At 74.8% G+C, this 56,777-nt stretch carries 48 protein-coding genes and 1 pseudogene (1 of these 49 running past the window's edge); 26 read left to right on the top strand and 23 right to left on the bottom strand.

Features of this window, described 5'->3' with window-relative positions:
- From ABT015_RS28860 to ABT015_RS28875, 4 genes and pseudogenes are all read left to right on the top strand, one after another.
- Nucleotides 1-97: pseudogene (locus tag ABT015_RS28860) on the top strand (electron transfer flavoprotein subunit beta); the annotation flags it as partial.
- A 44-nt stretch (nt 98-141) separates the two neighbouring features.
- Nucleotides 142-1,104, top strand: coding sequence for an electron transfer flavoprotein subunit alpha/FixB family protein (locus ABT015_RS28865; RefSeq protein WP_350884161.1), 963 nt, complete (start codon nt 142-144; stop codon nt 1,102-1,104).
- A 170-nt stretch (nt 1,105-1,274) separates the two neighbouring features.
- A complete protein-coding gene (locus ABT015_RS28870; RefSeq protein WP_350884163.1) occupies nt 1,275-2,693 on the top strand; it encodes an acyl-CoA synthetase in 1,419 nt (472 codons plus the stop codon).
- A 311-nt stretch (nt 2,694-3,004) separates the two neighbouring features.
- A complete protein-coding gene (locus tag ABT015_RS28875) occupies nt 3,005-3,937 on the top strand; it encodes a C40 family peptidase (RefSeq protein WP_350884165.1) in 933 nt (310 codons plus the stop codon).
- A gap of 86 nt (nt 3,938-4,023) precedes the next feature.
- On the opposite strand, the gene ABT015_RS28880 is transcribed toward ABT015_RS28875, so the two are convergent.
- Entirely contained in the window at nt 4,024-4,926 is a 903-nt protein-coding gene (locus ABT015_RS28880; protein ID WP_350884167.1) for a PfkB family carbohydrate kinase, read from the bottom strand.
- A gap of 465 nt (nt 4,927-5,391) precedes the next feature.
- On the opposite strand from ABT015_RS28880, the gene ABT015_RS28885 reads away from it, so the two are divergent.
- Both ABT015_RS28885 and ABT015_RS28890 read left to right on the top strand, forming a co-directional pair.
- Nucleotides 5,392-6,459, top strand: coding sequence for an NUDIX hydrolase (locus ABT015_RS28885; RefSeq protein WP_350884169.1), 1,068 nt, complete (start codon nt 5,392-5,394; stop codon nt 6,457-6,459).
- 171 nt (nt 6,460-6,630) lie between these two features.
- The gene (locus tag ABT015_RS28890) at nt 6,631-7,470 is read left to right on the top strand and encodes a DUF4184 family protein (protein ID WP_350884171.1); all 840 of its coding nucleotides are present in this window, start codon (nt 6,631-6,633) and stop codon (nt 7,468-7,470) included.
- Here ABT015_RS28890 and ABT015_RS28895 read toward each other — a convergent pair.
- Entirely contained in the window at nt 7,446-8,810 is a 1,365-nt protein-coding gene (locus ABT015_RS28895) for a dipeptidase (RefSeq protein ID WP_350884173.1), read from the bottom strand. The two genes, ABT015_RS28890 and ABT015_RS28895, sit on opposite strands and share 25 nt — an antisense overlap.
- A gap of 410 nt (nt 8,811-9,220) precedes the next feature.
- Between ABT015_RS28895 and ABT015_RS28900 the strand changes: the two genes are divergently transcribed.
- Nucleotides 9,221-10,492 (top strand): geranylgeranyl reductase family protein, encoded by a 1,272-nt coding sequence (locus ABT015_RS28900; RefSeq protein ID WP_350884175.1) that lies wholly within the window; start codon nt 9,221-9,223, stop codon nt 10,490-10,492.
- A gap of 181 nt (nt 10,493-10,673) precedes the next feature.
- Here ABT015_RS28900 and ABT015_RS28905 read toward each other — a convergent pair whose 3' ends face one another.
- Complete coding sequence (locus ABT015_RS28905; RefSeq protein ID WP_350884177.1) at nt 10,674-12,977, bottom strand: glycosyl hydrolase family 18 protein; 2,304 nt, start codon at nt 12,975-12,977, stop codon at nt 10,674-10,676.
- A 210-nt stretch (nt 12,978-13,187) separates the two neighbouring features.
- On the bottom strand, nt 13,188-14,174 hold the full coding sequence (locus ABT015_RS28910) for an ArsR/SmtB family transcription factor (RefSeq protein ID WP_350884179.1): 987 nt from the start codon (nt 14,172-14,174) through the stop codon (nt 13,188-13,190).
- Between the two features lie 286 nt (nt 14,175-14,460).
- Between ABT015_RS28910 and ABT015_RS28915 the strand changes: the two genes are divergently transcribed.
- Together ABT015_RS28915 and ABT015_RS28920 are read left to right on the top strand one after the other, a co-directional pair.
- Entirely contained in the window at nt 14,461-15,708 is a 1,248-nt protein-coding gene (locus ABT015_RS28915) for an MFS transporter (RefSeq protein WP_350884181.1), read from the top strand.
- Nucleotides 15,709-15,878: 170 nt separating this feature from the next.
- Nucleotides 15,879-16,652, top strand: a complete 774-nt coding sequence (locus ABT015_RS28920; RefSeq protein WP_350884183.1) for an enoyl-CoA hydratase family protein — start codon at nt 15,879-15,881, stop codon at nt 16,650-16,652.
- Nucleotides 16,653-16,720: 68 nt separating this feature from the next.
- Here ABT015_RS28920 and ABT015_RS28925 read toward each other — a convergent pair whose 3' ends face one another.
- A complete protein-coding gene (locus ABT015_RS28925; protein ID WP_350884185.1) occupies nt 16,721-17,482 on the bottom strand; it encodes a maleylpyruvate isomerase family mycothiol-dependent enzyme in 762 nt (253 codons plus the stop codon).
- 167 nt (nt 17,483-17,649) lie between these two features.
- Between ABT015_RS28925 and ABT015_RS28930 the strand changes: the two genes are divergently transcribed.
- Nucleotides 17,650-18,405, top strand: a complete 756-nt coding sequence (locus ABT015_RS28930; RefSeq protein ID WP_350884187.1) for an acyltransferase — start codon at nt 17,650-17,652, stop codon at nt 18,403-18,405.
- Between the two features lie 46 nt (nt 18,406-18,451).
- Here ABT015_RS28930 and ABT015_RS28935 read toward each other — a convergent pair whose 3' ends face one another.
- Complete coding sequence (locus ABT015_RS28935; RefSeq protein ID WP_350884189.1) at nt 18,452-19,930, bottom strand: PucR family transcriptional regulator; 1,479 nt, start codon at nt 19,928-19,930, stop codon at nt 18,452-18,454.
- 150 nt (nt 19,931-20,080) lie between these two features.
- Between ABT015_RS28935 and ABT015_RS28940 the strand changes: the two genes are divergently transcribed.
- The gene (locus ABT015_RS28940) at nt 20,081-21,025 is read left to right on the top strand and encodes an esterase/lipase family protein (protein WP_502897420.1); all 945 of its coding nucleotides are present in this window, start codon (nt 20,081-20,083) and stop codon (nt 21,023-21,025) included.
- Between the two features lie 86 nt (nt 21,026-21,111).
- Here the strand turns inward: ABT015_RS28940 and ABT015_RS28945 are convergent, their stop codons facing one another.
- Together ABT015_RS28945 and ABT015_RS28950 are read right to left on the bottom strand one after the other, a co-directional pair.
- Complete coding sequence (locus ABT015_RS28945) at nt 21,112-21,693, bottom strand: HutD/Ves family protein (RefSeq protein WP_350884191.1); 582 nt, start codon at nt 21,691-21,693, stop codon at nt 21,112-21,114.
- A 159-nt stretch (nt 21,694-21,852) separates the two neighbouring features.
- Nucleotides 21,853-23,124, bottom strand: a complete 1,272-nt coding sequence (locus ABT015_RS28950) for an MFS transporter (protein ID WP_350884193.1) — start codon at nt 23,122-23,124, stop codon at nt 21,853-21,855.
- 17 nt (nt 23,125-23,141) lie between these two features.
- On the opposite strand from ABT015_RS28950, the gene ABT015_RS28955 reads away from it, so the two are divergent.
- Together ABT015_RS28955 and ABT015_RS28960 are read left to right on the top strand one after the other, a co-directional pair.
- Nucleotides 23,142-24,419, top strand: a complete 1,278-nt coding sequence (locus tag ABT015_RS28955; protein ID WP_371521142.1) for an ROK family protein — start codon at nt 23,142-23,144, stop codon at nt 24,417-24,419.
- Between the two features lie 161 nt (nt 24,420-24,580).
- Complete coding sequence (locus ABT015_RS28960) at nt 24,581-25,762, top strand: PLP-dependent cysteine synthase family protein (RefSeq protein WP_350884195.1); 1,182 nt, start codon at nt 24,581-24,583, stop codon at nt 25,760-25,762.
- A gap of 80 nt (nt 25,763-25,842) precedes the next feature.
- Here ABT015_RS28960 and ABT015_RS28965 read toward each other — a convergent pair whose 3' ends face one another.
- From ABT015_RS28965 to ABT015_RS28985, 5 genes are all read right to left on the bottom strand, one after another.
- Complete coding sequence (locus ABT015_RS28965; RefSeq protein WP_350884197.1) at nt 25,843-28,296, bottom strand: right-handed parallel beta-helix repeat-containing protein; 2,454 nt, start codon at nt 28,294-28,296, stop codon at nt 25,843-25,845.
- 243 nt (nt 28,297-28,539) lie between these two features.
- Nucleotides 28,540-29,418: an MOSC domain-containing protein gene (locus ABT015_RS28970; protein WP_350884199.1), complete on the bottom strand. Its 879-nt coding sequence runs from the start codon at nt 29,416-29,418 to the stop codon at nt 28,540-28,542.
- A 199-nt stretch (nt 29,419-29,617) separates the two neighbouring features.
- Nucleotides 29,618-30,427, bottom strand: a complete 810-nt coding sequence (locus ABT015_RS38030; RefSeq protein WP_502897421.1) for a DUF6643 family protein — start codon at nt 30,425-30,427, stop codon at nt 29,618-29,620.
- Between the two features lie 345 nt (nt 30,428-30,772).
- On the bottom strand, nt 30,773-31,222 hold the full coding sequence (gene mscL, locus ABT015_RS28980) for a large conductance mechanosensitive channel protein MscL (protein WP_063350160.1): 450 nt from the start codon (nt 31,220-31,222) through the stop codon (nt 30,773-30,775).
- Between the two features lie 206 nt (nt 31,223-31,428).
- Nucleotides 31,429-32,559, bottom strand: a complete 1,131-nt coding sequence (locus tag ABT015_RS28985; protein ID WP_350884201.1) for a glycosyltransferase family 4 protein — start codon at nt 32,557-32,559, stop codon at nt 31,429-31,431.
- A gap of 313 nt (nt 32,560-32,872) precedes the next feature.
- Between ABT015_RS28985 and ABT015_RS28990 the strand changes: the two genes are divergently transcribed.
- Nucleotides 32,873-34,123 (top strand): glycosyltransferase family 4 protein, encoded by a 1,251-nt coding sequence (locus ABT015_RS28990; protein WP_350884203.1) that lies wholly within the window; start codon nt 32,873-32,875, stop codon nt 34,121-34,123.
- A 135-nt stretch (nt 34,124-34,258) separates the two neighbouring features.
- The gene (locus tag ABT015_RS28995; RefSeq protein WP_350884205.1) at nt 34,259-34,933 is read left to right on the top strand and encodes a thiol:disulfide interchange protein DsbA/DsbL; all 675 of its coding nucleotides are present in this window, start codon (nt 34,259-34,261) and stop codon (nt 34,931-34,933) included.
- 55 nt (nt 34,934-34,988) lie between these two features.
- Here the strand turns inward: ABT015_RS28995 and ABT015_RS29000 are convergent, their stop codons facing one another.
- Nucleotides 34,989-35,735 (bottom strand): SAM-dependent methyltransferase, encoded by a 747-nt coding sequence (locus tag ABT015_RS29000; RefSeq protein WP_350884207.1) that lies wholly within the window; start codon nt 35,733-35,735, stop codon nt 34,989-34,991.
- A 57-nt stretch (nt 35,736-35,792) separates the two neighbouring features.
- A complete protein-coding gene (locus ABT015_RS29005; protein ID WP_350884209.1) occupies nt 35,793-36,941 on the bottom strand; it encodes a glycosyltransferase in 1,149 nt (382 codons plus the stop codon).
- 57 nt (nt 36,942-36,998) lie between these two features.
- On the opposite strand from ABT015_RS29005, the gene ABT015_RS29010 reads away from it, so the two are divergent.
- On the top strand, nt 36,999-37,784 hold the full coding sequence (locus ABT015_RS29010; protein WP_350884211.1) for a glutamate racemase: 786 nt from the start codon (nt 36,999-37,001) through the stop codon (nt 37,782-37,784).
- 455 nt (nt 37,785-38,239) lie between these two features.
- Here ABT015_RS29010 and ABT015_RS29015 read toward each other — a convergent pair whose 3' ends face one another.
- Entirely contained in the window at nt 38,240-39,265 is a 1,026-nt protein-coding gene (locus ABT015_RS29015; RefSeq protein ID WP_350884213.1) for a polysaccharide deacetylase family protein, read from the bottom strand.
- A gap of 373 nt (nt 39,266-39,638) precedes the next feature.
- On the opposite strand from ABT015_RS29015, the gene ABT015_RS29020 reads away from it, so the two are divergent.
- The 3 genes from ABT015_RS29020 (at nt 39,639) to ABT015_RS29030 (ending at nt 41,335) form a co-directional block, all read left to right on the top strand.
- Nucleotides 39,639-39,911: a hypothetical protein gene (locus ABT015_RS29020; protein WP_350884215.1), complete on the top strand. Its 273-nt coding sequence runs from the start codon at nt 39,639-39,641 to the stop codon at nt 39,909-39,911.
- A gap of 352 nt (nt 39,912-40,263) precedes the next feature.
- On the top strand, nt 40,264-40,773 hold the full coding sequence (locus ABT015_RS29025; RefSeq protein WP_350884217.1) for a sugar transferase: 510 nt from the start codon (nt 40,264-40,266) through the stop codon (nt 40,771-40,773).
- 73 nt (nt 40,774-40,846) lie between these two features.
- Entirely contained in the window at nt 40,847-41,335 is a 489-nt protein-coding gene (locus tag ABT015_RS29030; protein WP_350884219.1) for an NUDIX hydrolase, read from the top strand.
- A gap of 119 nt (nt 41,336-41,454) precedes the next feature.
- Here ABT015_RS29030 and ABT015_RS29035 read toward each other — a convergent pair whose 3' ends face one another.
- Complete coding sequence (locus tag ABT015_RS29035) at nt 41,455-41,862, bottom strand: PTS-dependent dihydroxyacetone kinase phosphotransferase subunit DhaM (RefSeq protein ID WP_350884289.1); 408 nt, start codon at nt 41,860-41,862, stop codon at nt 41,455-41,457.
- A gap of 467 nt (nt 41,863-42,329) precedes the next feature.
- Between ABT015_RS29035 and ABT015_RS29040 the strand changes: the two genes are divergently transcribed.
- The 3 genes from ABT015_RS29040 to ABT015_RS29050 all read left to right on the top strand — a co-directional run bounded on the left by ABT015_RS29040 (nt 42,330) and on the right by ABT015_RS29050 (nt 45,372).
- Nucleotides 42,330-42,569, top strand: coding sequence for a DUF397 domain-containing protein (locus ABT015_RS29040; protein WP_350884291.1), 240 nt, complete (start codon nt 42,330-42,332; stop codon nt 42,567-42,569).
- A gap of 718 nt (nt 42,570-43,287) precedes the next feature.
- Nucleotides 43,288-43,782, top strand: coding sequence for a hypothetical protein (locus tag ABT015_RS29045; RefSeq protein WP_350884221.1), 495 nt, complete (start codon nt 43,288-43,290; stop codon nt 43,780-43,782).
- 318 nt (nt 43,783-44,100) lie between these two features.
- Nucleotides 44,101-45,372 (top strand): acyl-CoA dehydrogenase family protein, encoded by a 1,272-nt coding sequence (locus ABT015_RS29050; protein WP_350884223.1) that lies wholly within the window; start codon nt 44,101-44,103, stop codon nt 45,370-45,372.
- Between the two features lie 36 nt (nt 45,373-45,408).
- Here the strand turns inward: ABT015_RS29050 and ABT015_RS29055 are convergent, their stop codons facing one another.
- A complete protein-coding gene (locus ABT015_RS29055) occupies nt 45,409-46,623 on the bottom strand; it encodes an aminoglycoside phosphotransferase family protein (protein WP_350884225.1) in 1,215 nt (404 codons plus the stop codon).
- A gap of 473 nt (nt 46,624-47,096) precedes the next feature.
- Between ABT015_RS29055 and ABT015_RS29060 the strand changes: the two genes are divergently transcribed.
- Entirely contained in the window at nt 47,097-48,578 is a 1,482-nt protein-coding gene (locus ABT015_RS29060) for a DNA-binding protein NsdB (RefSeq protein WP_350884227.1), read from the top strand.
- Nucleotides 48,579-48,659: 81 nt separating this feature from the next.
- Here ABT015_RS29060 and ABT015_RS29065 read toward each other — a convergent pair whose 3' ends face one another.
- The gene (locus ABT015_RS29065; RefSeq protein WP_350884229.1) at nt 48,660-49,190 is read right to left on the bottom strand and encodes a hypothetical protein; all 531 of its coding nucleotides are present in this window, start codon (nt 49,188-49,190) and stop codon (nt 48,660-48,662) included.
- 286 nt (nt 49,191-49,476) lie between these two features.
- Here ABT015_RS29065 and ABT015_RS29070 point away from each other — a divergent pair, with 286 nt between their 5' ends.
- A complete protein-coding gene (locus ABT015_RS29070; protein WP_350884231.1) occupies nt 49,477-50,982 on the top strand; it encodes a HEAT repeat domain-containing protein in 1,506 nt (501 codons plus the stop codon).
- 140 nt (nt 50,983-51,122) lie between these two features.
- On the opposite strand, the gene ABT015_RS29075 is transcribed toward ABT015_RS29070, so the two are convergent.
- Together ABT015_RS29075 and ABT015_RS29080 are read right to left on the bottom strand one after the other, a co-directional pair.
- The gene (locus ABT015_RS29075; protein WP_402455835.1) at nt 51,123-51,965 is read right to left on the bottom strand and encodes an undecaprenyl-diphosphate phosphatase; all 843 of its coding nucleotides are present in this window, start codon (nt 51,963-51,965) and stop codon (nt 51,123-51,125) included.
- Between the two features lie 250 nt (nt 51,966-52,215).
- On the bottom strand, nt 52,216-52,929 hold the full coding sequence (locus ABT015_RS29080) for a class I SAM-dependent methyltransferase (protein ID WP_350884235.1): 714 nt from the start codon (nt 52,927-52,929) through the stop codon (nt 52,216-52,218).
- A 260-nt stretch (nt 52,930-53,189) separates the two neighbouring features.
- Here ABT015_RS29080 and ABT015_RS29085 point away from each other — a divergent pair, with 260 nt between their 5' ends.
- Both ABT015_RS29085 and rox read left to right on the top strand, forming a co-directional pair.
- A complete protein-coding gene (locus tag ABT015_RS29085; RefSeq protein ID WP_350884237.1) occupies nt 53,190-54,131 on the top strand; it encodes an aminoglycoside phosphotransferase family protein in 942 nt (313 codons plus the stop codon).
- Between the two features lie 173 nt (nt 54,132-54,304).
- The gene (gene rox / locus ABT015_RS29090; RefSeq protein ID WP_350884239.1) at nt 54,305-55,732 is read left to right on the top strand and encodes a rifampin monooxygenase; all 1,428 of its coding nucleotides are present in this window, start codon (nt 54,305-54,307) and stop codon (nt 55,730-55,732) included.
- A gap of 81 nt (nt 55,733-55,813) precedes the next feature.
- Here rox and ABT015_RS29095 read toward each other — a convergent pair whose 3' ends face one another.
- Together ABT015_RS29095 and pxpB are read right to left on the bottom strand one after the other, a co-directional pair.
- Complete coding sequence (locus ABT015_RS29095; RefSeq protein WP_350884241.1) at nt 55,814-56,677, bottom strand: 5-oxoprolinase subunit C family protein; 864 nt, start codon at nt 56,675-56,677, stop codon at nt 55,814-55,816.
- 94 nt (nt 56,678-56,771) lie between these two features.
- Nucleotides 56,772-56,777, bottom strand: partial view of a 5-oxoprolinase subunit PxpB gene (gene pxpB / locus ABT015_RS29100; protein WP_350884243.1) — the final stretch only. The gene runs 621 nt beyond the window's last position; the window shows 6 of its 627 coding nt (coding positions 622-627); its start codon lies beyond the right edge, outside the window; it ends in the stop codon at nt 56,772-56,774.

Consider the following 56,777-nt stretch of genomic DNA (forward strand, 5'->3'; position numbering starts at 1 on the left):
GGCGCGTCCGGCGCGGACCGCGGGCACGGTCGTCAAGGACGAGGGCGAGGGCGGCAGGCAGCTCGCCGGCTTCCTCGCCGACCAGAAGTTCATCTAGTCCCCCCGTTCGCGCATCCAACGATCGATCAGGAGCAACGAATCATGGCTGAGATCCTGGTTCTGGTGGACCACGCCGACGGTGCGGTCCGCAAGCCGGCCCTCGAACTTCTGACCCTGGCCCGCCGGATCGGCGAGCCGTCCGCGGTCGTGCTGGGCGCCGGCGCCGCCGCCGCCGACCTCGCGGCCAAGGCCGCCGAGTACGGCGCGGCCAAGGTGTACGTCGCCGAGGGCGCCGAGTTCACCGACCAGCTGGTCGTCCCGAAGGTGGACGCCCTCACCCAGATCGCCAAGGCCAACGACGCCGCCGCCGTCCTGGTCACCTCCTCCGGCGAGGGCAAGGAGATCGCTGCCCGCGTCGCACTGCGCCTGGGCTCCGGCATCATCACCGACGCCATCGACCTGGAGGCCGGTGACGGCGGTCCGGTCGCCACCCAGTCGGTGTTCGCCGCGTCCTTCCAGGTGAAGTCGAAGGTGACGAAGGGCGTGCCGGTGATCACCGTCAAGCCGAACGCGGTGGCCCCCGAGGCCGTCGCGGGCGCGGGTGCGGTGGAGAACGTGGCGGTGGAGTTCACCGGGAACGCGGCCAAGGTCACCTCGCGCACCCCGCGGGTCTCGACCGGCCGTCCGGAGCTGACCGAGGCCGCGATCGTGGTCTCGGGCGGCCGTGGTGTCGGCGAGGCGGCCGGCTTCGGCGTCGTCGAGGAGCTCGCGGACGCGCTGGGCGCGGCCGTCGGTGCCTCGCGTGCCGCCGTCGACGCGGGCTGGTACCCGCACAGCAACCAGGTCGGCCAGACCGGCAAGCAGGTCTCGCCGCAGCTGTACATCGCGGCCGGCATCTCCGGCGCCATCCAGCACCGGGCGGGCATGCAGACCTCGAAGACCATCGTGGCCGTCAACAAGGACCCCGAGGCCCCGATCTTCGAGCTGGTCGACTACGGCGTGGTCGGCGACCTGTTCGCCGTGCTGCCGCAGCTGACCGCCGAGGTGAAGGCCCGCAAGGGCTGATCCCCGCACACGGCAGTGGAGGGCGTGGCACCGGGTACCCCGGTGCCACGCCCTCCGGCGTAGCTGGTGCAGGCCAGGTGGGCGGCGGCCGGTGACCGCTGCCCACGGACGGTCCGGGGGCGGCCCGTAGAGTCGGCGCGACAGCGTGAGACGAGGGCGAGGACGGAAGCATGGCACTGCTGACCGCACTTCAGGGCGACTACGGGGACGCGGCGGACGCGCTGCGGATCGACGGGCGGGCGCTGTCCCGCGAGGAACTGCTGGGTGCGGCGACCGCCGTCGCCGACCGGGTGGCCGGTGCGCCCGCGCTCGCCGTGCTCGCCCGGCCCACCGTCGAGACGGTCGTCGCCGTGGTCGGCGGCCTGCTGGCGGGCGTGCCGGTGGTGCCGCTGCCGCCCGACTCCGGGCCCAAGGAGCGCGAGCACATCCTGCGCGACTCGGGTGCGGTGCTGCTCGCGCACGCCGTGGGCGACGCCGTGCCGGGTGAGGTGGAGGGGCTGCCGATCGACCCGGCGGAACGCGCGGCCACCACGTTCGCCGAGCCCGCACCGGACGCCACCGGCTTCGTCCTCTACACCTCCGGCACCACCGGGGCGCCCAAGGGAGCCGTGATCCGACGCCAGGCGATCGCCGCCGACCTGGACGCGCTCGCCGCGGCCTGGCAGTGGACCGCCGAGGACACCCTCGTCCACGGCCTGCCGCTGTTCCACGTCCACGGACTGATCCTCGGCGTCCTCGGCGCCCTGCGGACCGGCAGCCGGCTCGTGCACACCGGGCGGCCCACCGCGGAGGGGTACGCGGCCGCGGGCGGCAGCCTGTACTTCGGGGTGCCGACCGTCTGGTCCCGGGTGGCGGCCGACCCCGGGGCGGCGGGTCGGCTGGCCTCGGCCCGGCTGCTGGTCTCCGGCAGCGCGCCGTTGCCGGTACCGGTGTTCGAGAAGCTGGCTGCGCTCACGGGGCACGCCCCGATCGAGCGCTACGGGATGACCGAGTCGCTGATCACCGTCAGCACCCGGGCGGACGGCGAGCGCCGGCCCGGTAGCGTCGGCCTGCCGCTGGACGGGGTGCGCACCCGGCTGGTCGGCGAGGACGGTGGGCCGGTGCCCTCCGACGGGGAGAGCGTCGGAGAGTTGCAGGTCTCCGGGCCGACCCTGTTCAGCGGGTACCTCAACCGGCCCGACGCGGATGCCGAAGCCTGGACGGCGGACGGCTGGTTCCGTACCGGGGACGTCGCCGTGATCGGTGCGGACGGCTTCCACCGGATCGTCGGTCGCGCCTCCGTCGACCTGATCAAGAGCGGCGGCTACCGGATCGGCGCCGGCGAGGTGGAGGCCGCGCTGCGCGACCACCCCGCGGTCGCCGACGCGGCGGTGGTCGGTGCGCCGGACGAGGACCTCGGGCAGGCCGTCGTCGCGTACGTCATTCCGGACGGCGCCGTGACAGGGGAACAGCTGACGGCCTTCGTGGCGGAGCGGCTGTCCGCGCACAAGCGGCCGCGCCGGGTCGTGCTGGTGCCCGAACTGCCCAGGAACGCGCTGGGAAAGGTGCTGAAGAAGCAGCTGCTGGCGGAGGCGGACCAGCAGGGGTGAGGGGGCGTCGGGCAAGCGGCCCGATGACTGTCCTTCACCCTGATGCCCTGTCGGTGATCACCGGCCGTGAACCCTTCCATTGGCTCACTCCACTGCGCGCCGTGAGCGGGCGCGTGCCTACCGTGACACGCAGGCAGAACTGAATCCCCGCCCGGCATGCCGCGGCTCCCGGTCGCACGACCGGAGGCCGTGGCATGCCGGGCGGGGTCTGCCGAGCCGTACTCGCCGTCTCACCGGGACGTGCGTGTCCGTAGCCGATTCCGCAGTCGCCACCGTGGCGGCAGTTCGCAGCAGTGAGGGAAGACAGCAGGATGACCACCGTCAACACCGGCGCGCCGGGTGCCGCCGACGAACCGACCGGGCAGCTCGCTGCCGCCACCGTCGACCAGCGGGCGGCCGCCGTCCGCCCCGTCCGTCCCGTCCGCCCGTCGCGGGCCGCGCGGGTGCGCCGGGGGATAGGCATGGTGGCCGTGATCGTGGCCGGTGCGGGTGTGATCGGCGTCGGCCCCGGCGTCAGCCCCGCCGCCGCCGAGTCGGCCCCGGCGCACGCCGGGTGGGACGGGTCGCGGTACTGGTTCAAGAACAGTCAGGGGCAGTGGCGCTGGACGACGCACTACGACGTGTACGTGGCGCGGACCGGGGGCGGATCCTCCTCCGCGGCGAAGTCCCCGTCGACGGGCGCGAAGTCGAGCGGGGGGATCAAGCAGGGGTGGGACGGGTCGCGGTACTGGTTCAAGAACAGCCAGGGGCAGTGGCGCTGGACCACGCACTACGACGTGTACGTGGCGCGGACGGGGGACGGATCCCCGTCGTCGTCCGGATCGTCCGGATCCTCCTCGTCGGGTTCGTCGGGCTCGTCCGCCGGCGCGGTGGCGGGGGACCAGGGCGTCGAGTCCGCCGTGCAGTTCGCGCTGAGCCAGCTGGGCAAGCCGTTCCGGACCGCGGGCAACGGGCCGGACGGGTACGACTGCTCGGGCCTCGTGCAGCAGGCCTTCCGGCGCGGCGGGGTGAACCTGCCGCGGGTGGCCAACGACCAGTACGCGGCGACCACGCCCATCAGCGCCGGCCAGCTGCGCCGGGGCGACCTGCTGTTCTGGTCCCCCAACGGCACCAAGCGGGGCATCCAGCACGTGGCGATCTACCTGGGCAACAACCAGTACGTCGAGGCGGCGCGGCCGGGGACGCTGATCCGGATCTCGGGGATCAGCAGCGGCTACTACCCGTCGTACATGGGACGGCCGTAGACAGGGCCTAACCGGGGCGTTCGGGAGTTGTGGCCCGGGCGCCCCCACCGGGGCCGGCCTGCCCGGCCCCGTGGGGAAGCGGCTGGTCAGAGGTCGGTCGGGCGGGGGAGGGCGCCACGGGCGCCCAGGGCGGTGACGGCGAACGCGCCGGCGGCCACGGCGGTGGCGGCCGCGGCGGGGAGGGAGGCGCCGCGGGCGAGTCCGGCGGCGAGGGCGCCGCAGAAGACGTCGCCGGCACCGGTGGTGTCGACGACCTGGACGGCGGGGGCGGGCAGTCGGGCCGACCGTTCCTCGGTGGCGACCAGCGCGCCCTCGCCGCCGAGGGTGAGTACCACGCCGTCGGCGCGGCGGGCGAGGGCCCGGGCGGCCTCCTCGACGGTGGGGGCGCCGGTCAGCTGGCGGGCCTCGACGGCGTTGGCGACGACCAGGGGGCGGCGCCCGGTCGGACCGGTGTCGGGGAGCGAGCCGGCCGGCGCGGCGTTGTGCACCCAGTGGGCGCCGTCGGCCGGCAGGGCGGCGGCGGTCGCGCGGATGCACTCCTCGGGGACCTCGCCGCTGGTGAGGAGCACGTCGACGGGGAGCAGGCGCAGGCGGGCGAGTGCGGCGGTGACCTCGGCGGCGGTCAGGTGGGCGTTGGCGCCGGGGACGACGACGATGCTGTTCTCGCCGGCGGGGTCGACCATGACGATCGCCTGCCCGGTCGGCGCGTCGGGGTGTGTGAGCACGGAGCCCGTCTCGACCTCCGCGCCGCGCAGGTCGATGAGCGCGGCTTCGCCGTCGGCGTCGCGCCCGACCTTCGCGACCAGGTGGACGGCGGCGCCCATGTGCGCCGCTGCCACCGCCTGGTTGGCGCCCTTGCCGCCGAACCCCTGGGTGGCGGCGGTGGCGAGGACGGTCTCGCCGGGGGCGGGGAGGACGGGGCAGCGGAGGATGCGGTCGGCGTTGACCGAGCCGATGACGATGACGCGGCCGGCTGGGAGCAGCTTCATCGTTCCTCTGTACGTGCTGGGGTGCGCGCGGCGCAAGCGGGCGCCGGGGGGCGCGCGAGGGGCGCGGGGAAGAATATGTCGACCGGTCTACTGAATTATGCAGACCGGTCTAGATATTGCCGGGAGAAATCTGTCGGTCGGTCTACATAGTCGGGTGGAGGGGGTGATGCGAGGTGATCTGGGGTGATGATGGCGCACACGAAGTCGGACGGGCCGACTTCCTGTGCGCGCAGGGTGTGAGCGGGGTGCAACTTTGATGTAGACCGGTCTACATATTTCTCCCGGAAGGGGGCTGGCCTGGGCACATGCCCCTGTCAAGGGGCGGAGTGGGGCGCAACGGCGGGCGCGGTGGGGAGGTATGGGGAGCGGCGTGGCGCGGGTACCACCACGGGTGGCGCTGGTTCGGCCGACGGGGGCGCTGCCCGGTGCGAACGGCATCGGGGCAAGTCGAGGGCAGGGGATGTTGTGATCGTCTGGGTCAATGGCACATTCGGGGCGGGCAAGACGAGTGCCTGCCGCGAGCTGGTGGAACTGCTGCCCGGGAGCGTGCTCTTCGATCCCGAGCTGGTGGGCTTCGGCCTGCGTCGGATGCTCCCGGCCGACCGGCTGGCGACGGTGTCCGACTTCCAGGACCTGGCGGCCTGGCGCCGGCTCGTCCCCGAGACGGCGGCCGCGCTGCTCAGTGAGGTCGCGGGCCCGCTGGTGGTCCCGATGACCCTGCTCAGGGAGGACTACCGGGACGAGATCTTCGGCGACCTCGCCTCCCACGGCATAGCGGTGCACCACTTCGTCCTGGACCCAGAAGAAACGATCCTGCGTCACCGCATCGCCCACCGCGACGAGTGCCCGGGAGATCCGGAGGCCAGCGAGCGGGTCCGCACGTGGTGCTTCGAGCACGTGGCCCGCTACCGGGCCGCCCGGCGCTGGCTGGTCGAGGACGCCCGGATGCTCGACACCAGCGAGCTCACCCCCCGCGAGACCGCCCACCGGATCGCCGAACTGGTCCGCGTCGGCGCCGCCCGCTGCCCGATCGTCCAGACCCCCGACCCGACCGGGGACACCGTGGCCTCCGCCGTCCTGTTCTTCGACGAACAGGACCGCGTCCTGCTGGTCGACCCCGTCTACAAACCCGACTGGGACTTCCCCGGAGGCGTGGTCGAACGCGGCGAGGCTCCCACCGACGCGGCCCTGCGCGAGACCGCCGAGGAACTGGGCCTGCGGCTCGACCCGGCCGGGCTGCGCCTGCTCGCCGTCGACTGGGAGCCGCGCACCGGCCCGCGCCGCGGCGGTCTGCGCCTGATGTACGACGGCGGCCAACTGGACCCCGCCGCCCGCCAGAACCTGCTGCTCCAGGCGGAGGAGCTGCGCGACTGGCGCTTCGTCACCCTGGACGAGGCCGCCGACCTGCTGCCCCCGAGCCGCTACCGCCGACTCGCCGCCGCCCTGGACGCCCGCCGCAGCGGCGAGTTGCGCTACCTGGAGGCGGGCCGCCGGGTCGCGCTCGGCCTGGCCAGCACGGCGGACGCGGCGTAGCCGCCCTGGGCGCCTGACGAGCCCGGGTTCCGGCTGCCCGGGTGGCCGGGCCGCCCAGAGGCCGCCGCTCCGCCCAGAGGCCGCCGCTCCGGTCGTAGGCCGCCGCCCCGGGCGTCGGCCGATGGCCCAGGTCGTTGGCCGATGGTCCGGCGGGGGCGGGAGGATGGGGGCATGCCGTTCACACTGAGCCACCCCGCCGCCGTCCTGCCCCTGCTGCGCGCCGCCGGGGAGCGCGGGCCGCTGGTCGCCTCGGCGCTGGTCGCCGGATCGATGGCGCCCGACGTCCCGTTCTTCGCCGAGTCGCTGCTGCCCGGGGTGTACGGCCACGGCGGTCTGACGCACCGCTGGTGGGCCGTGCCGACGCTGGACGTGGCGATCGCGGGCGCGCTGGTGGCCGGCTGGCACGGTCTGCTGCGCGCGCCGCTGGTGGCGCTGCTGCCCGACCGGTGGGCAGGCGCGGCCGAGGCGCTGACGGTCCGGCGGCCCGCCGGAGGCGGGGCGGCTGCGGGTGCGGCGTGGTTCGCGGCGTCGGCGGCGGTCGGTGCGGCCACCCACGTCGGCTGGGACGCGTTCACCCACGAGGGCCGGCTGGGTGTCCGGTTGCTGCCGGTGCTGGACCGGGAGGTGGCCGGTGTCCCGCTCTACTCGGCCCTGCAGTACGGCAGTTCGGCGCTGGCCCTGGCCGCGATGGCGGGCTGGGCGGTGCGGGCGGCGCGGAGCGTGGAGCCGGTCCGCCCGACCGTGGCACTCGCTCCCCGGGCGCGCCGCGCCGCCGTCGCGGCCCTGGGCGCGGCGACGGCGGTCGGGGTGCTGCACCGGCTGGTCCCGCTGCGGCGGAACCTGATCCCGGAGTTCTGCTTCGGGGCCGGGGCCGGGCTCGCGGTGGGCGCGGTCGGTTACGCGGTGGTGGCGGGTGCCGCCCGCAGGTTCCGGGGCGGGCGGCCGGTGCCGGGGGCCGCCGACGGCGGCCCCCGGACCAACGCGCGTCAGACCGAGCGCAGTTCGGCGTAGCGGCGGAGGAACAGGGCCTCGGAGAGGGCCATCCGCTCCAGTTCCTGCGGGTCGACGCTCTCGTTGACCGCGTGGATCTGGGTGGTCGGCTCCTCGACGCCGATCAGCACGATCTCGGCCTTCGGGTAGAGCGAGCGCAGCGTGTTGCAGAGCGGGATCGAGCCGCCCTCGCCGGAGGCGACCATCTCGGTGCCGAAGGCCTCGGCCATGGCCTCGCCCATCGCCTCGTACGCCGGGCCGGTGGTGTCGGCGTTGAACGGGGCGCCGCTGCCCTGGCGTTCGACGGTCAGGCGGGCGCCGAGCGGGACCTGCGCCTCCAGGTGGGCGACCAGCGCGTCCTGGGCGGCGCCCGGGTCGCTGCCCGGCGGGACGCGCAGGCTGACCAGGGCCTTGGCGGCGGCCTGGACGGAGGAGGTGGCGCCGATCACCGGCGGGGCGTCGATGCCGAGGACGGTGATCGCGGGGCGGGCCCACAGGCGGTCGGCGATGGTGCCGGTGCCGGTCAGGGCGACGCCGTCGAGCACCTTGGCGTCGGAGCGGAACTGCTCCTCCGGGTACTGGACACCGCTCCAGGTCTGGCCACCGGTCAGTCCGGCCACCGCGACGTCGCCGTGCTCGTCGTGCAGTGAGGCGAGCATCCGGACCAGCGACTGCAGCGCGTCCGGGGCGGCGCCGCCGAAGGCGCCGGAGTGCAGGTTGCCGGCCAGGGTGGTGACCGCGACCTCGACGACCGTCATGCCGCGCAGCGAGGCGGTCACGGTGGGCAGGCCAAGGGCGAAGTTGCCGGTGTCGCCGATGATGATGGCGTCGGCGGCGAGCAGTTCGGGGTGGGCCTCGGCGTAACGCTCCAGGCCGCCGGTGCCCTGCTCCTCCGAGCCCTCGACGATGATCTTCAGGCCGACCGGGTATCCGTCGCCGTACACCTGCCGCAGCGCCCGCAGGGCGGTCAGGTGCATCAGGATGTTGCCCTTGCAGTCGGCGGCGCCGCGCCCGTACCAGCGGCCGTCACGCTCGGTCAGCTCGAAGGCGGGGCTGAGCCAGGCGTTCTCGTCGAGCGGGGGCTGGACGTCGTAGTGCGAGTAGAGCAGCACGGTCGGCGCGCCCTGGGGGCCGGGCAGTTCGGCGTAGACGGACTGGGTGCCGTCCGGGGTGTCCAGCAGTTGGACGTTGGTCAGGCCCTCGGCGGCGAAGGCGTCGGCGACCCAGCGGGCGGCCTTCTCGCACTCCTCGACCGGGAACTGGCGCGGGTCGGCGACCGAGGGGAAGGCGACCAGTTCGGCGAGGTCGGTGCGGGCACGGTCCATCAGGGACCGGACGGCGTCGGCCAGCGGCTGTGACATCGGGGCTCCGAGGGGAAGGCTTCGCCCGAGGGGTGGTGCGGGCGGAGGGGGCGGTTTGGGTACCGCCGATCATAGGCGGACTCGAACAGTCCGATCGGGTGGTTCTGCCCGGCGATCCCGCCGGGCGCACCGTCTGGTGGATCGGCCCGATGGGTCGGTCCGGGTTCGATCCGGGTCCGGTCCGGTTTCGGTCTGGCGTTCGGGGCGGCGCGGCCAGCGGCGGGTCCGGCGGACGCATAGGATTGCTCGACGTGACTGACTCCGGAAGCTCCGATTCCCGCAGCCCACTCGACACCGAGGCCTCGCCGCTCGACGCCGAGGTACCCGGACGGCCGTCAGGCCGGTCGTCAGGTCAGCCGTCAGGCCAGGCGTCCGAGGGGGCGCCCGAGACGGTGTCCGAGACCGGGGCGATGCCCGAGACCGAGGCCGAGACGGTGTTCGAAGCCGCGACCGAGGCCAGGGCCGGGGCCGAGACCGCGCCGAAGGTCGGTCGGTCGGCGCCCGAGCCGCTCGACGCCGTCTGGGACGTCGTGGTGGTCGGCGCCGGACCGGCCGGAGCCTCGGCTGCGCACGCCGCCGCCGTCCAGGGCCGGCGGGTGCTGCTCCTCGACAAGGCCGAGCACCCCCGTTACAAGACCTGCGGCGGCGGCATCATCGGCCCGTCCCGGGACAGCCTGCCGCCCGACTTCCGGCTGCCGTTGCAGGACCGCGTGCACGCCGTCACCTTCGCCTACGACGGGCGGTTCACCCGGACGCGTCGGTCCCGGCGGATGCTGTTCGGCCTGGTCAACCGGGACGAGTTCGACCTGCGCCTGGTGCAGGCGGCCAAGCAGGCCGGGGCGGTGCTGGTCACCGGAGTGACCGTCACGGGCGTCGAGCAGCGCGGCGGCGAGCACCGGACGGCGCTGGTGACGGCCGCCGACGGGCGCACCTTCGAGGCGCGCGCGGTGGTCGGCGCGGACGGCAGCGCGAGCCGGATCGCCCGGCACGTCGGCGTCACCTTCGACCAGATCGACCTCGGCCTGGAGGCGGAGATCCCCGTTCCGCCGCAGGTCGCCGCGGACTGGTCGGGCCGGATCCACCTCGACTGGGGCCCGCTGCCCGGCAGTTACGGCTGGGTTTTCCCGAAGACCGAGTCGAGCAGCCTGACCGTCGGCGTCATCTCGGCGCGCGGCGACGGCGAGCGGACCAAGCAGTATCTCGCGGACTACATCCGGCGGTTGGGGCTGTCCGGTTTCACCCCGAGCGTGGAGTCCGGGCACCTGACCCGCTGCCGGGCCGAGGACTCGCCGCTCGCCCGCGGCCGGGTGCTGGTCGCCGGGGACGCGGCCGGACTGCTGGAGCCGTGGACCCGCGAGGGCATCTCGTACGCGCTGCGCTCGGGCCGGCTGGCCGGCGAGTGGGCGGTGAAGGTCGCGGAGGCGGGCAAGGCGGCGGACGTGCGGCGCGAGGCGCTGAACTACGCCTTCGCCATCAAGGCCGGACTGGGCGTGGAGATGCGCGCCGGCAAGCAGCTGCTGGGCGCCTTCGAGCGGCGCCCGTACCTGTTCCACGCGGCGGTCTGCCTGGTGGCGCCGGCCTGGCGGGCCTTCGCCCGGACCACCCAGGGGCACACCACCTTCGCACAGGTGCTCCGGCAGTACCGGGCGGCCAGGAAGCTGGCGGCGATGGCCTCCCGGTGACGGGAGGCGCGCCTGGCCCGTCAGGCGCGTCAGGCGCGCCAGGCCCGTCAGGCCCGCCAGGCCCGTCAGGCCCGCCAGGTACGTGAGGTACCTGAGGCCCCTGGGGCGCGGGCCGGCGCTCCGTCGTTCTCGGAGCGCCGGCCCTTGCTGCCCCACCGGCCCAACGGGCCGTACGTTCCGGCTATTTGAGCCCGGAGTCGAGCGCGTTGACGAGCGTGCTGGATGGGGTGTCGCCGGACATCTCCCAGATCATGCCGCCGAGCAGGTTCTTCGACTTGAGGTACGCCGTCTTCTGGGCGATCGACCAGGCGTCGTCGAAGGTCCACCACTGGCCGCCGGCTCCGGTGTAGCCGTACGTCGCGATCGACTTGGGGTCGTGGTACACGGTCAGGTTGGGGACGCCGGTGATGAGGTTGTTGTAGCCGCGGGTGCCGGCCTCCTCGCTGAACTGGCCCGGGGCCGCGCCGTTCGCGGACTGCCACACGCCGGAGGCGCCGCCGTCCGCCACGCCCTGCCAGCCGCGCCCGTAGAACGGGAAGCCGATGGTGAGCTTGCGCGGGTTGACCCCGGCGCCGAGGTAGGTCTGGACTGCCGCGTCCACGCTGAAGTGGAAGTTGTACGGGTCGTTCGGGTCGGCGTAGAGGTTGGCCTGGGGGCCGGTGCGGTTGGGCTCCCAGGAGTTGTCGCTGCCGGAGCCGTGGAAGTCGTAGCCCTGGACGTTGGCGATGTCCAGCGAGCTGAAGATCTTCGTGAGGTCCCAGCCTGCGGCGACCTTCGCCGGGTCAGCCGGGGTGAAGGCGGTGAGCAGCTTGTGGGAGCCGCCCAACGCGTCGAGCTGCTTGCGGAATTCGGCCAGCAGGAGGGTCAGGTTGCCCTTGTCGTTGGCGCTCCAGTGGTTGCCGGCGTGGCCGTCGGCGGAGCCGGGCCACTCCCAGTCGAGGTCGATGCCGTCGAAGATCCCGGCCGCCACGCCGTCGCCGCCGGCGCCGTTGTAGACCGGCAGGTTGCCCTTGATCCACACGTCGAGGCAGGACTTGACGAACTTCTGGCGGGACGCGTCGGTGGCGGCGACGTCCGAGAAGTACTTGGAGTACGTCCAGCCGCCGAGTGAGACGACCACCTTCAGGTTCGGGTACTTGGCCTTCAGCTTCTTCAACTGGTTGAGGTTGCCGCGGAGTTTGCCCCAGCCGTCGTCGGCCACGCCGTCCACCGACTGGTCGGCGCTCATCGGGCGGGCGTAGTCGGCGTCGGCGTCACCGGCGCCGGTGCCCTGGTCCGGGTCCTGCGGGTTGGCGGTGGTGCCCTTGGTGACGCCCGCCAGACAGGTCAGGTTGACCGGATCGATGTTCTCGAAGGCGTAGTTGACGACGTCGAGCTTGGCCGCGCTGCCGGAGGTGTCGAGGTTCTTGACGAAGTACTGGCGGCCGTAGATGCCCCACTGGACGAAGTAGCCGACCCGGGCGTACTTTCCGGCGCCGACCAGGTCCGAGGTGGTGGCGGTGAGCGGGGCGGAGGCGGGGGAGGCGTTGTCGGCGGGGTCGCGGGCCTTCACGGTGAACGTGTAGGTGGTGGACGGGGACAGGCTGCCGACCGTCGCGGTCAGGGTGCTGCCGCTGACCGTCGCCACCAGCGTGCCGCCCTGGTAGACGTCGTACGCGGCGACCCGGACGTTGTCGGTCGCGGCGTTCCAGGCGAGCGTGACGTCCGACGAACTGACCGCCGTGGTCCGTAGGTTGGTCGGCGCGGTGGGCGGGATCGGGTCGGTCGACGGGTCGAAGGTGGCGGCGGTGACGGGCGCGCTGAGCGGTCCGGTGTTGCCGCGGCTGTCCTTGGCCCGGACGGTCAGCGTGTACGTGGTGGCCGGGGTGAGTCCGGTGAGCAGGGCGCTGGTGGTGGTGCTGGAGCCGACCACGACGGCGCCGTTGAGCACGTCGTAGGAGGCGACCGGGAAGTCCCCGCCGGTGGCGACCGGCCAGGTCAGGGCGAGCGTGTGCGCGGTGGACTCGGTGACCGCCGGGGTGCCGGGCGCGGCCGGCGGGACGTCGGCGGTGCCGTCGCACTTGTCGCCGTTGATGCGGCAGTTGGTGGGGGTGGCGACCGGACCGTTGCCGACGAACCAGAAGCTGTACGGCTCGGTGGTGCCGTGGGCGTTGACGGTGGCGTTGTAGAACGCGTTGGTCGCGGTGACGTGCCGGCCGTTGACGGTGGCGGTGCCGTTGTAGCTGTTGCCGATGGTGACGCCGGCCGGCAGGTCGAACTCCAGGCTCCAGCCGGTCACGGCGGTGGCGTTGTCGTTGTGGACGATGTAAGTGCCCTGCCACCAGGAGCCGTTGTCGGCGGTGGTGAAGGAGGCGGTGAGTTTTCCGGCGGCGTTCGCCGGGGCGGCCAGCGCGGTGAGCGCGGCGAGGGGCAGGAGCAGGACGGAGAGCAGTGCCAGCAGTCTGCTGCGCACGCGCGGGCGTCTGGCCCGGGATCGAGCGGACATGGTTCTCCCTGTGGCTGTGGGGGTTGGACAGGGTGACGTAGAACCGCAGTGCTTGGTGCGTGTGCGATGGGTGCCCGCGCCGTGGGGAGACGGGGCATGGGCACTGTAGGAGGACTGGACCAATGCGTCAACAGGTCTGTACCACTGGGGAGTTGGGGGATCAGTCGGGGTGGTACGGGTCGGTCGGGGAGCTGACGGGGGTGAACTCCGTCATCTGTTCGTCCCCGTCAGCTCGTCCCCGAGCGGGCTGCGCAGGTACAGCACCGAGCGGCCGTGCCGGGCCCGGGTGACCAGGCCGGTGGCGGCGAGGACGGACAGGTGCTGGCTGACCGCGCCGGGGGTGACGCCCAACCGGTAGGCGAGGTCGGTGGTGGAGGCGGGTTCGGCGAGCAGGGCCAGCAGTCGGGCCTTCGGCGCGCCGACCAGCGCCTCCAGCGCGCGCGGCGGCACCGGCGTCCCCGGGCCGGCCATGCCCGCCTGGCCGCGCGCCGGGTAACTGATCTGCGGCGCACGCTCGTTGCTGATCATCGTGATCGCGCCGCGGGCGAAGAAGGTCGGGATGAGGACGAGGCCGCGGCCGTCCACGGCGGTCTCCGCGTCCCAGTCCGTCCACCGGCGGTTGATCGACAGGACGCCGTCCTCCCAGTGCAGCCGGTGGTCCAGGTCGGCGAAGAGCGCCGCCGCGCCGTGCTGGGAGAGCAGCCGGGCCCGGTAGACCAGGTCGGCGTCCAGGACCGCACGGGCCTGTGGCCACCAGGACGGCGCGAGGCAGACCTCCCAGTACTCCTCCAGCGCGTCGGCGATCCGCTGCAACAGCCGCGCCGGGTCGGACAGTCCGGCGGCGAGCCCGGCGGGCAGGGGTAGTCCGTGCGGAAGGAAGACCTGCTCCAGTTCGGGGCGCAACTGCTCCGGCGGCAGCGCGCGGACGGTGGCCAGCTCGGTGCGGAAGTCGGCGGCGGGCGAGGCCGGGCGGGGCGTGAGGAAATCGGGGATCCAGCGGTTCCCGGAGATGAGTGACAGCAGCAGCGTGGAGTCCAGCCGTTCGAAGACGGGCCGGAGCCGTTCGAAGGACGGGGTCTGGAGCTGGTAGACGCCGGGGTGGGTCCACATGCGCAGGCTGAGCGAGGCCTCCTGGATCGGGGAGACGGCGAACCAGGTGGTGGCGAGGTCGGCCAGGCTGAGCGTGAAGCGGTGCACGGGAGTGGTCTCCTGCGACGCGGCGCATGGGCGCCGGGCTGGGGCGCGTGGGGCGCGTGGTTTTAGCCAGAGCCTAAAGGAGTACCGGACCCGGGCCGTCAGGCGGTGTGATCAGCACATGACCACCACCTCGCCGGCGGAGACGTCCGGACCCGACCCCGCCATGCCCGGAGGCCCCGCCATCACGGCAACCACCGCAACCACCGCAACGATCGCAGACCCAGGAGACGTCGCGGACCCAGCAGATCCTGCAGCCCCGCAGGCCGGCGGCGGGCTCGTCAGCGCCGTGCGACGGAGGCTGCACCCCGACCCGATGGTCCGGCGGCTGGCCGGGCTCACCCTGGTCAACACGATGGGCAGCGGCCTGTCCCTGTCCGTCGCGGTGCTGTTCTTCACCCGGGTGCTCGGCCTGAGCCCCGCCCAGCTGGGGCTCGGTCTGACCGCCGCCGGCCTGTGCGGGGTCGTCGCGAGCGTGCCGGCCGGGCGGGCCGCCGACCGCTGGGGCGCCCGGCCGGTGCTGGTCGTGCTGGTCGCGCTGCAGGCGGTCGGCACCGCCGGGTACACGCTCGTGCACAGCTATCCGGCCTTCGTGGTGCTGGCCTGCGGGGTCGCGGCCGTCGACCGCGGCTCCGCGGCCGTGCGGAACGCGCTCTACGCCGAGGTGCTGCCGCCCGACCGCCGGGTGGCGGGCCGGGCCTACCTGCGGGTGGTGACCAACGTGGGCCTCTGCCTGGGGACGGCCGTCGGCGCGATCGCGCTCCAGGTGGACACCAGGCCGGCCTATCTGACGGCGATTCTGGCCGACGCCGCCTCCTTCGTGGTCGTCGCCGTGCTGTTCCACCGCCTCCCCGTCCTCGCGCCTGCGGCCCCGGTCGCGCCGCCCGCGGGACCGGAGGCCGACGGTGCCGGGCGGGGCAAGCGGCGCAATCCGGCGCTGCGGGACGGCCCGTTCCTGGTCGTGACGGTGCTGAACGCGGTCCTCGCCCTGCAGTTCGCCGTCCTGGAGGTCGGCGTGCCGCTGTGGATCATCCATGACACCGAGGCGCCCCGGATCACCGTCGCGGGCACCCTGATCGTCAACACCCTGCTGGTGATCGCCCTTCAGGTGCGGGCCACCCGGGGGACGGAGGACCGTGGGACGGCCGCCCGGCTCTGCGGCCGCGGGGGGCTGCTGCTCGCCGCCTCCTGCCTGGTCATCGGCCTCGCGCACGGCCTGCCCGCGATCGTCGCCGCCGTGGTGGTGCTCGGCGGCATCGCACTGCAGTCGCTGGGCGAGGTGTTCGGCCAGGCCGGCGGCTGGGCGCTCAGCTACGACCTCGCGGGGGAGCGCGACCACGGCGCCTACCAGGGCGTGTACAACGCGGGTTCGGCGGCGGCGATGATGGCCGGTCCGGCGCTGGTCAGCACCGCCGTGATCGGGTTCGGTCTGGCCGGCTGGGTCGTCCTGGGCGCGGTACTGGCGGCGGCGGGCCTGGCGATGGGCCCCGCCGTCCGGTGGGCCGGGCGACGGGGAGGTTACGCCGAGGCTCGGTGACGCGGTCGCTCCTGGACGGGCGCGACGGCCTCGATGCCGATCAGCACCTCGGGCAGGATCGGCTCTGGCCGAGGGGCGGGTGGGCGTGCCAGAGTCGTTCGGGCGTCGCCCGGGCACCCGGGGCGGCGCCGCAGTCCGACCCACCCTCAGCCGGAAGGCAGGCCCCGCCGATGACCAGCGCAGAGCCCCTCGTCCGCGTCACCACCGCCGACGCCGTCACCACGATCACCCTCGACTCGCCGCACAACCGCAACGCACTCTCCACCCGGCTGATGGCCGAACTGCACGCCGGTCTGGCGGTCGCCGCGGCCGACCCGGAGGTGCGGGCCGTGGTGCTCGGGCACACCGGCAAGGTGTTCTGCGCGGGTGCGGACCTGTCCGAGGCGACCGGCGCGGACCCGACGGTCGGCCCGCGCGGCCTGGTCGAGCTGCAGCGGGCGATCGTCGACTGCACCAAGCCGGTGATCGCCGTGATCGACGGGCACGCCCGGGCCGGCGGCCTCGGCCTGATCGGTGCGGCGGACCTCGCCCTCGCCGGGCCGGCCGCGACCTTCGCGTTCACCGAGGTCCGGCTCGGCCTCGCGCCCGCCGTGATCTCGCTGCCGCTGCGTCCCAAGCTGGACCCGCGCGCCGCCTCCCGCTACTACCTCACCGGCGAGGTCTTCGACGCCGCCGACGCCGCCCGGATCGGCCTGATCACCCGCGCCACCGAGTCCGCCGAGGACACCGGGGTCGCGTTGAAGGGCCTGCTGGACGCGCTGCGCCAGGGCTCCCCCCAGGGGCTGGCGGAGTCCAAGCGGCTGGCCAACGCCGAGGTGGTGCGGTCCTTCGAGCGGGACGCGGAGGGGCTGGTGGAGCTGTCGGCGCGGCTGTTCGGGTCGGCGCAGGCGCAGGAGGGGATGCGGGCGTTCCTGGAGAAGCGGCCCGCGCGCTGGGTGCGCTGACCCCGGGCCACTCCACCCCCGGGCCGGTTCCCGCTCCCAGCGCGCCACCTGCTCCGTGCAGCGCGGCCTCAGCCGATGACCGCGCTGGTCCGCCAGAGTTCGAGCAGCGCCTCGTCGCCGTCGAGTTCGACCTGCGCGGGCCCGACCGGGAGCCGGTTCCACAGCAGCAGGTACAGGTCGTGGGCGGGGCCGGTGAGGATGAGGTCGGCCGGTTCGGCGGCGCCGCCCGTGCCGACGGTCGGCGGTTCCTGGGTGATGGTCAGCTGCCAGGAGCCGGGGCCGTCGGTGGTCCGGACCCCGATGGTGCGGGCCCGTTCGCTGCGCAGCCGGGAGCGGCTGCTGGCCACGAAGCCGCCCAGCAGCTCGTCGATGCCGTCGAGGGCGAGGGCGGTGTCCACCCGGGGGCCCTCGGTGCCGGCCGCCGCGTCGGCGTCGGCGCGGTGGACGGCGGTCTCGTGCGCCTGGCGGCGGGCCCAGAACGCGAGCGGGCTGGGCGACGGCAGGAAGCTCCAGCACTCGACGTCGGCCGGGGCCCGGGTGAGCGCGTCGACCAGGGCGGCGTGGCCCTCGCGGAACCAGTCGAGCAGTGCCGCGTCGGACGGCGCCGGCCCGATGACGGTCCGCCTGCCGTCCTCGTCGAGGGGCGCGGGCAGACCCTGGGAGGGGTAGGCGGCGGCCCAGCGGTGGACGTTCCCGACGTGCCTCACCAGGTCGTTCAGGCTCCAGTCCGGACAGGTCGGTACGGGGGCGGCGAGGTCGGTCCGGGCGGCCGCCTCGGCGAGCAGGGTGCCCTCGCGGCGCAGGGCGTCGATGTGTTCGGTGATCTCCATGGGAGGGAGTGTGGCACCGGAGCCCGCCGTCGGTCGCGGTTTTCGGACCGCCCGGGCGGAGGGCCGGGCCCGGCCGTGGGAGGCCGCAGGCCAGGGCGGGTGCGGGGCCGGTGTGATGTTGACCGCCCGGCCGTCGGCCGGACCCTACGGGCCGGTAACGTGAGGGCATGCCGATAACCCGTTCGCTGGTCTCCGCGGTCCGAGCCGGTGGCCGCCGTGCCGCCGGCCGCCTCGTCCACCGGGGCTGGCGCTGGGTGCAGCGGACCGGCGCGGTCACCCGGCAGAGCCCGGGCCCTTACCGGTTCGGCGAGTTGGGCGACGGTACGACGCTGGCGTTCCCGCTCGGCGCGGTCTTCAACGAGCAGTGGATCACCATCGGGCCGTTCTCGATCATCGGCGAGCGGGTCACCATCAGCGCCGGTTTCCTGCCCGGCCTCGACCTCGGGCCCGAACCGATCGTGCGGATCGGCGGCGGCTGCGTGATCGGCCGGGACAGCCACATCGTGGGCCATCAGTCGATCGTCCTCGGCGACGACGTGTGGACCGGGCCTGGCGTCTACATCTCCGACCAGGCGCACGAGTACCGGTCCACCGACCTGCCGATCGGCAAGCAGTGGCCGCGCAACGAGCCGGTGGAGATCGGCGCCGGGAGCTGGATCGGCACCGGCGCGGTGATCCTGCCGGGGGCCCGGATCGGCCGCAACGTGGTGGTCGCGGCGGGCGCGGTGGTGCGCGGCGAGGTGCCCGACCACAGCGTGGTGGCCGGGGCGCCGGCCAAGGTGGTCCGCCGGTGGACGGCCCAGGAGGGCTGGCAGCCGCCGCTGCGCCACGACGCGCCCCAGCCGGTGCCGGACGGCGTGACGGCGGAGCAACTGCGGGCCCTGGTGGGGTGGGACCTGCGGTTGCCGGGGGAACAGGACTGACGCGCCCGCGCCGCCGTCCCGGTGGCGCGGGTGTCGTCGTCTGGGCCTAGGGCGCCTGTTCGGCGGCGCGGGCGGCGATGGCGGCGGTGATCCGCAGGACGTCGGCGGGGCGGGCGGGGTCGAGGCCGGTGAGGGCGGCGATCCGGCGCAGCCGGTAGTCGACGGTGTTCGGGTGCAGGTGCAGGGCGCCCGCGGTGTGTCGCCGGTTGAGTCCGCCGGCCAGGTGGGTGCGCAGGGTGGTGAGCAACTCGCCGCCGTCGGCCAGTGGTTCGAGCAGTGCGGCGAGCCGGGAGCGGGCCTGGCTGGGGCGGGTGAGCTGGTATTCGAGCAGGACGTCGTCGAGCCGGTACAGGCCCGGTGGGCGGTCGAACGCGCGGGCCACGTCCAGGACTTCGTACGCGAGTGCGGCCGCGCCCGGCACCTCGCCCGGTGCGGCGGCCGCCACCGCGGCCAGGACGGGGACGCCCCCGGCCCGGGCGGCCGCGGCGACGGTGGCGGCCAGGTGCTGCCACGGGAGCTCGGCGGGTGTGCCGGGGCGTCCGGGCGTTCGCTCCGGCCGGGCCTCCGGGGGCGGTCCGAGCGGGACGAGTGGGCCGAGCGGGACGAGCGGGACGAGCACGAGACCGCCCGAGGGGGTGAGCGCGGTGATCGCCGACTGCCGCGTCCGGTGGTCGAGTTCGGCGACGAGCCGGCGGAGCTTGCGGCGGCCGGCGATGCCCGGGTCGACGCCGGGGGCGTGTTCGTCGCGATGGTCGGCGACGGACAGGCACAGGACGGCGTACCGGGGCGGCAGTTGGAGCCCGGCCCGGGCGGCGGCCTCGTCCGCCGGGGCGCCGGCGAGCAGTGCGGTGAGCAGCGACTGCCGGGCGGCTGTGTGCCGGTCGCCGGCCGGGCGGCGTTCGTCGAGGTAGCCGGCGCCGGCGGCGGTGGTGGCCTGGCGGAGCTGGTCGAGCAGCAGCCGGTTGAGGACGAGCAGGTCGGCGGCGTCGCCGTCGCGGGCGTGCCGGGTGACGAACTCCCAGCAGACCTCCAGCCCGAGGTGGTGGGCGAGCAGGACGGCGTCCAGTGGCAGGCCCTCCTCGGCACGGCGGGCGGCGGCCTCCCGGACGGCGGCGAACTCCTCGTCGGGGGCGGGGAGTCCGGTGCGGACGGCGTGGGCCAGGGCGCGGATCCGGCGCTCGGTGTCGCGGGTGAGTTCGCCGGTGAGCTGTTCGCGGGGCAGGCGGTGGTACACCGGCACGCGGTCCAGCAGGGCGGCGACCACGCTCTCGGCCAACTCGCGTACACCGCACAGGAGTCGCTGGTCGGCCGGTCGGCCGCCGATCACCGGGACGCGCCAGCCGGGCGTCCGGTCGGCGGTGTGGTCGGGCGCACGGACGGCGGTGCGGTCGGGTGTGCGGTCGGGGGCGGCGGTGAGGTCGGGTGTGCGGTCGGGGGCGGCGGTGGGCGCGGAGTGCGGCTCGGAGCGGGGTGTGGCGTCGGGTGAGCGGCCGGGCGAGGCGGCGGGTGCGTTGTGACCGGTCACAGAGAACACCGTCCAGGTCTGGGGAACGCCCAAGGGCCGGGCCGGAGGGGCGACCGCATGATGGAGCCACTCGGGTTACCTGTTGGTAACAAACTTCCGCCGTGGAGGCAACAGTTGAGAACCCCACTTCTCCGCTTCTCCGCAACTCCCTTGCGCCGCAGGCTCGGCGGGGCCATCGGCGCGACCGTCCTGGCAGGCGCGCTGCTGGTCGGCGCGTCGGCCGCCCCGGCGAGCGCCGCGACGTCCCCCTCCGTCGCGCCCGCCGCCGCCCGCTCCATCACCTCCACCTCCGCCGAACTGCCGCCCGACGGCGACTCGGTGGCTTCGCCGCCCGGCGCCAACGACTGGAACTGCCGCCCGAGCGCCGCCCACCCCGATCCGGTGGTCCTCGTGCACGGCACCTTCGCCAACCGCTACGAGAACTGGCTCGCCCTCTCCCCGCTGCTGAAGGGCCTCGGGTACTGCGTCTTCGCGCTCGACTACGGCACCATCCCGGGCGTCACCTCCAGCGGCAGCGGTCTGTTGCTACCGATCGGCGGCCTGGGCCCGGTGCCCGAGTCGGCCGCCCAACTCGGCCGGTTCGTCGACCTGGTGCTGAAGGCGACCGGCGCGGCCAAGGTCGACATCGTCGGGCACTCGCAGGGCGGCATGCTGCCGAACTACTACCTGAAGTTCCTCGGCGGCGCCGCGAAGGTCGGCCGGGTGGTCGGCCTGGCGCCGTCCAACCACGGCACGACGCTCGACGGGATCACCAACCTCGTGCCGTACTTCCCCGGCGTCGCGGACCTGATCTACACCGTCTGCCAGGCCTGCCGCGACCAGGCGGTGGGCTCCGACTTCAACCGCACGATGGCCTCCCGCCCGGACACCGTGCCGGGCGTGAGCTACACGGTGATCTCGACCGTGTACGACGAGGTCGTCACCCCGTGGCGGACCCAGTTCCTGACCGGCCCGGCCGTCGACAACGAGGTGCTGCAGAACCACTGCCCGATCACGCTCGCCGAGCACGTGGCGATCGCGTTCTCGCCGACGGCGCTGCACCTGGTGACCAACGCCCTGGATCCGGCGCACGCCACCCCGGTGTTCTGCGGCTGAGCCGCACCCGTCGGAACGCCGCGGCCCGGGAGGGGGACCTCCCGGGCCGCGGCGTTCCGGTGCCCGGGTGCCCCGGTTCCCCGGCGTCAGCGCGACGGGCGGAGCGTGACCACGGCGGTGACCCCGCCGGCCCGGACCCGCACCTCGCGCGGGCCGGCTCCCTTCAGCAGGGCGGCGTCGTAGCGCTCCAGCACCGCGTCGCCGTCGACGGCGGCCGAACCGGTGAGGCAGACCAGCAGGACGGTCGCCTCCGGCGGGACGTCCACGGCGGCCGGTGCGGTCAGCACGTCCACGGCGGCGGCGACCCGGCTGCGGCGGGTCATCACGTTGAAGTCGACCACCGGGCCGGCCGACAGCCGACAGTCCGTCACGGCGTCACCGGAGAAGGCGAAGGGGCGGAAGGGCGCGTCGACCGGATGCTCGGCGCCGTCGACGGTGAGCGTCATGCCGGGGCCCTCGACCAGGGTGATCACCCGGTCGACGCCGGGGAACGGCGAGAACGGCCCGGCCGACGCGACGTCCGCGAGGCTGACCCGCCAGTCGAAGGCGTCCAGCCCGGCCCCGACCGGGAAACCGGCGACCTCCCTGGTCACCCCGCCCCCGTTGAGCCACGCCGTGGCCGGGCGCTCGTCCGCCCGCAGTACCTGGATCCGTCCGCTGCTCGTCATGGCCCGCATCCTGCCACCACGTCCGCGCGCGGCCGCGTCGGGTGCCGCCCGGGGCCGTCGGCGGTGGGCACGGTCGGACCGGCCGTGCCGACGACCCGGGTGCTCCCGTCAGCGCCGACCGACGGTCAGCGCCGACGGACGGTCAGCGCCGACGGATGGTCAGCGCCGACGGACGGCCAGCGGCAGGAGCGCTCCCGCCGTGGCCGCCACCGCGACGGTGGTCAGGGCCATCGGCAGCCCCACCGCGTCGGCGAGGAAGCCGATCACCACCGGGCCGATCAGCATTCCGCCGTAGCCGAGCGTCGAGGCGAACGCGACGCCCTGCGGGCCGCCCGCCGCACCGGCCCGGGCGATCGCGAGGGGAAAGAGGTTGGCGAGGCCGAGGCCGACCAGGACGAACCCGCAGACGGCCAGCGGCACCACCGGGGCGAGGGCGGCGACGAGCATGCCGGCCGCCGCGGTCAGGCCGCCGAGCAGCATCAGCCGGGTCTGGCCGAGCCGGATGGACAGCCAGGTGCCGCCTACCCGTCCGCTGGTCATGGCGAAGGCGTACGCGGCGTACCCGGCGGCGGCCGTCCCGGGGCTGGCGTGGACGTCGTCGGTGAGGTGGAGGGTGGTCCAGTCGGCGATCGCGCCCTCGCCGTACGCGGTGCACAGCGCGGTGAGGCCGAGCAGCAGGACGAGCAGTCGCAGGTGCGGGGCGGCGCGGCCGGCCGTGCTGGGGGTGCCGTGGTCACTCGTGGTGTCGCCGGTGGTGCCGCCGTCGCCCGCGCGGCCGGGTGCGACCAGCGGTGCGGCCGGGCTGCGCAGCAGGACGAGGCCCGCGCCGGCGGTGACGGCGAGGCCGAGCAGTCCGCCGAGCGCGAGCGCCCAGGCGGTGCTCAGCGCACCGGCGAGGAGCCCGCCGAGGCCCGCGCCGAGCAGACCGCCGAGGCTGTACCCGGCGTGGAAGCTCGGCATGACGGGCCGTCGCAGCTGCGCCACCAGGTCGACGGCGGCGCTGTTCATCGCGACGTTGGCGCCGCCGTACCCGGCACCGAAGAGCAGCAGCACGCCGCCGAGCGCGGCGACCGAGTGGGCGTGCGCGGGCAGCGGGACGGCGAGGCTGAGCAGGGCGAGCGAGCCGACGGTCACCGGGCGCGAGCCGTACCGCAGGCACAGCCGCCCGACGAGCGGCATGGTGAGGACGGCGCCGATCGACAGGCAGAGCAGGGCCAGCCCGAGGGCGCTGTGCGAGGCGTCGACCTGGCTGCGGATGTCCGGGATGCGGACCACCCAGGCGGCGAAGAGGAAGCCGTCGACGGCGAAGAACGCGGTGAGCGCGAGCCGTGCCGAGCCCCAGGGGCTGTCCGTTCCGGGGGGTGTGCTGCGAGACTGGGGGGAGGTCTGGTCGGGTCGGGGACGCGGGCGGATTTTGTTTCGAAGCGGCACAAAGTCACAATAGGGGCGTGCAGCTCTCACCTTCAAGTCCGCGACCAGGTTCCGGAACCGACCTCGAAGCGCAGCGCGACGCCCACCGCCGCGCGGCCCCCGATCGCGGTCGGACGCTGCTCGGCCCCGCGCTCTCGCTCATCCACACCGGACAGACGCCCACCCGCTCGGCGCTCACCCGCGCGCTGGACGTCACCCGGGCCACCGCCGGGGCCGTCACGGCCGAACTGGAGGCGCTCGGACTGATCACCGTCGACTCGCGCCCGGCCGGCGGCGGACGCGGACGCCCCTCGCACCGGCTCGCGATCGACCCGCAGGGCCCGGTCGTGGTCGCCGGGCAGATCCACGCCGACGGGCTGAGCGTCACCCTGGCCGGCCTCGGCGGCCTGCTCGACCCGCCTGTCCACCTGCCGCTGCCCGCCGCCACCGACCCGGTCCGGATGCTGCGCGCCGTCGCCGAGGCGGGCGCCGAACTCGCCCGCGCGACCAGCCGGCGGTGCCTCGCCGCCGCGCTCGCCCTGCCCAACCCGGTCACCGAACCCGACGGAGCCGCGCTCGCCGCACTGCACTTCGCCTGGCCCAGCGGCACCCCGGTCGCCGACCTGTACGACGTCGAGGTGGGCCGCGCCGACCACGGCCCCGGCGCCCGGCGGCCGCTGCCCACCGCCCTCGCCAACGACGCCAACCTCGCCGCGCTCGCCGAGTACCGGCACGGCGCCGGGCGCGGCGCCCGGCACCTGCTTCTCGTCACCTCCGGCCATCGCGGCGTCGGCGGCGCGCTGGTGATCGACGGCCACCTGCACACCGGCAGCGCCGGGCTGGCCCTGGAGGTCGGCCACCTCACCGTCGACCCGCAGGGCCGGCTCTGCCCGTGCGGCAACCGGGGCTGCCTGAACTCCGAGACCGACCCCGACGCCCTGTTCGCCGCCGCCGGGCTCACCCCCGAACCGGGGCGCCCGCTGCTCGACCAGGCGCGGGAACTGTGCCGGGCGGCCGCCACCGACGAACGCGCGCGGGCCGCCGTGGAACACGTCATCGACCGGCTCGGGCTCGGACTCGCGGGCGTCGCCAACATCCTCAACCCGGACCGGGTGGTCCTCAGCGGGCTCCACCTGGACCTGCTGGAGGCCGCGCCCGAGCGGCTGCGCGCGGTGGTCGCCGAGCGCAGCCTCTGGGGGCGCAGCGGACGGGTGCCGATCGTCGGCGCGGAGCTGGCGCACGGTGCGCTCGCGGGTGCGGCGGAGCTGGGCTGGGGGCCGTACCTGGCGGACCCGCAGTCGGTGACGGCGGGCTGAACCCGGGGCCGGGCGTCCGGTCCGGGGTTCGGCGTCCGGTCCGGGGTCGGCAGGCCGGACCAGGGACGATAAGCGGAAGCTGGGACTGCGAAAACGGTCACTTATCGTGACTCTCTTACACTCGTAGTGAGCAGTGGGGGGCGTAACGAGGGAGAGTGGCCATGAGCACCCAACCCGGCGGGACCCAGTCCGGCGGAGCGGGCGGCACCGAGCCGACCGCGGGCACCGAGCCGACGGCGGGCGTCGAGCCGACCGTCGACGTCGACCGGACCGACCCGCAGTACCGCGCCTGGCTCAAGGAGGCGGTGCGCAAGGTCCAGGCCGACGCCAACCGCTCCGCCGACACCCACCTGCTGCGCTTCCCGCTGCCGGGCGAGTGGGGGATCGACCTCTACCTCAAGGACGAGTCCACCCACCCGACCGGCTCGCTCAAGCACCGGCTGGCCCGCTCGCTCTTCCTCCACGGGCTCTGCAACGGCTGGATCCGCCCCGGCAAGCCGGTGATCGAGGCCTCCAGCGGCTCCACCGCCGTCTCGGAGGCGTACTTCGCGCAGCTCGTCGGGGTGCCGTTCATCGCGGTCATGGCCAAGAGCACCAGCCAGGCCAAGATCGACCTGATCGAGTTCCACGGCGGCGAATGCCACCTGGTCGACCGCTCGGACGAGGTGTACGAGGCTTCCACCCGGCTCGCCGAGAGCACCGGCGGGCACTACATGGACCAGTTCACCTACGCCGAGCGGGCCACCGACTGGCGCGGCAACAACAACATCGCCGAGTCGGTCTTCGCCCAGCTGCGCCTGGAGCCGCACCCCGAGCCGGCCTGGATCGTCGCCACCGCCGGGACGGGCGGCACCTCGGCGACCATCGCCCGGTACGTGCACTACATGCAGTACGACACCCGGATCTGCGTCGCCGACCCGGAGAACTCCTGTTTCTTCGACGGCTGGGTGCACCACGACCCGGACGCCGTCTGCGAGCGGGGCTCGCGGATCGAGGGCATCGGACGGCCCCGGATGGAGCCGAGCTTCGTCCCGGGGGCGATCGACCGGATGATGAAGGTGCCGGACGCCGCCTCCATCGCCGCCGTGCGGGTGCTGGAGCAGGTGCTCGGGAAGAAGGCGGGGGCGTCCACGGGGACGGGGCTGTGGAGCGCGCTGAAGATCGTCGCCGAGATGCGGGCGGCGGGGCGGCGGGGCAGCGTGGTCGGTCTGATCTGCGACCCGGGCGACCGCTACCTGGACAAGTACTACTCGGACGACTGGCTGGCCGGCGAGCGGATCGACATCGCGCCGTACCGGGCCGTGCTGGAGTCCTTCCTCGTCGGCGGTGCCTGGACGGGCTGACGCCGAGGTCGTCCGCCGAGGTCGTCGCCCGCCCGGCGCCCCCGCCCCCCGCCCGAGGTCACGGCGCCGGGTCCCCGCCGTCAGGGCAGTGGTCCGCCCGGCAGGTCGGCCGGGACGAGGAGCTGGAGCTCCTCCGTCGATGGGTCCGCGAGGTGGGCGACCCGCATCGCGTGCCGCTCGACCATGGTCTCGAAGACCTGCCGCGCGGTGCGTCCGTTGCCGAAGTTGGGGCCGCGCTCCAGCCGGGCGAAGTGGTCCAGCAGCACGCCCTCGGTCGCCTCGGCGAGCGCGTACTCGTGCTCGGCGCACTGGGCCCGGGCGATCTCCAGCAGCTCGTCCGCCGTGTAGTCGGGAAAGGTGATGGTGCGTGAGAAGCGGGACGAGACACCGGGGTTGGCGGAGAGGAAGCGCTCCATCTCCAGGGTGTAGCCGGCCACGATGACGACCACCTCGTCCCGGTGGTCCTCCATCAGCTTGACCAGGGTGTCGATGGCCTCCCGTCCGAAGTCGCGCGCGCCGTCCTCGGGGGCGAGCGCGTACGCCTCGTCGATGAAGAGCACCCCGCCGCGCGCGCGGTCGAAGGCGGCGGCGGTGCGGATCGCGGTGGAGCCGATGTGCTCGCCGACCAGGTCGACCCGGGCCACCTCGACCAGGTGTCCGCGCTGGAGCACCCCGAGCGAGGCGAGGATCTCGCCGTAGAGCCGGGCGACGGTGGTCTTACCGGTGCCGGGGGCGCCGGTGAAGACCAGGTGCCGGCGCAGCGAGGGCGCCTTGAGCCCGGCCTGGCGGCGGCGCTTGCCGACGGAGATCAGGTCGATGAGCGTGCGCACCTCCTGCTTGACGGTGGCCAGCCCGACCAGTGCGTCCAGTTCGGCGAGCGCCTCGTCGGCGGGCCGGCAGTCCGGGATCGGGGCGATCGCCGAGGTGGCGGCGGCCGCGGCGGACGTGGCGACGGCGGTGCCGGCCACCCCGCCCACACCGGCCCTCCCGGCCGACGGGGCGGTGGCGGAGGCCGGTTGGGCGGTCCGCGGGCCCGGCACCTCGGCCGCGCCGGCCGCCGGTCCGACATCGTCCGAGGTGCAGCCCTCGGCGACCGGCCCGGGCTCGGAGAACTCGAAGCCGGCCCGCTCGTTCTGCTCGGCCCGGCAGCGGGTCAGCTGGGTGCGGCAGCCGTCGATGATGTGGAAGCCGAAGCCCTTGCCGTGCGAGACCCGGCAGTCCTCGAAGGTGCCCCGCCCCTGCGCCGAGACGTACACGCCCGCGTCGGTGCTGGCCCGGACGGTGCAGTCGCGCAGCACCGGGTCGGCGCCCTTGGTGACGATCACCCCGGTGGCCACGTCGGAGATCTCGCAGCCGGTGAGAAGGCCGCCGCTGCCGTGGTCGCGGAACCACAGGCCGGTGCCGGCCTCCTGGACCCGGCAGCCGGTGAGGGTCACCGCCGCGCCGCCGCTGACCGAGACCGCCGAGCTGCGGATCCGGCTGAAGGAGCAGTCCGCGGCGATCGCGGCGGAGTCCCGGTCGAGCACGAACAGCGCGTCCGGCAGGTCGTACAGCGAGCAGTCGGTGAGGGTGAGCCGGGCGCCGTCGCTGACCCACAGCGCCGGGTACTCGCCGGTGGAGCCGTGGATCTGGCAGGACTCGGCGACGGCCTCGGTGCCCTGGTCCCAGACCGAGAGGGCCCCGCGCCCGAAGTCCCGGACGGTGCTGTGGCTGAGGCTGAGCCGGGAGCGGCCGCGCAGGTCGGCGCCGTTCTCCGGCAGGTCGTGCACCCGGCAGCCGGTGAGGACGAGCTCGGCCTCGCCGTCCAGGGTCAGGCCGTTGCCGGTGACCCGGTGGATCTCGCAGTCGACGAGCCGCCCGCGGGCCTGCGCCTCGGCCTGGACGCCGCTGCCGCGGATCTCGTAGATCTCGCAGCCGGTCAGTTCGGCGGCGCTGCCCGGGTCGGAGAGCAGGACGCCGGCGCCGGCGGCGTGGTGGACCTTGCAGCGGTCGAGGGCGGCGGTGGCGCCGCCGAGGACGGCGAGTCCGGCCTGCCCGGCGGCGGCGACCTCGCAGTCCTCCAGGGCGGCGGCGGTGCCGGGGCCGCGCAGGCGCAGCCCGAGTCCGGCCGGGTTGGCGACGACGCAGCCGCGCAGGGTGGGTCGGGCGCCGTCGGTGATCTCGATGCCGGTGGCGGAGCGGGTCTCGATCCGGCAGCCGCTGAGCGAGGGGGCGGTCTGCGGCCCGGTGATCAGGACGGCCGGGGTGGAGCTGTCGCCGCCTTCGACGACGAGGTCGCGGACGGTGGCGTCGGCGGTGACGGTCAGCGCCACTCCGGACGGCGGGTCGATCCGGACGGTGCCCGGGCCCTGGGCCGGGACGATCGTCACGGGCTTGTCCAGCAGCACGTTCTCCCGGAACGTCCCCGGCCGGACGGTCACGGTGTCGCCCGGTTCGGCGGCCGCGAGGGCCTCCGCGAGGGTGTCGTACTCGCCTGCGCGTCGGCGCCAGCGGGATGCGCTGTCCTGGGTGACCCGGACCCTGTGCTCTGCCATGACGGTCTGTCGTCCCCACCTTCGTCGAGCCGGCGTTCAACGGGCCGTACGCGCGGGCCGCCCGCCCACCGTAGCGCGCCTCCATGGGTGGTCCGGTCGGCCGCGGTCGCGCGGGCACCGGGGGCTCGCGCCTTCGCCACAGGTTCCGACCACTTGTTCAACGAGCGCGCACACCCGTGGTTCCGAGCCGGGGACGCGCCGTGGGGGCGTCCGGGGGAGCCGGTGAACCGGCGCGCCGATGGTTCACCCCCGCGCGTCGGCGGGCCACTGCGCCCCGTCCTCCAGCACCTCGACCCGGTCGCCGACGCGCAGCGTGCCGAGCACGTCGCCGGTGGTGCCGGCCGGCCGCTCCGGGATCAGGTTCTGCCCGAACGCGGCCTTCTTCAGCAGCCGGTGGTGCCGGGCCAGGGTGCGCAGCGGCTCGGGGCCGCGCCGCTCGCCGCTCTCCTGGTCGGTGGTGGTGATGACGCAGCGGCCGCAGGGCTTGACCACCTTGAAGGTGAGGTCGCCGATCCGGATCCGGCGCCAGCCGTCCTCGGCCCACGGCTCGGCGCCGCCCACCACGACGTTGGGGCGGAAGCGCTCCATCGGCAGCGGCTCGTGGCCGTCGGGGTGCTCGGCGGCGATCAGCTCGTTGAGCCGCTCCAGCGAGGCGGTGGTGGCGAGCAGCAGGGGGAAGCCGTCGGCCATCGAGACGGTGGTGCCGGGCTCGGCGTAGTCGGGGTCGGCCGGCCGGGCGTGCGGGTCGTCCAGGTGGACCAGGCGGTAGTCGCCGAGGTGTTCGACGATCCACTGGTGCGCCTCCTTGGCGGCCTCGGCGGCGCGGAAGCGGGTGCCCCAGACCTCGACCTCGGCGAGCGGGTCGCCGGCTGCGACGGCGGGCGCGGGGACCTCGATCCGGGAGCCGTCGGGGGCGGTGAGGGAGAGCGTGCCGTCGGGCAGCAGGTCGGGCCGGATCTGGCCGAGGGCGGCGTTCTCGCGCTGGCTGACGAAGCGTCCGGTGGCGTCGGCGAGCATCCAGCGGCGGTCTCCGGCCAGGCCCCAGGGTTCGACGGCGGCGGTGTCCGGGCTCAGGCGGTACATGGACTTGACGGGGTAGACGTGGAGTCCGGTGAGCTGCATTCCCCCATCCTGCCAGCCGGTTCCCGGTGCTCGGCAGGAGCCCCGTACGCGCACGGACCGCCCGGGACGCCGTGGGGGGCGTTCCGGGCGGTCCGTGGATGACCCGTTTCTCCGTACGCCCGGCGCGGGGAGCGCGCCGGGTGGTGCTCAGGTGGTGCGGGTGCGGGCCGGGTGGGGTCCGGCCCTGGAGGTCAGTGGCTCAGTAGCCCTGGCCCTGCTGCTGGTAGCCGCCCTGCTGGCCCCCCGCGTTGTAGGCGTTGTTGCCGGGCTCGCCGTACGGGCCCGGGCGCTGCGGCTGCATCGGGCGGACCGGCGCCATGGCCGGGCGCAGCTGGGCGCCGCCGAAGCCCTGGTCGCCGCCCTGGCCCTGGAAGCCGGGGCCGGCCTGGCCGGGGCCGCCGAAGGACTGCTGGCCGCCGAAGCTCTGCGGACCGCCCTGCGGCTGGCCGCCCGGCTGCCCGGGGCCGAACGCGCCCGGACCGCCGATCGGCTGCGCGCCGAAGGACTGCTGGCCGCCCTGGCCGCCGATGAAGGTGTTCTGGCCGCCGAAGCTCTGGCCGCCGGTCGGCTGGTAGCCGCCGCTGGCGGTCTGCGCGAAGGCCGGTGCGGCGGGCTGCGGCCGCTGGTACTGCTGGGGGGCGCCGTAGCCGGGGACGGGCGGCTGGGGCGCGGAGGCGTACGCCGGCGCGGGCTGCGCGGGGATGTACGCCGTGGCGGGACCGGCGGAGGGGGCGCTGCTCGGGCCGGGGCCCAGAGCGAGGCGGGCGGGCGGCAGCGCGGGGAGGTTGCTGCCGGCGCTCTCGTACCCGTTGCCGTACCGGTTCTCGTAGGACGGGCCGGTGCTGGCCCCGTAACCGGACGACATGGCCGGCGGCAGGGCCGCCGGCACGTTGATGGGTGCGATCTGGGGGACGCCGCGCTCAGCCACGAGGCTGTCGTAGATCGGCGTGCCGGAGGAGAAGGACGGAGAGGGGTAGCCGACTCCGTCGTAGGAGCGGGGCGAGGTCATGGGGCATACGGTAAGCCCACAACGCGCCTGCTGAGGAGAGCGGGAGGGGGAGCAGTTCGACTGTTTACACAGTCTTCGCTCGCACAAAGGTTTCGAAAGTAGGAAGAACGGACATACCGGCGTTCACTTCCGGACAACCTCGGCGTGCCGTCAGTGATCGAACAGTACCCGGACGGCGGCGCGGCGAACCCTTGCGGTGACCGGGCGGTGGACGGTTCGGGGCCCGCCGGAGAAACTTTTGCGGACAGGGCGTGCGCCGGCGCATTCGAGCCCCCGCCGACGGTCCGACGAGGGCTCGTGAATGTTTCGGGAATAAAGTCCCCGTCAGCGGCCTCGGGCCCGTGGTCAGCTCGCCTGCAACGCCTGCGCCTGCGCCGGGAGGCCCGGCCGGCCCGCGACCTCCGAGGTGCAGAAGGAGCAGCGGGTCGCCGCGGCCGGAATCGGGCTCAGGCACTCCGGGCAGTCGACCTTCACGACCGGCGCCGGCTTGGCCGACTCGAAGCGCGCCTGCAGCCTGCCGACCGGCAGCACCACGGCGAAGTAGATCACCGCGGCGACCAGCACGAACCCGATCAGCGCGTTGACGAAGACCCCGTACGGGAACCGGGTGCCGGCCACCTCGAAGGTCTTCTGGGTGAAGTCGCCGACGGCGCCGGTGGCGACCCCGATGAGCGGGGTGAGGAAGGCGGTGACGAACCCGGTGACCACGGCGGTGAAGGCCGCGCCGATCACGATGCCGACTGCGAGGTCCACCACGTTGCCGCGCAGCAGGAAGCTGCGGAATCCCTTGAACACCGGGTGACTCCAAATCCGTACGGGGGAGGGGGAGATGAGGCAGCGTGACGGGCGCCCCGGCCGGACATCCTGCCGACCGGGCCGGGCCGAGGTCCAACCGCGTTCACCCGATCCGCGTAACCGGCCGCAGGACGCGCCGGCCGGTTCCGGGCGCAGCCCGGGCGCTGCGCGTACGGGTCGATCCGGCCGCCGCCGGGCCGGAGGGGTCAGAGCGGCCGCACCCGCAGCGCGCGCTCGTAGAACTCGACCATGTGCGCGGACACCTGGGACAGCGTGAACGAGGCCAGGAACCGCGCCCGCGCGGCCTTCGCCCGCACCCGCGCCGCCGCCCGGTCGTCCAGTGTGTCGACGACCGCCGCCGCCAGTTCGGCCGGCCGCTCCGGCGCCACCAGCCGGGCGTAGTCCTCCGAGCCGACCGTCTCGCGCAACGCCGGCACGTCCGCGCAGACCAGCGGCACCCCGACGCCCATCGCCTCGATCGCCGTGCCGCCCTGGCCCGCCCAGCGGGACGGCACGGCGAGCACGTCGGCGGCGGCCATCAGATCGGCCACGTCCTCGCGCGGCCCGAGCAGGCGGACGCTCCCGGCGGACTCGGCGAGCGCCCGCAGCCGTGCGCTCTCCGGGCCCGCCGCGCCGGCGAGCAGCAGCACGGCCCCCGGCTGCGCGCGCCGGACCGCCGGCCAGGCCGCCAGCAGCACGTCCAGGCCCTTGCGGTGGTGCTGCCCGGCGGCGGCCAGCACCACCGGCACGTCCTGCGCCAGCTCCAGCGCACCGCGTACGGCGGCCCGCCGCTCCGGGGTGGCCGTGCCCAGCAGCTCCGGGTCGAGCCCGCGCGGCACCACGTCGATCCGCCGCCGGGGGACGCGCAGCCGCCGCGCCATCGTGCCGGCCACGTGCCGGGTGAGCGCGTGGAAGCGGCGGGCGCCCTGGGCGGTGGCCGCGTCCAGGGCCTGCGCGGTGCGCATCCGCCAGGGGCTCGCCCCGTGCGCCGCCGACTGCTCCGGTCCGTACGCCGGGTCGAGCAGGCTGGAAACCACCGGGGTGCGGGCGGCCAGGGCGGCGGCCCGGCCGAGCACGTCCGAGGCGTGGCGGGCGGTGTGGACGAGATCGGGCCGGCGTTCGCGGATCAGCCGGCGCAGCGCGGCGGCGGTGGCGGCCCCGGTCGGCCGGCCGACGCCGAACACGGCGGCGCCCGCCGCGGTCAGCTCCGGCTGCCAGCCGCCGGGGGAGTCGTAGAGGTAGGCGACGTCCAAGGTGACGCCGGCGCGCACCAGTTGGGGGGCCATCGAGACCAGGGCGCGTTCCGCCCCGCCGGTCCGGTTCACGCTGTCGACCACCAGAAGCACCTGCACCGGCCACCCCCGCCCGCTGCGGGCGCGTCCGTTCTCCCGTGCCGGACGCCCCCTGACTGGTGATCAGCATCGCAGGTGGCCGTCAGGCCCGCCAGCCATGGGGCGGCCGGGGTCGGACGCCGGGGTGCGGCGGGGCGAGGCAGGGCGAGAGGGGGCGGAACGGGGCGCACGACGGGAGCAGCCGGCGCACGGCCGCAGTCGACCAGCGCACATCAGGTGTATTCACGCGGGCGCACGGGCCACCACCAGGTTGCGCGAAGGGGCTGTACGGCGCGGGGCGCTGTGCCAAGGTCGGTCCATGCCCGACCATACGTCGGCCGACCCGGCCGGAACCCGTCCCCGCGTCCTGCACCTGATCAGTGATCCACGCCGCGGCGGCGCCCAGAACTTCGCCCGTGACCTCCACCGGGAACTGCGCCGCCGGGGCCAGGCCTCCGCCCTGTGCGCCCTCGCCCCGCACCCGGCCGCCGGGCCCGCCCTCCCCGGGCCCCGCGCCGCGGACCGCACCGGAGTTCACGCCGGTGCCGGTCCGGGCGCCCGCCCCGACGGGCTCGACCGGCAGCCCGACCCGCACCCCGGCGCCTGCGCCGACGAGGAGGACTTACGCGCCGCCGTCCTCGGCTCCGGCCGCCTGCGCCCCGGCACCCTGCGCGCGCTGCGCGCGGCCGCCCGCGGCGCCGACGTGGTCCTCGCCCACGGCTCCGACACCCTGGCGGCCTGCGCCCTCGCCCTGGCCGGCACCCGCACCCCCTTCGTCTACGTCTCCGTCGGCCACCCCCGCTACTGGACGGCGAACCGGCTGCGCCGGGTGCGCGGCGGCGCGCTGATGCACCGCGCGGCCGCCGTCACCACGCTCACCGACGAGGCCCGCGCTGTCCTGGAGGGGCAGTTCCGGCTGCCCGACGGAAAGGTGCACGTGATCTCCAACTCCCGGGCCGCCGAGAGCTATCCGCCCGCCGACGGCCGGGCCGACCGGCGTGCCGCCCGGCACGCGCTCGGCCTGCCCGCCGACGTCCTGCTGGTCGCCTGGATCGGGGCGATCGCCCCGGAGAAGCGGCTCGACCTCGCTCTCGACGTCCTGGACCGGCTGCCGGACGTCCGGCTGGCCATCGCCGGGGACGGCCCGCTGCGCGAGACGCTGGCCCGCCACCCGGCCGCCGCCCGCGCCCACTTCCTCGGCGCCCTGCCCGATCCGGCGCCGCTCTACCGGGCGGCCGACGCGCTGCTGCTCACCAGCGACAGCGAGGGCGTGCCCGGCGCGCTGATCGAGGCGGCGCTGGCCGGCGTGCCCGCCGTCGCCACCGACGTCGGGTGGGTGCGCGAGGTGGTCCGGGACGGTGCCACCGGCGCGCTCGTCGCCCCCGGGGACCCGTTGGCCCTCGCCGAGGCGCTGGCCAAGGTGCTGGCGTGCAACCGTGCGGGCCTCGGCGCGGCCGCCCGGGCGCACGCGTTGGAGCACTTCGAGCTCGGCGCCGTGGTGGACGCCTGGCAGGGGCTGGTCGCCGAGGTGTGGGCGGGGGGTGGCCCGGGGGCGCGCACCGGTCCGTGACCGACCTGCGGCGCCGGGCCGGGCGCCGAGCCGCGCGCCGGGCCGGGCGCTGGGTTGGGCCGATCGGGCGAATCCGGGCCAGCGCGCCCCGGCCGAACTCGACGGTAACGAACCGCCGACAGCACACTGCCCGGTGTGAACTCGAAGTCGCTGCTGCGGTCCACCGTCCTGCTCGCCATCGCCGCCGGGATCGCCGTGTCCCCCCTCCAGGCCGGCGCGGTGAGTCACCAACCCCCCTCCGAGGGCACCCAGTTCGTCAAGCTCGACCATCCGCAGCCGGTGCGCGAGAGCGTCCGCACGGAGGCGGCCGAGTTCTTCTGGTACGACTGCAGCCACTCCCAGCAGCTTGAGGAGCCCTTGCAGGCCTGGGCCCAGAAGCACCGCGCGGACGTCGCGCTGCGGCGCGTCCCGGCGATCTGGCCGGGCAGCCCGGACGAGGGCGCCCAGCGCGGCCACGCGCGCCTGTACTACACGCTGGAGCGCCTGGGCCTGGTCGAGCGCCTGCAGAGCAGCGTCTTCCGCTCGGTGCACACCGACCAGACCGACCTCACCACCGAGGCCACCGCCACCGACTGGGCGGTGCGCCACGGCGTGGACGCCCAGCTCTTCGGCCGGACGTACCGCTCCGACGAGGTGGCGCGGTCGGTCGACGAGGCCGCCGTCGAGTTCGTCCGCTACGGCGTCAACGAGCTGCCGACGGTGGTCGTCCAGGGCGAGTACCGGACTTCGCCGAGCAAGGCCGGCGGCGTCGAGGCGATGCCCGAGGTGCTGGACTACCTGGTGCAGCAGGAGCAGTTGCGCGGGCACTGAGCCCGCCCCGGGCCGGTACCGGACGGCCCTCCGGCGGCCCGCCCGGAGGGGAGGTTCAGCCCTGGCGCAGCAGGTACGTCACGAAGCCGAACGTCCCCCGGTAGCCGTGCAGCCACTCCCGCCGGTGCCGGTCCGCGGCCTCCCGGGCGGCCGCCGCATCGGGGTCGTCCGGGTGCTCCAGCGCCCACTCGGCCAGCGCGCCCGTCCACGCGAACTCGTAGTCGTCCCACTCCTGCGGGCTGCTCACGTACCCGGACACCGGTGTCCAGCCGTCCGCCAGCACCCGGTCCGTGGTGGTCGCCAGGTCCGCGTAGTCGTCCCGGGCCGCGCCCAGCCCGTCCAGGGCCGCCCGGGACGGCTCCCGCTCCCAGAAGCCCTCGCCGACCAGCACCCGACCGCCCGGGGCCAGGTGCTCGCGGGCCGCCGCCAGCGTGGGCAGCAGCCCGCCGAAGGCGTGGGTGGCACCGACGCACAGCACCAGGTCGAAGGGCTCGACCGAGCCGAACTCCCGTGCGTCCACGTGGTGCAGGCCGATCCGGCGCACCACGCCGAGCGCGGTCGCCGCCTCCCTGGCGCGGGTCAGCGCCGCCGCGTCCAGATCCACCCCCACCGCCCGCCAGCGCGGACGCGCCGCCAGCGCCCGGACCAGCCACGCCCCCTCGCCGCAGCCGAGGTCCAGCACCCGGCCGACCGCCGACCCGGCGGTCGCGCGTTCCAGCAGCACGGCCACCGACTCGTCCGTCAGCGGCGCCGCGATCGGGTGGTGGGCATGGGCGAGACGGGAGATCCTCTGACGGTCCATTCGAGCAGTATGGAGCCGACCGGACTGCCGCGCCCGCGAATTCGGGCCCCGGAACGCTCAGGTCCGTGAGTACGTCCGGCCCTTCCACGCCGCGCCCCGGCCCCGCCGGTGCTGCACCGCCGAGTCCACCGTCATCAGCAGGTACAGGCCCGCCGTGAAGGGCAGCAGCAGCACGGCCGGCGCCGGCTGCCGGTAGTACCGCACCATCGGCAGGTAGGTGCCCGCCATCAGCGCCCAGGCCGCCCCGCCGGCCACCGCCACCGCCGGCGCCCCCGCGACCAGCCCGGTCGCCGTGGCCACCGGCGGCACCAGGTACACCAGCGCCAGCCCCAGCACCGTCCCGAGCAGCAGCAGCGGCGAATGCCGCAACTGCGCGTACGCGCTGCGCGACACCATCCGCCACAGCTGCTCCAGCCGCGGGTACGGCCGGACGCTGTCCACCGCCCCGGCCAGCCCCAGCCAGGTCCGCCCGCCCGAGGACTTCACCGCCCGCGCCAGCGACACGTCGTCGATCACCGCGCCCCGGATCGCGGCCACCCCGCCGGCCCGCTCCAGCGCCTCCCGCCGCACCAGCGAGCAGCCGCCCGCCGCGGCCGCCGTCCGCCCACCGGGCCGGTTGCTCCGGCGGAACGGGTACAGCTGCGCGAAGAAGTAGACGAAGGCCGGCACGATCAGCCGCTCCCAGCCGGTCTCCACCCGCAGCCGGGCCATCTGGGACACCAGGTCCAGCCCGTTGCTCTCCGCCGCTGCCACCAGCTCCGCCAGCGAGTCCGGCCCGTGCGCGATGTCCGCGTCCGTCAGCAGCAGGTACTCGACGTCCGGACCGGCCAGCTCCACCCCGTGCCGCAGCGCCCACAACTTGCCCGTCCACCCCGGGGGCAGCGGGGGAGGGGTCGTGACGGTCAGCTCCAGCCCGTCCATCGTCCGCAGCCCCGCCGCCACCGCGCCCGTGCCGTCCGAACTGTGGTCGTCCACCAGGATCACCCGCGCCCGCCCCGGGTACTTCTGCGCCAGCAGCGTCGGCAGGCTCACCGGCAGCACCTGCGCCTCGTCCCGGGCCGGCACCACCACCGCCGCCTGCGGCCAGCGCACCGGCGGACGGCGCGGCGGCAACCGCACGTCGGTGCGCCAGAACAGCCCGTGGCAGCACGCCAACCAGAGCCAGACCAGCAGGGAGAACGCGGCGATCCACACCAGGACGGTCACTCCCGCAGTTTGCCGCAGAACCGGCCGGATCGGGCGGATCGACTAAAGTCTTGCCCCGTGAAGATCGCACTGATGGACTCCGGAATCGGCCTGCTGGCCGCCGCCGCCGCCCTTCGGAAGCTGCGCCCGGACGTCGATCTGGTGCTCTCCTCCGACCCGGCCTCGATGCCCTGGGGGCCGCGCACCCCCGAGGAGGTCACCGACCTCGCCCGAGGCTGCTCGCTCGCCGCCGCGGCGCTCGAACCGGACGCGCTGGTCATCGCCTGCAACACCGCCTCCGTGCACGCGCTCGCCACCCTCCGGGCCGAACTCGAACCCGGGCTGCCCGTCGTCGGCACCGTCCCGGCGATCAAACCCGCCGCCGCCCTCGGCGGCTCCGTCGCCATCTGGGCCACCCCGGCCACCACCGGCAGCGCCTACCAGCGCGGCCTGATCCGCGACTTCGGCGGCACCGCGGACGTGACCGAGGTCGCCTGCCCCGGCCTCGCCGACGCCATCGAACACGGCGACGACGCCGGCATCACCGCCGCCATCGCCGACGCCGCCGCCCGCACCCCCGCCGGTACCGCCGCGATCGTCCTCGGCTGCACGCACTACGAACTGGTCGACGACCGCATCCGCGCCGCCGTCGCCCCCACCGCCTCCCCGGCGCTCACCCTGCACGGCTCCGCCGACGCCGTCGCCGCCCAGGCGCTGCGCCGCGTCACCGACCCCACCCGCACCGGCGCCGGCACCATCACCGTGCTCCACGCCGGCGCTCCCGCCGCCCTCCCCCCGGCCGCACTCCTCTATCCCCAGGGCCGCACCCTCGCCGCCCTGATGCGCAGCACGCTGCCGGCGTGACCGCCGCCGCCCTCGCGGAGCACGTGGCCCCGGCGAGCCGCGGCCGGGCCAGGTTTCGCCCGCCGGCGATCGGCCCCTCGGCCCGCGCGGCACGCCACCGCAGCTGATCCCCATCCGGGGCAGCCGAGCGCAGGGCGCCTGCCCCGGTGCCGGAAGCCGGCCCGCTCGACGTTCTCCGTCATGAGCTGAGGGGCAAATCTTTGCCCCCTCAGCTCCCGGGGTGGGCCGAGGAGTCCGTGGCGGCCGGCTGCCCGTCCGCAGCCGCCGACGCGGGAAGTCGGCCCGCCCGACGTTCTGTGCCCGTAGGGCAGGGCTTTGCCCTACGGGCGGCTGGTTGGCCGCTGAGGCAGGCCCAAATTTCGCCCCCAAGAGTCCCGTACCAGTCCCTGTCGGGGCTCATTTTTGTCCCTGATGGCCTCTGGGTGCCCCTGCGTCCCCTTGCGTGCCCCGGCCGGTCAGGCGACGGCTTGGCGGCGCCAGCGACGGTAGGCGGGTTCGAGGCCGGAGAGGATGGTGTCGAAGCGGCGGGTGCTGGTGGTGGAGTCGACCTGGAGACGGCTGATCTGGAGCGGGTGGGAGGGGATACGGGGGCCGAGCCGGTGGTCGGAGAGGAAGCCGAGGCGGTAGCCGAGCTCCTGGAGGACGGTTTCGGCCCGCGGGTCGTGCCCGCCGTCCGGGTAGGCGAAGGCGATCGGGGGTTCGCCGAGCCAGCGGGTGAGGGCTTCGTGGGCGCCGGTGATCTCGGTGCGGACGGTGGCGTCGTCGCAGCGGCCGAGGCAGGGGTGCCCCTGGGTGTGGTTGCCGATGGCGACGCCGCCGTCGCGCAGGGCGAGCAGGTCGGCGGGGGTGAGCTGCTCCTGGCGGGGCGGGCGGCGGTCGGCGCTGACCCGTAGCTCGTGCAGGCTGCGCCGCCGGTCGGGGTCGGGCATGGCCTTGAGCCGGGGGAGCAGCTGGGAGGGGTGCCCGCAGTCGAGCGAGCGGGCACGGCCGCCGTGCCGGGCGAGGAAGTCGGCCTCGTGCCACCAGAAGGGGCGCTCGGTGCCGATGAGCTCGGAGATGACGAAGGCGGTGGCGGGGATGCCGCGGGCGTCGAGGGCGGGCAGGGCGTGGGTGAGGACGCTGCGGTCGGCGTCGTCGAAGGTGACCAGGACGCTGCGGGGCGGCAGCGGCCGCTGTTCGGTGACGGCTTGGAGGACGGCGGTGAGCGAGACCGGGGTGGCGAGTCTTCGGAGCCGGTCGAGCTGGGCGCCGAAGGACCGGTGGTCGGTGACGCCGTGGTAGGCGAGGACGGCGAGGCGTTGTGCGGCGCGGGCGCGGAACAGGGGTTGGACGGGGGCGAACCGCAGCCATTCGCCCCGCGCGTCCGCCCGGCCCCGGTCGGCCGTCGGGTGGCGGCGGGTGGCCGTCGGCAGCGGGCGCACGAACGGGACTGGCCTGGTGGGGGCCATGGAGATCGACGTGGTGGACTGGGACTGCGGCACGGTTCCCCCTCGGTCGCCGAGCGGCGTGGCGGTACCGCCGGAGGACGGAGCCCGGCCTCCGACTCCAGGCGGCGGCGGCTCCGCCTCCTGGGTATTCCGGTCCGCGGTGGGGGGCTCGCACCCTTCCCGCGAACGGCTCCTGGATCGCTCAATGCCATTGAGACCGCTGCACCGAGCGGATGGTTGTACCGGGGGGACGAGGATTTTTCGTGGACTGATGTGAACTGATGTGGACTGATTGTGGAGCCGGAATGCACGACCGGGGCCGGGCCGCGGGGGGCTCGGGCAGGGCAGGCGGGCCGGTCGCACCGGGTGGCCGAACGTTCACTGCCCGCGGGCTGCCTCCGGCGTTCGCCGGGGGTACCTTGGGCTCATGGCAGATGCGGACCGTGATCCCTTCCACCTGCACGGCGCGACCAGGATGGCCCGTGCGTGGAGTGGTGGAGCCCTGGTCACCCACCAGCTTCCGCTGGCGATGGTGGGTTTGGCCTGCCTCGCGCTGGGCATTGTGGTGGCCGTGATCGTTCCGGACAGTGACGGTCCGGCCTGGGCGATGGCGGTGGCGGGCTGTCTGGCCGCGGGAGTGCTGCTGCTCGGCCGGATCGCGTTCGGGCTGCTGCGGTACCGCCGCCGCGCCGCGCTCTGATTGCCTCGGCGACCGGCCGGCCTTCGGTGGACGGCTGTACTTCGATTGCCCTCGGCATTTCAGGCGGTAGGTCGAGCAGCAGATCGAGCAATATTGGTCAGATCGACCGAATTTCGGCCTGTCGGACAATCCTCTGCCCACTTCTTTCACCATTCCCGGGCCACGGCTTCGAGGCGCCTCTACTGTGAATGCGTTCTTGCGGCTCGACGGTGCCGTGGACTCGACGGTGCCGCGGAGGGGAAGAGATGGGCGGCAGCGCCACGTCCGATCCGGTCAAAGAAGCGGTCGGGGATCCGGGCGGGGCACCCGGCGGTGAGCCGGACGGCGCACGGCGCACCACCGTGTCCGCCGGATGAGGCGCGGCGGGGACCTCGCCCTCGCCGCCCTGGCCGGGATCGTCGCGCTCCCGCTGGCCCTGGTGATCGCCGGCCTGCTGCGCTGTACGGCGCCCGGTCCGGTGCTCCTGCGGCTGACCCGGGCCGGACGGCACGGCCGGGAGTTCCAGGTCCTCCGCTTCCGGACCAGCCGGGGAGGGCGGCTCGGCGCCCTGCTCCGCCGGACCGGCCTGGACGAACTGCCCCGGCTGTGGAACGTCGCCCGCGGCGAGATGGGGGTGATCGGCCCCCGGCCCGTCCGCCCCGACCAGGTGGTCCGCTACTCCCGCCGCGAGCGCGGCCGGCTCGACGTCCGGCCCGGACTGACCGGCTGGGCCCAGCTCCAGGCCCGCCGCCCGCTCGCCCGGCCGGACTGGGCCGAACTCGACCTCTGGTACGTGGAGCACCGCTCGCTCCGGCTCGACCTGCGGATCCTCGGGCTGACCGTGCTGGCCCTGCTGCGCCCGGAGGGCGGCCTCGCGCGATGAGCCCGCGTGCCGCGGACCGCACGTCGGTGGCGTCGGCCCGGGGCCCCGCCGGACAGGGCCTAGGCTGCGGCGCATGGCCATTCCCCCGTTCCTCGCCGATCTCCGTGCCCTGGTGGGCACCCGCCCGCTCTGGCTGACCGCCGTCGTCGCCGTCGTCCTGGACGACCGCGGCCGAGTGCTGCTGGGCCGACGGGCCGACGACGGGAGGTGGGCGCCGGTCGGCGGCATCCTCGACCCCGGTGAGCAGCCCGCCGACGGCGTGGTGCGCGAGTGCCTGGAGGAGACCGGGGTGGTGGCCGTGCCCGAACTGCTCGCCTCGGTCACCGTCTCGCCGCAGGTCACCTACCCGAACGGCGACGTGACGCAGTACCTGGTGCTGACCTTCCGGTGCCGGGCGGTCGGCGGCGAGGCGAGGGTGAACGACGACGAGTCGCTGGAGGTCGGCTGGTACCCGCTGGACGGGCTGCCGCCGATGATCGAGGTCGAGCACGAGCGGCTGCGCCACGCACTGGAGTGCGAGGGGTCGACGGTCTTCGTGTGGGAGGGCAAGGAGCGCTCCTGAGCGGCGCACGGCGGACGGTCCGCATCCTCGCCTCCCCTCCCCGGGCGGGCCGGGAGCCCGGGCCCTTCGCCGATGGTAGCCGCCCGGTCACCCCGGGTGGGCGGAGTTCGCGAGGCCGCTCAGCCCTTGCGCTGCCGGTAGGCCTCCTCCGCGGCGTCCAGGACGGCGGCGAGGTCGCCGCCCGCGGTGGCGGTGGCGGTGGCCGCCACCGCGCCCTCGACGAACGGCGCGTTCGCGAAGCGGACCGGGAACGGGAGGCCGTGCTCGTCGGCGTCGGACAGCAGGGCGCGCACGGTGGTGACGGCGCTGCCCAGGTCGGCGAGCACCACGACCCCGTGGCCCTGGTCGACCCGGCGGGTGGCGGCGGCCACCAGGACCGCGCTGATGCCGGGACCGCCCTGGTCCCCGCCGGTCGCGGCGATCGGGGCGGGGGAGTCGGATCCGGTCAAGGCGAGCGCGAGGGCGCGTACCGCGATGGCCAGTTCCTGGCTGTGCGACACCAGGACGATCCCGACCCGGCCGTGCACGGGAGGCCGGCCGGAGGCGGGCCGGGGCAGCGTGGCGGGCGCGGGTGGCGTGCGGGGCGCCGGGGGGTGGGCCGAGGGGGCGTCGGAGATGGGGATGACATCGGCGCGGGTGCCGTCCCGGCGGCTCATCGGCTGCTCCCTCTGGGCGGTGGTGGGCGGTGCTGGGCGAGGTGGTGCGGGCCGCGTCCGGTGCGCATCGGCTTCCGCGGGGCCGGGGCGGGGCCCGGGCGGGCCGTCGGGGGCCCGCGTACGGCCGGCGGGGGGTGGTCCCCCGCGCTGCCAAGCACTCTGGCAGCTCCGGTGGCCGCCGCCGGGCGGGACACGCGTTGAGCGGGCCTCCGGCGGCGTCCGGGCCCGGCTGGTGGAGTCCTCGTCAACCCGCTGACCGGGGCGGGCGGGTGTGGTTAGGCTGGCCGGGAAAGCCGTCGGGAGGAGACCGGGTAGTGGCAGTCAACAGCGGGATCGACGTGGAGGCGGGCGGCGCGGAGCCGCAGCTGGCGCCGAGCGGGAAGCCGAAGGTGGACTTCACCGGGGCGAAGTGGCTGTGCAGCAGCCAGGGCGTCGGGGATGTCCAGATCGCGTTCGTGGACGGGTACATCGGGATGCGGGACGGCCGTCAGGAGGACGGTCCGGTCCTGGTGTTCACGCCGGGGGAGTGGCGGGCCTTCGTGCTCGGTGCCCGGGACGGCGAGTTCGACCTCACCTGAGCCCGGGCGACCGTCGTACGACCGCGGAGCGGGCCCCGCCGGAACGGGGCCCGCTCCGCGGTCGATTCCGGCCCCGAACATCACAACTGATGATCTATTGAACGTGCCCCGTCAGAATTTCTGTTGACTGTTAGACAAACGCAGCTCAGAGTATGAGCACAGGCAGACGCCGTGCCCACCGCCCCCACGCGGCCAGACACGGCGCCTGCTGTGCGACCCGGCAGCAACGCCAGGCCATCCTCCCAGTCATCCCCTGCGCACCGGGGTGCGCCGGCCGGTCCCGGCCCACGAGGGGCCGGCAGTCGCCGGGAGGCTGGCGTCGACGCCGAGAGCGACTCGGCGGCGACACCGTTTGCTCGGGACCCGCACGCCCCCACGCGGCGGCGTCCCGAGCAAGATCCGCGGGAGCGACGGGCCGGGGCCCCGCGGATCTGGCTTGTGGTGATGGAACTGTTGGCTTGTGTGCTGTGCTGTGTGCGACGACGAAGCTGGGTGCTCGGCAGTTCGGCACGACGATGTGCACAGTGAGGGAAACGCGTGTAGGGCCGCGTTGCGACATGCCGTCCCCCCGGAGGGTGAAACCCAGAACGGCTGTCGTGCTGAACCGAACGTAGCCCGGACGGTTGCTCAGAGTCAACATTGGTCTCTGAGCGTCGATCTCCCGACGGTGCCCCACCCACCTCGCGAGCGTGGTGTGCCGGGCACGTACGATGTTCCCATGTCTTTTCTCCGCCGTCGCTCCGGACAGCCCGCCGGCCCGGACTTCGACGTGCTCGCGATGGACCCGGGTGACTGGCCCGGCGACTTCGGTGCGGCCATGATGACCGGCCCGGACGGCTCCTGCCAGGGGATTTTCCTGCGCTACGACCTGTTCGGCGGCAGAGGCCCGGCGATGTTCATCGGCAACCTCCCCGAGGGCTCGCCCGCCCGGGAGACCGGCGACAGCGTGCCCTTCGAGGTGCGGCAGCTGCTCGCGGCGCTGGAGAGCGACGAGCCGGTCGACTTCGTCTCGGCCGAGGACTTCCCGGTGATGCTCGGGGACGACCTGCTGATCGTGAAGAAGGTCAAGGTCAGCGAGGAGCGGGTGTTCTGCGCCCAGTTCGGGCGCAGCGACGGCGTCCAGGTCACCATCGCGTCCTGGGACCGACCGATTTCGGACGACCTGTATCAGCTGCTGAAGCCGCTCCCGGCCGACATGTTCCAGCAGGGCTGACCGGCCTCGACCAGGGCTCGGACGTCGCTTGACGGTTTCGATCACGGGTTCGTACAGTCGCGGACATGTCGTGCCGTCTCCCGCTGCTGACCCGTCGCAGCTATCTGGACCTGCGGCGCACCGCCAGCGCGGTGTGTCCGGGCCACTGAGGGGGAATTCGTCCCCGAGGCGGCATGCGGCCGGCCGTTCGTGGCCGTCGCCGGATCCGGGGGCGGGCCGTGAACCGACCTCCGGGGCCGCCCGTCCGGTACCGCGCGCCCGTCCGGCGTGCCGCCCGCATCTGCCGCGCCCACGCTGCCGCCCGGAGGCCCCAGCACCATGACGACCACCGCCGCTGACCGTTCGCCCGCGGACCGCCCGTCCGGCACCGCGGCCGCCGCCGTGCCCGGCGCCGCCTCGGGAGCGTCGGATTCCGGCCACCCGGCGCCCGACCGCTCGGCCGTCGTCGCCGCCCTCGCCGGACTGCCCCGGGTGGTCGACCTGCTCTCCGCCCGCGCCGAGGAGCACGACCGCGACGCCACCTTCCCGTACCAGGGCATCGAGGCGGTGCACGAGGCCGGACTGCTCACCCTGACCGTCTCCCAGCGGTACGGCGGACCGGGCGGCACGCTCGCCGACACCGTCCGGGTGCTGGCCCAACTCGGGCGCGGGGACGCCTCGGTGGCCGTGGTCACCGCCTTCACGCTGCTCCAGCACGCCGAGCAGGCCCGCCGGGCGGCCTGGCCGACGGCGGGCTACCGGCGGCTGCTCACCGAGTCCCGGCGCGGGCCCGCCCTGGTCAACACGCTGCGCGCGGAGCCCGGCGGCCGGTCCGGAGCGCTGCCGGACACGGTGGCCCGGCGGGACGGCGAGGGCTGGTCGCTGACGGGCCGGAAGACGTACTGCACCGGCGCCGAGGCGCTGGCCTGGATGGCGGTGACCGCGCGGACCGACGAGCCGGAGCCGAGGGTCGGGACGTTCCTGGTCCGCGGCGAGAGCGAGGGCCTGGAGATCGACCCGACCTGGGACCAGGTCGGCCTGCGGGCCAGCGCCAGCCACGACGTGGTGCTGGAGCAGGTCCGGGTGCCGGCCGAGCTCGCGCTCGGCCTCACCGCTCCCAAGGGCGGCGCGGCGGACGGGGCCGGGGCCGCCGAACTCTCCCTCGCCTGGCACGACCTGGCGCTCTCCGCGGTGGCGATCGGGGTGGCTCGCGCCGCCCAGTCCTGGCTGATCCGCTTCCTCAACCAGCGCACTCCGGCCAATCTGACCGAGCCGCTCGGCACCCTGCCGCGCTACCGCTGCGCCCTCGGCGAGATCGAGGCCCAGCTGATCGGCGCCGAGGAACTGGTCGAGGGGCTGGCCCCCCGGGTGGACCGGGGAGAGCCGGACGCGGTCGCCCGGACCGGCCCGGCCCACCTGCTGGCCACCCGGGCCGCGACGACGGCGGTCCAGCAGGCGATCTCGCTCACCGGCAACCCCGGCCTGAGCCGGCGTCACCCGCTGGAGCGCTACCTGCGGGACGTGCTGAGCAGCCGGGTGCACCTCGCCCCGGACGAGGCCGTCCTGGAGGCCGCCGGCCGGACCGCCCTGGAGCGCGGCGGCCGGCCGTAGCGGAGTCCGGGCCCCGGGGGCTCGGGGCCCGGAGCCTCAGCGGGTGCCGACCGCGGCCCGGACGGCCCGGCGGGCGAGCGCGGCATCGTCGTAGAGCCGGCGGATCATGATCCGCTGCTCCTCGCCGGCGCCCGGCACGTCGTACAGCCGGATCTCCCGCATCAGCACCAGCACCAGGTTGACCAGGAACGCGTCCCGGGCCAGCGTGCCGCCGCTCTGGGCGAGTTGGCTGATCTGGCGGCGCGCCGCGGTGTCGCCGGACAGCACGCTCCACAGCACCGCCAGGTCGTAGCCGGGCAGGTACCAGCCGGCCTGCTCCCAGTCGACCAGCACCGGGCCGGACGGCGCCAGCAGCATGTTGCTGAGCAGGGCGTCGCCGTGGCAGAGCTGGAGCGGGGTGTGGCCGAGGCCGTGCAGCAGGCCGCGCAGGTCGCCGGCGTCCCGGTCGGTGAGCTGCCCCACCGAGTGGTAACGGGCGATCTCCATCGGGTAGTCCATGCGTGGCTGGAACACGTCGGTCGGCGGCCGCCACAGGTTGAGCGTCCGGACGGCGGTCAGCAGCGCCCGCACCTCGCCCGGGGTGGGCGCGTTGACCGGGTGGCGCTCCCGCGCCGCCGGGCGCCCGGGAACGCGCTCCATGACGAGCACGCAGCGGTCGTGGTCGGCGGCGACCAGCCGGGGCAGCCGCACCGGCGGGCGGTGCCGGACGAACGCCCGGTAGACCGCCACCTCGTGGTGGAAGTCGGCCACCAACTGCTCGAAGTGCCCACTCCGCACCGCCTGCGGCGCCAGGCACTTGGCGACCACCGGGGCCCGCCCGATGGTGCCCGCCACCAGGATGTGGCGGCTGCCCTCGCGCAGCACCTGACGCGGGGTGAACGCGGGACATATCCGCGCGACACTCGCCAGCGCGGCCCGCACCGCCGGGGTCTGCAGCGCCGACGGGTCGATCCGCTCGGGGCCGCCGACCTGGCCGGGCCGGTGCGGCGGGCGCAGCACCCGTCCGTCGGCCTGGCGGGCGAGCGGGAGCCGGCCGCCGACGGGCGGGGCCGCTTCGGGGCCGCGGAGCCCCAGCGCCGCACGGCCGGACGGGACCCGGGCGTCCGTGGACCGGCCGTCGGTGCCGTGCGGAGCCACCGGGCGGCTCGACGGGGGCACCTGCTTCGGCCCGGGGCGCCCGGCGGCCGCGGTGGGGGGGCGCAGCGCGGTGCGGGTCGCGGTCGGCGAGGGGGTCGTCGCTGAGGAGTACATGGGGTGAGGGTGGTCCCTTTCTGTCCGTCGGCAGGTGCGCCCCGCGGTGCGGGGAGGGCCGGTGCCGCGTGCTTCCTGGCGTGACGGCGGCCCTGACTCGGTGCGGTGGGTGGTGCGCGGGCGCCGGGCACGGACGCGGGGTCGTGAGACCCGGACGACGGCGGTGCTCCGGCCGTCCGCACCCTGGGGAGTACGGTCGGCCGGACTGCCGTGGCCGTGCCCGGCGCCCCCGCGCCACCCGGCCGCGCCACCCCCTCGGGTGAGGACCGGGAGCGTCCCGTGCCACGGTCGGGGGACTGCCCCGACGCCGGTGGGACGCCGCCCGACCCGGGGGCGAGGTGGCGCACCCCTACAACACACCCGCCGCGCACTGGCTTAGTAGTCTGGCGGGCCCTGGCGAACGGTGGCGAATGCTCGCCTGGCACTTGCCGGAGCCTCTAGCCTCGAATCAGCCGAGGAACCTGGGGGCTTCGTTGAGCAGGGAACCCAACACCCGACTCGCTGATCTGTTCGTCCTGACCGGTTGGTCGAAGGGCGAGCTCGCGCGGCTGGTCAACCGTAGGGGTGCCGCGATGGGGCAGCAGCAGCTGTCCACCGACACGTCGAGGGTACGGCGCTGGATCGAGCAGGGGGAGATCCCCCGGGATCCGGTGCCGAGGGTGCTGGCGGCCGTGTTCACGGAGCGGCTCGGCCGTGTCGTCACCACTGAGGACCTCGGTCTGGAACGACACCGGCCCACCAGGTCCGGAGCGGCGCAGTCCGCAGCAGTGCCATGGTCGCCGGATCGAACGGCCGCGGTCCTCACCGAGTTCACGGGAATGGACCTCATGCTGAACCGACGTGGATTGGTGGGCGCGGGTGCCGCGCTCACGGCCGGAACGGTCATCGCCGATTCGTTGAAGGGCTGGCTCGGGGGGGACGCGGTCGCGTACGCGGCCTCGGTCCCCGGGCCGCGCCAGGTGATCACCCAGGGCGGGGCGCGCCCCGCGGTGGACGTGTACGACGCGGGCCCGGTCGGGCTCGACGAGGTGGAGTCGCTGGAGCGCTCGGTCCAGGTGTTCCGCGCCTGGGACGCGGCGCGCGGCGGCGGGCTCCAGCGCAAGGCGGTGGTCGGTCAACTGAACGAGGTGGGAGGCCTGCTGACGCACCGGCACGCGCCGGCGGTGGAGCAGCGGCTGTGGCTGGTCGCGGCCAACCTGGCGGTGCTGGCGGGCTGGATGTCGCACGACGTGGGCCTGGAGCCCACCGCCCAGCGGTACTTCATGATCGCGGCGGAGTCGGCCAAGGAGGCCGGCGACCGACCGCGGGCCGGCGAGGCGATCTCCCGGGCCGCGCGGCAGATGGTCCACCTGGGCCGGGCCGACGACGCGATCGACCTGATGTCGGCGGCCAAGGCGGCCGGCGGCCGGGTGCTGCCGAGAACGCGCGCGATGCTGAACACCGTCGAGGCCTGGGCGCACGCCTCGATCGGGCACTCCCAGGACACCTGGCGGCTGCTCGGCGAGGCCGAGGACCTGTTCGCCGAGGGCGCGCCGGAGCCGCCGCCGTCCTGGATGCAGGTGTTCGACGAGGCCGAACTGCGCGGCATGCAGGCGCTGGTGCTGCGCACGCTGGCGGAGCACGACCCCTCGGCGGCGGCGCAGGCGCAGCGGCACGCGGAGCGGGTGATCACCCTGCGGGAGGGCACCGGGCAGCTGCGCTCGGCGCTGTTCGACCGGATCACCCTGGCCTCGGTCCACTGGCTGAGCGGCGAGCCGGACGCGGCGGAGTTCCAGGCCAAGATGGTGATGAACCTGATCGGCCAGAACTCCTCGCACCGGACCTGGGACCGGCTGCGCGAGATGTACCGGCTGACCGCGCGCTACCGGGGCCTGCCGGTGGTGGACGAGCTCCGGGCCGAGCTGGGGCGGGAGTTGCGGGCGGCGGACGCGAAGAAGCGGCCGAAGCGGTCCTGAGGCCCGGGGGTCCTGAGCCTTGGGGGTCCTGAGCCTTGGGGGTTCCGAGGCCCGGAGGTTCCGAGGTCCCGGCGGCCCCGGTCAGTTCGGGGGTGCTGGCCGCAGCAGCATGCGCAGGGCGGTGACGGTGCCGTCCGTGCCGAGGACGGGCTCGCCCGCGCACTCGACGCTGGCGTGCGGGGCGCCGTCGCGGCGGATCCGCAGGGTTCCGGCGGAGGTGCGGCCGTGGACCAGGGCGTCGGTCATCATCCGGCGCAGCACGGGCCGGTCGGCCTCGGGGAGGCGGTCGGGCAGCCGGTCGAGGCTGAGCGGGCCGTTGCCCGGGTCGCAGCCGAGGAGTCGGTAGGTGTCCGCGTTCCAGCGGACGCGGTCGGTGAGGAGGTCCCATTCGGCTGAGCCGATGAGGTGGTCGAGGCCGTCGTCGGCGCCGGGTCCGTCGCCGAGGTCGGGGTTCTTGGACGGCTCCTGCGCCGTGCCGTCCACTCTGCCGTCCGTTCCGCTGTCGGCGTCGCCGCTCGGCTCACCGCGCGCGCCGTCGTCCGTCGCGCCCGCCGGGGCGCCGTCCACCGTGGCGGTGTCCGGCGGGCGGGCGACGCCTATGGGCATCTTCATGGCGGGTCCATCGCTCAGGGGAAGCCCGCCGCGTGCGGGCCGCCGGTGGTGAGAAGACTGTGGCACAGCGCTCTCACCCCTGCGGGCGATTTGGACATAACGCAGGCAAAATTCCCCTGGCATATGCCACTGTGGCAGGAGCCGTCGTCGCCCTGTGTGCGGAAGGTGGCGCGAGGCGGTAACCTTCGGTGATTCCGGCGCCCGGGCGCCCACCGCAGTACCGACCAGAGACCCCGGCGACGGAAATCCCGTTGCCACTACGACCGCCGCAACGGATGCTGACCTCATGTTCGAGCCAGTGATAGCACCCAGTGCCAGCCTCCTCGGCCTCCTGCAGCGAGGCCGCGGTGACGGGCAGCTCCACGCGCTGGCCGCCGACCGTACCGAGGCCATCGCCGCGCTGGAGGAGTGCGTCACCAGGGATCCGCGAGCCGACTGGCAGGTCGAGAACCGCTCCCTCTACTACGCCCGCCTCTACATGGAGCTGGAAGCGCCCCTCGACGGCATCGAGGACCACCTCCACTCCGCCGAGGACCTCGTCAGCGACGACGAGAACCGCACCGGCCTCGCCCTGTCCGTCCTGGGCCACCTCGCCGCGTACGGCCGGCGCGACGCGCTGCTGATGCTGCGCGAGTACACCGCCACCGGCGCCAACTGGGCCTGGGCCCTCGACGAGCTCGCCCTGCGCGACGACGACCGCGGCCTGCTGCTGCTCGGCACCGCCGTCCTGGACCGCTTCGCCCCGGGCCCCGAGGGTGACGCCGAGCTGCGCGAGTTCATCCGCAACGCCTACGAGCCCCGGCCCTGGCGGCTGTGGGCGGCCTACCACCCGAGAGTGGCGGCGGCCAGCGAGCAGTCACCCTTCGACCTCTGGCAGCGCCAGATCAACCGCGGCGGCGTCACTCCGGGCTGGTCCACCGCCGACGTCCTGGCCTGGGCCGACCAGGGGAGCCTGGGCGCCCTCGGGGCCGGCGCCTTTCTCGGCGGAGCCGACAGTCGGCCCGCGCCCGACGAGCCCGATCCGGCCGCGCCCGACGCCGTGGACCGCCGGGCCGCCGCGGCCGCCCGCTGCCTGACCGCCGTCGTCCGGCCCGAGGACCGCCCCGCCGTCCTGGAGGCCGCCCGCGGCGGCCTGCCCGGCGCGCGCCGGGCGGCACTGCGCTACCTGGTCGACCAGCGGGACCCGGCCGCCGCCGGGCTGATCGAGGCCGCCGCCGTCGACGTCGACGACCGGATCGTGCGCGCCGCCCTGGAACTGGTCGGCCGGATGCGCGGCCCCGAGGTCCTGGCGCAGGCCCGCCGCTGGGCCGATCCGGCTACCGGGGGCGCGGACAGCGCGCTCGGCGAGGCCGCCGTCAAACTGCTCGCCGACGCCGGGGAGCCGGCCGACGCGCCGTTCGTCGTCGACGGGCTGCGCCGCTGGGTATCCGTCCGCGGGGTCAGCGGTACCGGGCTCGGCTCGCTGGTCGACGGTGCGGGGCGGCTGGTCGCCGCCGACGCCGTCCCCGTGCTGCGCCACATCTACGGGGAGGCCGCCTCCTCCGAACTGCGCGGCCGCGCCGCCCGGGCGCTCGCCGTGACGGATGTGCACTTTCCCGAGGGCCCCGCCGTCGAGTGCCTCTGGGACTGCGAGGAGTCCACGCGGGAGCTCGCCGCGCGCCATGTCGCCACCACGGGTGACGCGCGCGTGCTGGAGCGCCTGCGCCGGCTCGCGGCCGATCCGGCCGAGGAGGCCGAGGTCCACGCCGCCGTCCGTGGCCGGCTGACGGCCGCCCGGGAGTTCGGGCGGTAGGGCCTCGCAGGCCGGTGGCCGCCTTCCCGGTTCTGGCGAACGACGGGCCGGGACACCCCCTCGGGTGTCCCGGCCCACTGCTTTCCGGAGCGGTGCTGTTCCGGGGTCGCGCTGGAACGCTGTCCTGGTAGAACGCGGTTCTACTTCACGACGCCCGCGTCCGGGGCCAGCACGCCGCCGGCCACCAGTCCGATGATCAGGACGCCGAGCAGCACCCGGTAGACCACGAACGGCAGAAAGCTGTGGTGCGAGATGTACTTGAGGAACCAGGCGATCGCCGCGTAGCCGACCGCGAAGGCGATCGCGGTGGCCAGGATGGTCGGCCCCCAGGCCGGTGCCGGGCCCTCGCCGATCTTGAACAGCTCCAGCGCCCCCGAGGCGAGCACCGCCGGGATCGCCAGCAGGAAGGAGTAGCGGGCCGCCGCCTCCCGGCTGTAGCCGAGCAGCAGGCCCGCGCTGATCGTGCCGCCGGAGCGGGACACCCCCGGGATCAGTGCGAGCGCCTGGGCGATGCCGTAGACGCCCGCGTGCGGCAGGGTGAGGTCGGTGATCGGCCGGGCGTGCCGGACCGCGCGGGTGCGGTCGGCGAAGGCCAGCAGCAGGCCGAAGACGATCAGCGTGGTGCCGATGATCCGCAGATCGCGCAGGTGGGTCTCGATGGTGTCCTGGAACAGCTTGCCGAGGATGCCGATCGGCAGCGTGCCGATGATCACGAACCAGCCCATCCGGGCGTCCGGGTCCGAGCGCAGCGCCGGGCGGAACAGCGACAGCGTCCAGGTCCGCACGATCGAGACGATGTCCCGGCGGAAGTAGATCAGCACCGCGGTCTCGGTTCCGAGCTGAGTCACGGCGGTGAAGGCCGCGCCCGGGTCGTCCCAGCCCAGCAGGGCGGAGAAGACCCGCAGGTGGGCGCTGGAGGAGACGGGCAGGAACTCGGTGAGCCCCTGGATCAGGCCGAGAACGGCCCCGTGGAACCAGTCGATCACCAGACACCCACCAGGGGTATCCGTGAGTCGTCGTACATGTGCGGTCCTCGCAGGTCGGAGCGGGCGTGCGGGCAGGCGGGCAGGCCGCGACCCGCACGGCCGTCGGGCCGCGCACGGGCGGGCGCGCGGCCGATGGTACGGGGTGAAGATGACTATTCTTTGTTCACCTTTTGACCCGGCTTTGCCCGCCGACCTTTTGCTGCCCCGCTGACTCTTCCGCCTGCCCTTCCGTCGGCCCTTCCGCCGCTCAGCCGGTGGGCCGGACGCGGACCCAGGTGCGGTCCTCCGTCAGGTAGCTCTCGACCGTCAGACCGGCGTCCGCCAGCGCCCGGTCGAACGCGGCGGTGGTGAGCGGCCGGGAGCGGAAGGTGTGCGTCCAGCGGCCGTCCGGGAACTCGTACTCGGCGTGGACGGAGTTCACGCCGTCCCCGACCGGCGTCGAGGAGACGATGCGAGACACGCCGTCGGTGCCGAGCCTGCCCTCGCGCGGCACGTTGAGGTGCCAGTCCTCGCCCTCCCGCTGCATCAGCACGCAGCCGTCCGCGGCGACGTGGCGGCGGCAGGTCTCCAGCAGGCCCTGGCGGACGGCCTCGTCGCCCGCGTGGATCAGGAAGGAGGCGAGCAGGACGACGTCGAAGCGCTCGCCGAGGTCCAGCCGCTCGATCGGGCTGCGCACGGTGCGGACGTCCGCGCGCACCCTGGCCAGCATCTCGGCGGACTCGTCCACCGCCGTCACGGTGAAGCCGCGGTCGGTCAGCGGGTGCGTCATCCGGCCGACGCCGCAGCCCAGTTCGAGGACGGTGGCGCCGGCGGGCACCGCGGCCTCGATGACGTCCGGGGCGTCGCCGACGGGGAGCCGGGACCAGAGCTCGACGGCGCAGCCGTCCGGGGTGATCGCGCCCGGGCCCGTTCCGTCGTGCCCCTCGCGTCGTACGTTGCCGGCGTGCGTGTCGTTACCCATGGGCGTCATCGGAACACGGGCCGGTCGGGGAGGGAAGGCGCCGCAGCGGGTTTTCGGTCAGTCCGTCAGTCTCGTCGGCCCGCGGGTCCGTCAGTTCGTCGGTCCGGGCGTCGGTTGGCGGCCGTCCCGGACTGCGGGCACAACATCATGCTCGACAACCTCGACAACCTCGACAACCTCGACAACCTCGACGGCTTCGTCTCGGCGGCCGGCCTCGAACCTCGACCGTAGGCTGGGGGAGTCGGAGAGGAACCCGCGCGATGCCCTTTGAAGTCCCGCCCGTTGAGGTCCCGCCCGCGCTGGCCGCGTCGCTGGAGCAGTCCCTCGGCCCGGGCGGTCGCGCCTGGGCGGCCCGACTCCCCTCCCTGGCGGGCGAGTTGCTCGACCGCTGGGAGCTGCGCCCGGACGGCCCCCCGGCGCACGGCGTCGTCGCACTGGTGCTGCCCGTGCGGTGCGCCGATGGCACGCCCGCGGCGCTCAAGCTCCAGCCGGTGGACGAGGAGACGGAGGGCGAGCCGGTCGCCCTCCGGGCCTGGGGCGGGCGAGGGGCGGTTCGACTCCTCGGCCACGAACCGGCCTCGGGCTCGATGCTGCTGGAACGACTCGACCCGGGGCGTTCACTGCTGGATGTCGCGGACGACCGGGAGGCGCTGCGCGTCCTTGCTGGCCTGCTCAGGGAATTGACCGGACGTCAGGTCGATGTCCCGGGCCTGCGCCGGCTGGCGGACGTCGCCGACGGTCTGCTCGCGCGGGCCCCGGAAGCGGCCGCAACCCTCGCCGACCCGGCCGAGCGGCGCTTGCCCGCCGACTGCGCCGCGGCCCTGCGCGAGGTCCGCGCCGAGCCCGGCGACCGGCTGCTGCACTGGGACCTGCACTACGGCAACGTCCTCGCCCCGTTCGAGGGCGGCGGCCGTGCCCCCTGGCTCGCCATCGACCCCAAGCCGCTCATCGGGCACCCCGGCTTCGAACTCCTCCCGGCGCTGCGCAATCGCTGGGCCGACGTACTGGCCACCGGCGACGTCGCCCGGGCGCTGCGGTGGCGGTTCGACATCCTGGTGGAGACCCTGGAACTGGATCGCGCGGCCGCGGTCGCCTGGACGCTCGCCCGGGTGCTGCAGAACGCCGTCTGGGCGGCGGAGGACGGGGAGTCGGTGCTCGACCCGGGGCAGCGGACGGTGGCGGAACTGCTGTCGGGGCGTTGAGCGGGAAACGGCGAGCGGCAGACAGCGGCCGGAAACAGCGAAGGCAAGGAGGTCGTCGACTCTCCTTGCCACTCTCAAGATATAGCGCACCGGGGGGCTTGCCGCAAGGCCCCGGTCGTGCCGCAGAATGACCGGCCGAAGCCGGGATCTGCGGGCATACCTGGGGGTTTGTGATGATTGACGTGATCGTGGTCGGCGCCGGGCCGACCGGATTGATGCTGGCCGGCGAGTTGCGATTGCACGGCGTGCGGGTGCTCGTGCTGGAGAAGGAGACGGAGCGGCCCCTGGAGGCCCGGGCGCGCGGTCTGCACGCGCGCAGTCTTGAAGTGATGGACCAGCGCGGGCTGCTGGAGCGGTTCCTCCCGCTCGGCCGGAAGTTCACGGTCGGCGGCTTCTTCGCCGGCATCGGCAAGGAGTGGCCGGAGCGGCTGGACACCACCCAGGCATACGTCCTGGCCATCCCGCAGGCGGTCACCGAGCAGCTGCTGACCGAGCACGCCGCCGAACTCGGCGCCGAGCTCCGGCGCGGCTGCGAACTGGTCGGGCTGAGCCAGGACGAGGACGGGGTGAGCGCCGAACTGGCCGACGGCACGCGGCTGCGCTCGCGCTACCTCGTCGGCTGCGACGGAGGCCGCAGTACGGTGCGCAAGCTGCTCGGCGTCGGCTTCCCCGGCGAGCCCTCCAGGGTGGAGACGTTGCTGGGCGACATGGAGCTGGCCGAGCAGCCGGAGACGATCGCCGCCGTCATGGCGGAGGTCCGCAAGACCCAGCTGCGATTCGGCGCCATCCGCGAGGGGGATGGGGCGTACCGCGTCATCGTGCCCGCCGAGGGGGTGGCCGAGGACCGTACGGCTGCTCCGACCTTCGAGGAGTTCAAGCACCAGCTGCGGGCCGTCGCGGGCACCGACTTCGGGGCGCACTCACCACGCTGGCTCTCGCGCTTCGGCGACGCCACCCGGCTGGCCGAACGCTACCGGGTCGGCCGGGTGCTGCTGGCCGGCGACGCGGCGCACATCCACCCGCCGACCGGCGGGCAGGGGCTCAACCTCGGCGTCCAGGACGCGTTCAACCTGGGCTGGAAGCTGGCCGCGGAGGTCGACGGCTGGGCGCCGGAGGGACTGCTGGACAGCTACCACGCCGAACGGCACCCGGTGGCCGCCGACGTGCTGGACAACACCCGCGCGCAGATCCAGTTGATGTCCCTGGAGCCCGGTGTCCAGGCGGTGCGCCGGCTGCTGGCGGAACTGGCGGAGTTCGAGGAGGTGAACCGGTACCTGATCGAGAAGATCATCGCGATCGGGGTCCGCTACGACCTCGGCGAAGGGCATGAACTGCTCGGCCGCCGGCTGCGCGACGTCGAGCTGAAGCGCGGCCGCCTCTACGGGCTGATGCACGGCGGCCGCGGGCTGCTGCTCGACCAGACCGGCGGGCTCTCGGTGGCGGGCTGGGCGGACCGGGTCGACCATGTCGTCGACGTCAGCGACGAGTTGGACGTGCCCGCGGTGCTGCTGCGCCCGGACGGCCACGTGGCCTGGGTCGGCGAGGACCAGCAGGGTCTGCGCGGCCACCTGGCCAGGTGGTTCGGGGCCCCTGCCGTCTGATCGCACCACGGCGGCCGCGGTGGCGTGCGAACGGCCATCGCGCCAGGAGCGCCAGGAGCGCCGGGGTGTGCGGGCGGACGCTCAGCGCTCCCGCAGCAGTACGAAGCGCACCGGCGTCCCCGGGCGCGCCTGGGCGGCCGCCGCGAGGTCGGCGGCGGGGACGACGCCGATCACCGGGTAGCCGCCGGTGGTCGGGTGGTCGGCGAGGAAGACCACCGGCCGTCCGTCCGGCGGGATCTGCACCGCGCCCAACACCATGCCCTCACTGGGTAGTTCACCCGCCCGGGCGCGGGTGACCGGCGGGCCCTCGGTGCGCAGCCCGATCCGGTTGCCGGTCGGGGAGACCAGGTACCCGTCGCGGGCCAGCCGGGTCAGCGCCGCAGGTTCGAACCAGTCCGCGTGCGGGCCGAGCCGCAGCCGCAGTACCAGTTCGGCCGGGGGAGCGGGCAGCGGTACCAGGTCGGGTCGGGGGCGGTCGGGCGGAGGCGGGCCGACCGGCAGCCGGTCGCCGGCGGCGAGCGGGGCCGGTCCGAGGCCGGAGAGCAGGTCCGTCGAGCGACTGCCCAGGACCGGCGCGACGGCGATCGCGCCCGCGACCGCCAGGTAGCCGCGCACCCCGGCGGTTGCCGCCCCCACCTCCAGCACCGCCCCGGCCGGCACCGTGACCGGCGCACCCCACGCGGCCGCCCGCCCGTCCACCCGCACGGGCGAGGGCGCCCCGGTGACGGCCACGACCACCGGCCCGAGGGCGCGCAGGGCGACCCCGCCGAGCGTGGTCTCCAGCCCGGCGGCGCCCGGCTCGTTGCCGACCAGCCGGTTCGCGGCCCGCAGCGCGGGCTCGTCCAGCGCCCCGGCCCTGGGCACCCCGAGGTGGGCGACACCGCGCCGCCCGAGGTCCTGGACGGTGGTCAACGGCCCGGGCCGCACCACCAGCAAACCGCTCAACGCCCCCACCCCGTCCGCCCCCGGCCCGTCCCTCGCCGGCCCGTCCCGCTCCGTCCGGGGCCCGCGCGCCGCCCGCCGTGGGCCCGCACCGCCGCTACGC

The organism is Kitasatospora sp. NPDC094016, assembly GCF_040304045.1.
In the GTDB taxonomy this organism is placed as follows: domain Bacteria; phylum Actinomycetota; class Actinomycetes; order Streptomycetales; family Streptomycetaceae; genus Kitasatospora.

Coding starts and splice junctions, on each gene's coding strand:
- ABT015_RS28865 (WP_350884161.1), top strand. CDS start 142: ATGGCTGAGATCCTGGTTCTGGTGGACCACGCCGACGGTGCGGTCCGC.
- ABT015_RS28870 (WP_350884163.1), top strand. CDS start 1,275: ATGGCACTGCTGACCGCACTTCAGGGCGACTACGGGGACGCGGCGGAC.
- ABT015_RS28875 (WP_350884165.1), top strand. CDS start 3,005: ATGACCACCGTCAACACCGGCGCGCCGGGTGCCGCCGACGAACCGACC.
- ABT015_RS28880 (WP_350884167.1), bottom strand. CDS start 4,926: ATGAAGCTGCTCCCAGCCGGCCGCGTCATCGTCATCGGCTCGGTCAAC.
- ABT015_RS28890 (WP_350884171.1), top strand. CDS start 6,631: ATGCCGTTCACACTGAGCCACCCCGCCGCCGTCCTGCCCCTGCTGCGC.
- ABT015_RS28895 (WP_350884173.1), bottom strand. CDS start 8,810: ATGTCACAGCCGCTGGCCGACGCCGTCCGGTCCCTGATGGACCGTGCC.
- ABT015_RS28900 (WP_350884175.1), top strand. CDS start 9,221: ATGCCCGAGACCGAGGCCGAGACGGTGTTCGAAGCCGCGACCGAGGCC.
- ABT015_RS28905 (WP_350884177.1), bottom strand. CDS start 12,977: ATGTCCGCTCGATCCCGGGCCAGACGCCCGCGCGTGCGCAGCAGACTG.
- ABT015_RS28920 (WP_350884183.1), top strand. CDS start 15,879: ATGACCAGCGCAGAGCCCCTCGTCCGCGTCACCACCGCCGACGCCGTC.
- ABT015_RS28925 (WP_350884185.1), bottom strand. CDS start 17,482: ATGGAGATCACCGAACACATCGACGCCCTGCGCCGCGAGGGCACCCTG.
- ABT015_RS28930 (WP_350884187.1), top strand. CDS start 17,650: ATGCCGATAACCCGTTCGCTGGTCTCCGCGGTCCGAGCCGGTGGCCGC.
- ABT015_RS28945 (WP_350884191.1), bottom strand. CDS start 21,693: ATGACGAGCAGCGGACGGATCCAGGTACTGCGGGCGGACGAGCGCCCG.
- ABT015_RS28960 (WP_350884195.1), top strand. CDS start 24,581: ATGAGCACCCAACCCGGCGGGACCCAGTCCGGCGGAGCGGGCGGCACC.
- ABT015_RS28965 (WP_350884197.1), bottom strand. CDS start 28,296: ATGGCAGAGCACAGGGTCCGGGTCACCCAGGACAGCGCATCCCGCTGG.
- ABT015_RS28970 (WP_350884199.1), bottom strand. CDS start 29,418: ATGCAGCTCACCGGACTCCACGTCTACCCCGTCAAGTCCATGTACCGC.
- ABT015_RS38030 (WP_502897421.1), bottom strand. CDS start 30,427: ATGACCTCGCCCCGCTCCTACGACGGAGTCGGCTACCCCTCTCCGTCC.
- ABT015_RS28990 (WP_350884203.1), top strand. CDS start 32,873: ATGCCCGACCATACGTCGGCCGACCCGGCCGGAACCCGTCCCCGCGTC.
- ABT015_RS29000 (WP_350884207.1), bottom strand. CDS start 35,735: ATGGACCGTCAGAGGATCTCCCGTCTCGCCCATGCCCACCACCCGATC.
- ABT015_RS29020 (WP_350884215.1), top strand. CDS start 39,639: ATGGCAGATGCGGACCGTGATCCCTTCCACCTGCACGGCGCGACCAGG.
- ABT015_RS29025 (WP_350884217.1), top strand. CDS start 40,264: ATGAGGCGCGGCGGGGACCTCGCCCTCGCCGCCCTGGCCGGGATCGTC.
- ABT015_RS29030 (WP_350884219.1), top strand. CDS start 40,847: ATGGCCATTCCCCCGTTCCTCGCCGATCTCCGTGCCCTGGTGGGCACC.
- ABT015_RS29045 (WP_350884221.1), top strand. CDS start 43,288: ATGTCTTTTCTCCGCCGTCGCTCCGGACAGCCCGCCGGCCCGGACTTC.
- ABT015_RS29050 (WP_350884223.1), top strand. CDS start 44,101: ATGACGACCACCGCCGCTGACCGTTCGCCCGCGGACCGCCCGTCCGGC.
- ABT015_RS29055 (WP_350884225.1), bottom strand. CDS start 46,623: ATGTACTCCTCAGCGACGACCCCCTCGCCGACCGCGACCCGCACCGCG.
- ABT015_RS29065 (WP_350884229.1), bottom strand. CDS start 49,190: ATGAAGATGCCCATAGGCGTCGCCCGCCCGCCGGACACCGCCACGGTG.
- ABT015_RS29070 (WP_350884231.1), top strand. CDS start 49,477: ATGTTCGAGCCAGTGATAGCACCCAGTGCCAGCCTCCTCGGCCTCCTG.
- ABT015_RS29080 (WP_350884235.1), bottom strand. CDS start 52,929: ATGGGTAACGACACGCACGCCGGCAACGTACGACGCGAGGGGCACGAC.
- ABT015_RS29085 (WP_350884237.1), top strand. CDS start 53,190: ATGCCCTTTGAAGTCCCGCCCGTTGAGGTCCCGCCCGCGCTGGCCGCG.
- rox (WP_350884239.1), top strand. CDS start 54,305: ATGATTGACGTGATCGTGGTCGGCGCCGGGCCGACCGGATTGATGCTG.